This window comes from uncultured Cloacibacillus sp. (assembly GCF_963926575.1).
Lineage (GTDB): Bacteria > Synergistota > Synergistia > Synergistales > Synergistaceae > Caccocola > Caccocola faecigallinarum.
Genome location: NZ_CAWUXW010000001.1, coordinates 403219 through 459988 on the forward strand (window position 1 = coordinate 403219; position 56770 = coordinate 459988).

General features: G+C 60.1%; 53 protein-coding genes and 2 riboswitches (2 of these 55 running past the window's edge). Of the genes, 15 read left to right on the forward strand and 38 right to left on the reverse strand.

Annotation, left to right across the window (positions count from 1 at the left end; all coding sequences use genetic code 11):
• From ABGT66_RS01815 to ABGT66_RS01830, 4 genes are all read left to right on the forward strand, one after another.
• A protein-coding gene (locus tag ABGT66_RS01815) for a S8 family serine peptidase (protein ID WP_346688432.1) crosses the window boundary here: on the forward strand, nt 1-835 show its 3' portion. It extends 521 nt beyond the left edge of the window; 835 of the gene's 1356 nt are visible here — the last part of the coding sequence; its start codon lies beyond the left edge, outside the window; it ends in the stop codon at nt 833-835.
• A gap of 78 nt (nt 836-913) precedes the next feature.
• Nucleotides 914-2779: a Synerg-CTERM sorting domain-containing protein gene (locus ABGT66_RS01820; RefSeq protein WP_346688434.1), complete on the forward strand. Its 1866-nt coding sequence runs from the start codon at nt 914-916 to the stop codon at nt 2777-2779.
• Nucleotides 2780-2891: 112 nt separating this feature from the next.
• The gene (locus tag ABGT66_RS01825) at nt 2892-3719 is read left to right on the forward strand and encodes a hypothetical protein (protein ID WP_346688435.1); all 828 of its coding nucleotides are present in this window, start codon (nt 2892-2894) and stop codon (nt 3717-3719) included.
• A gap of 120 nt (nt 3720-3839) precedes the next feature.
• Nucleotides 3840-3962 carry a hypothetical protein gene (locus ABGT66_RS01830; RefSeq protein ID WP_255376007.1) on the forward strand — a complete coding sequence of 41 codons (123 nt, stop codon included), beginning with the start codon at nt 3840-3842 and terminating at the stop codon, nt 3960-3962.
• 567 nt (nt 3963-4529) lie between these two features.
• Here the strand turns inward: ABGT66_RS01830 and ABGT66_RS01835 are convergent.
• The 10 genes from ABGT66_RS01835 to ABGT66_RS01880 all read right to left on the reverse strand — a co-directional run bounded on the left by ABGT66_RS01835 (nt 4530) and on the right by ABGT66_RS01880 (nt 13354).
• Nucleotides 4530-5150, reverse strand: a complete 621-nt coding sequence (locus ABGT66_RS01835; RefSeq protein WP_346688436.1) for a nitroreductase family protein — start codon at nt 5148-5150, stop codon at nt 4530-4532.
• Between the two features lie 3 nt (nt 5151-5153).
• Nucleotides 5154-5606 (reverse strand): MarR family transcriptional regulator, encoded by a 453-nt coding sequence (locus tag ABGT66_RS01840; protein WP_346688438.1) that lies wholly within the window; start codon nt 5604-5606, stop codon nt 5154-5156.
• A 222-nt stretch (nt 5607-5828) separates the two neighbouring features.
• Nucleotides 5829-7115, reverse strand: coding sequence for an adenylosuccinate synthase (locus ABGT66_RS01845; protein ID WP_346688439.1), 1287 nt, complete (start codon nt 7113-7115; stop codon nt 5829-5831).
• A 99-nt stretch (nt 7116-7214) separates the two neighbouring features.
• On the reverse strand, nt 7215-7466 hold the full coding sequence (locus tag ABGT66_RS01850; protein ID WP_294192807.1) for a GIY-YIG nuclease family protein: 252 nt from the start codon (nt 7464-7466) through the stop codon (nt 7215-7217).
• Nucleotides 7463-7804, reverse strand: a complete 342-nt coding sequence (locus ABGT66_RS01855; RefSeq protein ID WP_346688441.1) for a hypothetical protein — start codon at nt 7802-7804, stop codon at nt 7463-7465. The genes ABGT66_RS01850 and ABGT66_RS01855 overlap by 4 nt, the downstream gene beginning before the upstream one ends.
• Nucleotides 7805-7854: 50 nt before the next feature.
• On the reverse strand, nt 7855-9681 hold the full coding sequence (glmS, locus tag ABGT66_RS01860) for a glutamine--fructose-6-phosphate transaminase (isomerizing) (RefSeq protein WP_346688443.1): 1827 nt from the start codon (nt 9679-9681) through the stop codon (nt 7855-7857).
• Between the two features lie 106 nt (nt 9682-9787).
• A complete protein-coding gene (locus ABGT66_RS01865) occupies nt 9788-10807 on the reverse strand; it encodes an energy-coupling factor ABC transporter ATP-binding protein (RefSeq protein WP_346688445.1) in 1020 nt (339 codons plus the stop codon).
• 52 nt (nt 10808-10859) lie between these two features.
• Nucleotides 10860-11699 (reverse strand): substrate-binding domain-containing protein, encoded by an 840-nt coding sequence (locus ABGT66_RS01870; RefSeq protein WP_300262449.1) that lies wholly within the window; start codon nt 11697-11699, stop codon nt 10860-10862.
• Between the two features lie 40 nt (nt 11700-11739).
• Complete coding sequence (locus ABGT66_RS01875) at nt 11740-12435, reverse strand: ABC transporter permease (protein ID WP_346688447.1); 696 nt, start codon at nt 12433-12435, stop codon at nt 11740-11742.
• Between the two features lie 67 nt (nt 12436-12502).
• On the reverse strand, nt 12503-13354 hold the full coding sequence (locus ABGT66_RS01880) for a substrate-binding domain-containing protein (protein ID WP_346688448.1): 852 nt from the start codon (nt 13352-13354) through the stop codon (nt 12503-12505).
• A gap of 88 nt (nt 13355-13442) precedes the next feature.
• Nucleotides 13443-13560, reverse strand: a riboswitch (molybdenum cofactor riboswitch).
• Nucleotides 13561-13755: 195 nt separating this feature from the next.
• Nucleotides 13756-13876, reverse strand: a riboswitch (molybdenum cofactor riboswitch).
• A 160-nt stretch (nt 13877-14036) separates the two neighbouring features.
• Between ABGT66_RS01880 and trkA the strand changes: the two genes are divergently transcribed.
• From trkA to ABGT66_RS01895, 3 genes are all read left to right on the forward strand, one after another.
• On the forward strand, nt 14037-15398 hold the full coding sequence (gene trkA / locus ABGT66_RS01885; protein WP_346688450.1) for a Trk system potassium transporter TrkA: 1362 nt from the start codon (nt 14037-14039) through the stop codon (nt 15396-15398).
• A gap of 12 nt (nt 15399-15410) precedes the next feature.
• Entirely contained in the window at nt 15411-16862 is a 1452-nt protein-coding gene (locus ABGT66_RS01890) for a potassium transporter TrkG (RefSeq protein WP_346688452.1), read from the forward strand.
• A 197-nt stretch (nt 16863-17059) separates the two neighbouring features.
• On the forward strand, nt 17060-18781 hold the full coding sequence (locus ABGT66_RS01895) for an adenosylcobalamin-dependent ribonucleoside-diphosphate reductase (RefSeq protein ID WP_346688453.1): 1722 nt from the start codon (nt 17060-17062) through the stop codon (nt 18779-18781).
• Between the two features lie 97 nt (nt 18782-18878).
• Here the strand turns inward: ABGT66_RS01895 and ABGT66_RS01900 are convergent, their stop codons facing one another.
• Nucleotides 18879-19736 carry a DMT family transporter gene (locus ABGT66_RS01900; RefSeq protein ID WP_346688455.1) on the reverse strand — a complete coding sequence of 286 codons (858 nt, stop codon included), beginning with the start codon at nt 19734-19736 and terminating at the stop codon, nt 18879-18881.
• 159 nt (nt 19737-19895) lie between these two features.
• Here ABGT66_RS01900 and ABGT66_RS01905 point away from each other — a divergent pair, with 159 nt between their 5' ends.
• The gene (locus ABGT66_RS01905) at nt 19896-20480 is read left to right on the forward strand and encodes a hydrolase (RefSeq protein WP_346688457.1); all 585 of its coding nucleotides are present in this window, start codon (nt 19896-19898) and stop codon (nt 20478-20480) included.
• Nucleotides 20481-21515, forward strand: a complete 1035-nt coding sequence (gene mnmA, locus ABGT66_RS01910) for a tRNA 2-thiouridine(34) synthase MnmA (protein WP_346688459.1) — start codon at nt 20481-20483, stop codon at nt 21513-21515. It begins immediately after the preceding gene.
• A gap of 90 nt (nt 21516-21605) precedes the next feature.
• On the opposite strand, the gene ABGT66_RS01915 is transcribed toward mnmA, so the two are convergent.
• Nucleotides 21606-23789: a lectin like domain-containing protein gene (locus ABGT66_RS01915; RefSeq protein WP_346688461.1), complete on the reverse strand. Its 2184-nt coding sequence runs from the start codon at nt 23787-23789 to the stop codon at nt 21606-21608.
• Nucleotides 23790-24051: 262 nt separating this feature from the next.
• Between ABGT66_RS01915 and dctP the strand changes: the two genes are divergently transcribed.
• The gene (gene dctP / locus ABGT66_RS01920; RefSeq protein WP_346688462.1) at nt 24052-25056 is read left to right on the forward strand and encodes a TRAP transporter substrate-binding protein DctP; all 1005 of its coding nucleotides are present in this window, start codon (nt 24052-24054) and stop codon (nt 25054-25056) included.
• 300 nt (nt 25057-25356) lie between these two features.
• Here dctP and ABGT66_RS01925 read toward each other — a convergent pair whose 3' ends face one another.
• A complete protein-coding gene (locus ABGT66_RS01925) occupies nt 25357-27330 on the reverse strand; it encodes an FAD-dependent oxidoreductase (RefSeq protein ID WP_346688464.1) in 1974 nt (657 codons plus the stop codon).
• A gap of 114 nt (nt 27331-27444) precedes the next feature.
• Here ABGT66_RS01925 and ABGT66_RS01930 point away from each other — a divergent pair, with 114 nt between their 5' ends.
• Nucleotides 27445-28080, forward strand: a complete 636-nt coding sequence (locus ABGT66_RS01930; RefSeq protein ID WP_346688465.1) for a cyclase family protein — start codon at nt 27445-27447, stop codon at nt 28078-28080.
• Between the two features lie 51 nt (nt 28081-28131).
• The gene (gspG, locus tag ABGT66_RS01935) at nt 28132-28560 is read left to right on the forward strand and encodes a type II secretion system major pseudopilin GspG (RefSeq protein WP_294195012.1); all 429 of its coding nucleotides are present in this window, start codon (nt 28132-28134) and stop codon (nt 28558-28560) included.
• A 143-nt stretch (nt 28561-28703) separates the two neighbouring features.
• Here gspG and ABGT66_RS01940 read toward each other — a convergent pair whose 3' ends face one another.
• The 3 genes from ABGT66_RS01940 to ABGT66_RS01950 form a co-directional block, all read right to left on the reverse strand.
• Nucleotides 28704-29162 carry an SWIM zinc finger family protein gene (locus ABGT66_RS01940; RefSeq protein WP_346688467.1) on the reverse strand — a complete coding sequence of 153 codons (459 nt, stop codon included), beginning with the start codon at nt 29160-29162 and terminating at the stop codon, nt 28704-28706.
• 9 nt (nt 29163-29171) lie between these two features.
• Nucleotides 29172-30041: an HAD family hydrolase gene (locus ABGT66_RS01945; RefSeq protein ID WP_294195008.1), complete on the reverse strand. Its 870-nt coding sequence runs from the start codon at nt 30039-30041 to the stop codon at nt 29172-29174.
• Between the two features lie 75 nt (nt 30042-30116).
• Nucleotides 30117-32087 (reverse strand): ATP-binding protein, encoded by a 1971-nt coding sequence (locus ABGT66_RS01950; RefSeq protein WP_346688469.1) that lies wholly within the window; start codon nt 32085-32087, stop codon nt 30117-30119.
• Nucleotides 32088-32307: 220 nt separating this feature from the next.
• On the opposite strand from ABGT66_RS01950, the gene ABGT66_RS01955 reads away from it, so the two are divergent.
• Entirely contained in the window at nt 32308-32715 is a 408-nt protein-coding gene (locus tag ABGT66_RS01955; RefSeq protein ID WP_346688471.1) for a helix-turn-helix domain-containing protein, read from the forward strand.
• Nucleotides 32716-32770: 55 nt separating this feature from the next.
• Here the strand turns inward: ABGT66_RS01955 and ABGT66_RS01960 are convergent, their stop codons facing one another.
• The gene (locus ABGT66_RS01960; protein ID WP_346688472.1) at nt 32771-33859 is read right to left on the reverse strand and encodes a hypothetical protein; all 1089 of its coding nucleotides are present in this window, start codon (nt 33857-33859) and stop codon (nt 32771-32773) included.
• 86 nt (nt 33860-33945) lie between these two features.
• Nucleotides 33946-34692 carry an acetoacetate decarboxylase family protein gene (locus ABGT66_RS01965; RefSeq protein WP_346688474.1) on the reverse strand — a complete coding sequence of 249 codons (747 nt, stop codon included), beginning with the start codon at nt 34690-34692 and terminating at the stop codon, nt 33946-33948.
• Nucleotides 34693-34979: 287 nt separating this feature from the next.
• Here ABGT66_RS01965 and ABGT66_RS01970 point away from each other — a divergent pair, with 287 nt between their 5' ends.
• Nucleotides 34980-35369: a helix-turn-helix domain-containing protein gene (locus tag ABGT66_RS01970; protein WP_346688476.1), complete on the forward strand. Its 390-nt coding sequence runs from the start codon at nt 34980-34982 to the stop codon at nt 35367-35369.
• Nucleotides 35370-35399: 30 nt separating this feature from the next.
• On the opposite strand, the gene ABGT66_RS01975 is transcribed toward ABGT66_RS01970, so the two are convergent.
• Nucleotides 35400-37103: a retron Ec67 family RNA-directed DNA polymerase/endonuclease gene (locus ABGT66_RS01975; protein ID WP_346688478.1), complete on the reverse strand. Its 1704-nt coding sequence runs from the start codon at nt 37101-37103 to the stop codon at nt 35400-35402.
• 368 nt (nt 37104-37471) lie between these two features.
• Complete coding sequence (locus ABGT66_RS01980) at nt 37472-37843, reverse strand: hypothetical protein (RefSeq protein ID WP_346688480.1); 372 nt, start codon at nt 37841-37843, stop codon at nt 37472-37474.
• A 259-nt stretch (nt 37844-38102) separates the two neighbouring features.
• On the opposite strand from ABGT66_RS01980, the gene ABGT66_RS01985 reads away from it, so the two are divergent.
• Nucleotides 38103-39074, forward strand: a complete 972-nt coding sequence (locus tag ABGT66_RS01985; protein WP_346688482.1) for a carbohydrate kinase — start codon at nt 38103-38105, stop codon at nt 39072-39074.
• Nucleotides 39075-39167: 93 nt separating this feature from the next.
• On the opposite strand, the gene ABGT66_RS01990 is transcribed toward ABGT66_RS01985, so the two are convergent.
• The 18 genes in view from ABGT66_RS01990 to ABGT66_RS02075 are tightly spaced (at most 27 nt apart) and all read right to left on the reverse strand, a layout consistent with a single transcriptional unit that may run on beyond the window.
• The gene (locus tag ABGT66_RS01990; RefSeq protein WP_346688483.1) at nt 39168-40535 is read right to left on the reverse strand and encodes a cobyrinate a,c-diamide synthase; all 1368 of its coding nucleotides are present in this window, start codon (nt 40533-40535) and stop codon (nt 39168-39170) included.
• A gap of 1 nt (nt 40536) precedes the next feature.
• Nucleotides 40537-42036, reverse strand: a complete 1500-nt coding sequence (locus ABGT66_RS01995) for a cobyric acid synthase (RefSeq protein ID WP_346688657.1) — start codon at nt 42034-42036, stop codon at nt 40537-40539.
• Between the two features lie 16 nt (nt 42037-42052).
• Complete coding sequence (locus ABGT66_RS02000) at nt 42053-42547, reverse strand: cob(I)yrinic acid a,c-diamide adenosyltransferase (protein ID WP_346688485.1); 495 nt, start codon at nt 42545-42547, stop codon at nt 42053-42055.
• Complete coding sequence (locus tag ABGT66_RS02005) at nt 42547-43908, reverse strand: glutamate-1-semialdehyde 2,1-aminomutase (RefSeq protein WP_346688487.1); 1362 nt, start codon at nt 43906-43908, stop codon at nt 42547-42549. Before ABGT66_RS02005 ends, ABGT66_RS02000 begins: the two co-directional genes overlap by 1 nt.
• Nucleotides 43908-44882, reverse strand: a complete 975-nt coding sequence (gene hemB, locus ABGT66_RS02010) for a porphobilinogen synthase (RefSeq protein ID WP_300263641.1) — start codon at nt 44880-44882, stop codon at nt 43908-43910. The genes ABGT66_RS02005 and hemB overlap by 1 nt, the downstream gene beginning before the upstream one ends.
• Nucleotides 44879-46333 carry a uroporphyrinogen-III C-methyltransferase gene (gene cobA / locus ABGT66_RS02015; protein WP_346688490.1) on the reverse strand — a complete coding sequence of 485 codons (1455 nt, stop codon included), beginning with the start codon at nt 46331-46333 and terminating at the stop codon, nt 44879-44881. Before cobA ends, hemB begins: the two co-directional genes overlap by 4 nt.
• Nucleotides 46333-47223 (reverse strand): hydroxymethylbilane synthase, encoded by an 891-nt coding sequence (hemC, locus tag ABGT66_RS02020; RefSeq protein WP_346688492.1) that lies wholly within the window; start codon nt 47221-47223, stop codon nt 46333-46335. The genes cobA and hemC overlap by 1 nt, the downstream gene beginning before the upstream one ends.
• Nucleotides 47220-48452, reverse strand: coding sequence for a precorrin-6A reductase (gene cobK, locus ABGT66_RS02025; protein WP_346688493.1), 1233 nt, complete (start codon nt 48450-48452; stop codon nt 47220-47222). The genes hemC and cobK overlap by 4 nt, the downstream gene beginning before the upstream one ends.
• A 1-nt stretch (nt 48453) precedes the next feature.
• The gene (gene cobJ, locus ABGT66_RS02030) at nt 48454-49173 is read right to left on the reverse strand and encodes a precorrin-3B C(17)-methyltransferase (RefSeq protein WP_346688494.1); all 720 of its coding nucleotides are present in this window, start codon (nt 49171-49173) and stop codon (nt 48454-48456) included.
• Entirely contained in the window at nt 49170-50315 is a 1146-nt protein-coding gene (locus ABGT66_RS02035; protein WP_303147261.1) for a hypothetical protein, read from the reverse strand. Before ABGT66_RS02035 ends, cobJ begins: the two co-directional genes overlap by 4 nt.
• Complete coding sequence (locus tag ABGT66_RS02040; RefSeq protein ID WP_346688495.1) at nt 50312-51256, reverse strand: cobalamin biosynthesis protein; 945 nt, start codon at nt 51254-51256, stop codon at nt 50312-50314. The genes ABGT66_RS02035 and ABGT66_RS02040 overlap by 4 nt, the downstream gene beginning before the upstream one ends.
• Nucleotides 51253-52008, reverse strand: coding sequence for a precorrin-4 C(11)-methyltransferase (cobM, locus tag ABGT66_RS02045; protein ID WP_346688497.1), 756 nt, complete (start codon nt 52006-52008; stop codon nt 51253-51255). The genes ABGT66_RS02040 and cobM overlap by 4 nt, the downstream gene beginning before the upstream one ends.
• A 3-nt stretch (nt 52009-52011) precedes the next feature.
• Nucleotides 52012-53235, reverse strand: a complete 1224-nt coding sequence (cbiE, locus tag ABGT66_RS02050) for a precorrin-6y C5,15-methyltransferase (decarboxylating) subunit CbiE (RefSeq protein ID WP_346688498.1) — start codon at nt 53233-53235, stop codon at nt 52012-52014.
• Nucleotides 53236-53247: 12 nt separating this feature from the next.
• Nucleotides 53248-54339 (reverse strand): cobalt-precorrin-5B (C(1))-methyltransferase CbiD, encoded by a 1092-nt coding sequence (gene cbiD / locus ABGT66_RS02055; protein WP_346688499.1) that lies wholly within the window; start codon nt 54337-54339, stop codon nt 53248-53250.
• Complete coding sequence (locus ABGT66_RS02060) at nt 54326-54934, reverse strand: precorrin-8X methylmutase (protein ID WP_346688501.1); 609 nt, start codon at nt 54932-54934, stop codon at nt 54326-54328. The genes cbiD and ABGT66_RS02060 overlap by 14 nt, the downstream gene beginning before the upstream one ends.
• A 27-nt stretch (nt 54935-54961) precedes the next feature.
• Nucleotides 54962-55867 carry a hypothetical protein gene (locus ABGT66_RS02065; protein WP_346688502.1) on the reverse strand — a complete coding sequence of 302 codons (906 nt, stop codon included), beginning with the start codon at nt 55865-55867 and terminating at the stop codon, nt 54962-54964.
• A gap of 3 nt (nt 55868-55870) precedes the next feature.
• Complete coding sequence (locus ABGT66_RS02070; protein WP_346688503.1) at nt 55871-56560, reverse strand: precorrin-2 C(20)-methyltransferase; 690 nt, start codon at nt 56558-56560, stop codon at nt 55871-55873.
• A gap of 4 nt (nt 56561-56564) precedes the next feature.
• Nucleotides 56565-56770, reverse strand: partial view of an ABC transporter substrate-binding protein gene (locus tag ABGT66_RS02075; RefSeq protein WP_346688504.1) — the end only. 661 nt of this gene lie beyond the right edge of the window; only the last 206 of its 867 coding nucleotides appear in the window; the start codon falls outside the window, past its right edge; its stop codon occupies nt 56565-56567.

The following is a 56770-nucleotide window of genomic DNA, read 5'->3' on the forward strand; positions in this document are numbered from 1 at the left end:
CGAGGCCGCGGCCTCCGGCGGAAACGACGTCGTCGTCGCCGTGGTCGACGAAGGCGTGGACTACCGGCACCCCGACCTTGAAGATAGGATGTGGGACGGAAGCGGCCACAGATACGAGCACCACGGCTGGGACAGCTCGCAGGATAAAACAAGCGAAGCGTATTTCGACCCGATGGACAGAAACGGCCACGGCACGCACGTCGCGGGCATAATAGCCGCCGAAGCAAACAACGGCGAAGGAGTCGCCGGCGTCGCAGGAGCCGCGCAGAACGTCAAAATCCTCGCGGCGAAGGTATTCGGCGACAGCGACGGTTTCTCCTCCGCCATTGTGGACACGTACAACAACCTGCTCGAGCTTAAGCGTGACGGCGTCAACATCGTTGCGACGAACAACTCGTGGAAGACGACCATATTGAGCAAGACGGCGGCCGAGGCGATGGAGGCGCTCGGCGAGGCCGGCGTCGTCAACGTGATGGCTGCGGGCAACGACCACTCGGACAACGACGTCACGATGGGCTTCCCCTACAACATCCGCTCGAAGCACTCCATCGTCGTCGCGGCCTCGACGCCGTGGGACGAGATAGTCGAGTTCTCGAACTACGGCAAACGCTCCGTCCACATAGCCGCGCCCGGCGCGTGGATACTGAGCACGTACAGCAAACACGCCGAGCCGCAGCACGGGGAGGACGCGAAGCTCATAAGCTCGTTCGTGAAAGAGCTGACGGACGGCGATAAGATACTTTACTATCAGGATTTCAAGAGCATGCCGGCCTACAGCGTAGTCTCCGGCGATGGGCGGCAGAGCCTATCGAACGAAAACGGCTATCTCGAATAGAAGGTAACTGCGAACAGCGCGGGAACCTTCGCGATAAAGCTGGACGGCGCGGCGATAGACCTCGCCTCCGTAAGGGAGATGTCGAAGGATGACGACGGTGACGGCGTTTATCTGTGGGCCGCGTCGATGACGGACAAGAGCTTCACCGTTTCGCTGCGCGCGGGAGCGGGCGAGGAAGGCGCGGATATATACGACACGACCATAGGCCCGAACAACAACTACGACGGCAATACGTGGAAGGGCAATATACCGCGCATCAAAGACCCATATGACGAGTGGGCGGAAGAGTTTGAAATGGAACAGGACGACGGCTGGCGGGCGTGGCGAAGCGACGCGGCGTACCCCGTGCTCGCGATAGAGCTCGACGCCGGAGAGAGCCGCACCGTGAGGATTAAAGACATCGCCGTGTTGAAAGGCAAGCCCTACGACAAAGAGGCCCCATACCGCTACATGGACGGCACCTCGATGGCCTCGCCCGCCGCGGCGGGGAGCCTCGCGCTGCTCGCCGCGATACGCCCGGAGCTGACGCCGGACGAGCTGCGCGCGCGGATAATCGGCGGGACGGTGAAAATCCCGTCGATGAAGGACAAGATACTGACCGGCGGAAGGCTCAGCGTCGAAAAGGCGCTCAACAACCCGTCTCCCGTCGTGAACTCGGCCTCGCTCGAAGGCGAAACGCTCACAATAGAGGGCTTCTTCTTCGGCGCGGACGGCGCGCTGACGCTCTCTGCCGGCGGCGCGGAGCGGACGCTCGAAGCCGAATCGTGGAGCGACGGCAAAATAACGGCGAAGCTCGCCGACGCGCCCTCGGGCGAATGCGAAATCACCGTCACGCGCCCCGACGGCGACTGGGGACGGCTCGTCGTCGTGTCGCTCAGCGACGTCAAGTCTCAGTGGGCCGCGCTTGAGAAGCTGCCCTTCGGCGACGTGCGCAAAGCCGTGCTCGCGGCAGACGAGGAAAACGGAATCATCTACATGACCGGCTGTTTCAAGGCGGAGAGCATGTCGCCGCGCTTCGCCGCCTACAGCATAGCGGAGAACGAATGGCGCGAGCTTGAGCCGCTGCCCGACGCGATTGCCGCCTCGTCGAAGGACAAATACGACAGCCTCAGCAGCAGCCTCGGCATAGCAATGACGATTTTCGACGGCGCTCCGACCGTCATACGAAATTACGGAGGAAACGCCGTGCTCGTCGCGCGCTACGAAAACGGCGGCTGGCGCGTAACGTCGATAACGGAGTTGGGAAGCTACTTTGACAAAATCCAGTCCTACGACAAGGCGTTCTTCGCCGCTCCCGCGAAAGACGGGGCCTCCATCCTTCTGCTCACGAACAACGGCACGCTGTGGCGGCTGACGCCAGACGAAGGGAAAGCTGAGAAGCTCGAAGCGCCCGAGGCCCTCGGTTCAGGCAGTCTCGACGAAGCCATGGCCGCGGCGAGGAACGGCACGATAGCCGTATTCGGCGGGAACAGGCGAAACGCCGCGACGCCGGTGTTCTTCGACGGCGAGAGCTCGTGGACCGGCGCTCCGTGCCCCGCGCCCGAGGAGGGCGAGTTCTCATGGACCGGCGCGGCCTTCGGCTATTACGGCGAATTTTTAGTCGCGCTCGAAGGGACGAACAACGCGGCGCAGTCCATAGGCGACGGCGCGTACTACGAGCTTGACGCGGACCGCTGGGCAGCCGCGCCGACGGGACGGGCCTCGGTACGCAACAGCGGCGCTTACGTAATAGTCGGCGACTACATATACCGCGCCGCGATAACGGACTTCTTCGGCGGCGTCACCGGCGAGTTCGAGCGGATGTCGCTCGCGGCCGACGCGCCCGAGCCTTCGCCGGACGAGCCTGCGCACGGAGGCGGAAGCGGCGGCGGATGCTCCGCGGGCTTCGCGGCGCTCGCGCTACTCGCCGCCGCCCCGCTGATTCTGCGGAAAAAGAAAAAATAACGAAACGCGCGCCGTCCGAAAGGGCGGCGCTTTTTCGCACCGCGCCGCGCATGTACACGAGGGGCGCGCGGCGATATACTTATCGTAAAGTGTGGGAAACGGAGGGGATTTTATGACGATAGACAGACTTATGGAAGAGGCCCGGAAATTTCTCGAAGGGCCGATGAATTTCGTCGCGGCCGAGGACGCGCTGCGGCCGGACATCGCGGGCATGAGGATATACGACGAGCCGCTCTTCGGCGTCGCTCCGGCGGACGACCCGCTATTTGCCGAGCTGCGCCGTCCCGAGGTGGTCCACCCCGAGGAGATGCTGCCCTGCGACTGGGTGCCGGGCGCGAAGAGCGTCGTGTCGTTCTTCCTGCCCTTTACGGAGCGCGTCGTAAGCTCGAACGCCGAGGGGACGCAGACCTCGGAGGAATGGCTGCACGGACGCATCGAAGGCCAGCTCGCGATGGCGGCCTTCGGCGAGCGGCTCAAAAAATTCCTCGAGGACGAGGGCTTCGCCGCCGCCTTCCCGACGACCGACGCGCGCTTCAAAATGCTCGAGCCCTACGCCTCGAACTGGTCGGAGCGCCACATCGCCTACATCTGCGGCCTCGGGACCTTCGGCCTCTCGAAGGGGCTCATCACCGAGCGCGGAATGGCGGGACGCTTCGGCAGCATCGTCACAGACGCAGAGCTCGCGCCGACGCCGAGGAAATACAGCGGCCCGTTCGACTACTGCACCAAATGCGGAGCCTGCCAGTTCCGCTGCCCCGCGAAGGCAATAGACAAGTCGCGCGGCCCCGCGCTGGCGAAGGATCAGAAGCTCTGCGACGCGTGGGTGACCTCGACCAAGCGCCCGCCGCACGGTCCGCACGAGCGCGTGCGCTTCGGCTGCGGCAAATGCCAGGTGCGCGTCCCCTGCTCGCGCCGCATACCTAACGCTGCGAAAAAGTAAAAAAATAGTAACGGGCGGCCCGCGAGGCCGCCTTTATATTTGACAAATCTCCGAAAAGTTATAGAATTGTCTCGTATGGATTGGTTAATCCATAAATTTTAGAAAAAAGGAGGCGATTGTATGAGCAATAAGCTGGTCTACATAGCCGGAGTGCCCTACTGGATGACTCCCGAAGGCGGCTTCGTCGCCGTGGAGCTCAAGGACGGACTCCCCGTCGAGCACGTCGTCGTGAAGCAGAAGTAACGGCGAATACTCGAAGCAAGTTTCACCGAAGCGCCGCACGGCGCGAAAAGAAAGCACAGGTTCAGGGTTTCCGATGTCAAAACCGCTGAACCGTGCCGGGTGAAAATCCCGAAACTTCCTAAGATTCCCAGACAAACCTAAATTTAATAAAAAGCTTTCGGCTCAACAGCCGGAGGGTTTACGCGCGCAGCGGCTTCGGCATTCACGGAGAAGATTGCCGCAGACTCGCCCGGCTCGTCGGGTGCGGAATCGCGCCGGGACGGCATGTAGTGATTATACTGATTTAACTTTCTAACAAAAACTATGTCGCCCTGGAAATTTTCTATCCAGGGCCTCCGTCCTAATCGTTAGAGGCAGAAACGGAGTGTATACGTTGCTTTGCCGCCTCTAACGTTTATCACGGAGATTCCCGCGGGCCTGCCCCGTTTCATCGGGCAAAGCTCGCCCCGCATCATCGGGCGCAGAAGATTGCGGGAATGACATAGTTTGTTTGGTTGTTTGGTTAAGTGACTATAAATCTCTATAACACGCGCCGCCGGGTACAGACGCGCCGCGCCGCCGTTTTCACTACCACTTCCCGAAGCGCATCTTCTGCTTCGCCGTGTACTCAATCTGCTCAATTTCCGGCGCGCCGTCCGCTGGGACGCCGAGGCCGATGTAGCACGGGAGCATGTAATCGTCGGGCGCGCCCACCGCGCGCGCCGCGTTCGGCCCTTCGCTGCCGACTGGGATGCGCATCGAGCAGGCGAGGTCTTCCGCCGCCGCGGCGAGGAAGATGTTCTCGACGACGCACCATATCGACGAGAGCGGGTTGAGCGAGCTGACGGAGTCGGGCTTCATGACGCCCGGCGTCGCTTTGAAGAAGGGCATGACTACGTAGGGCGCGTTAAAGAGCATCGTGTACTGGCGCGGCATTGCGGCGGCGTACATTTTTTGCTGCGGCGTGCCGTCGGTGAGCGTCTTTTTCAAAATTTCGAGCGTCGGCCCGATGCCCGAGGCGACGTACTGAAGCGCGCGCTCCTTCTCCTCTTTGCCGTGCAGCACGACGAATTCCCAGTTCCGCAGGTGGTCGTGCGTCGGCGCTTTGAGCCCCGCGCCGATGATTTTTTCTACCGTCGCAAGCGGCACGTCCGCGTCCTTGAAGTCGCGGACGATTCTGCGTTTTGCTATCGCTTCGTAAAGCTCCATCCGTCAGTCCTCCGTTTCCCTATTGACCAGCATTGCAAGATTTTTCGTGAACGTTCTGGAAAGGCCGACGAGCCGCTCCTGCTCGTCAGGCGTGAGCATGGCCATCGCCTCGTCCTCGGCGCGCGTGATGTGGCGGACGACATGGCCGCAGTATGCGCGCCCGGCATCCGTCATGCGGACGATTTTTATGCGCCTGTCGTCCGGTGCTTCGTCTACCGTGACGTAGCCCTGCGCCAGCAGATTTTTGACGATTAGGTTGACTGTCTGCTTCGACTGAAACGTGCGCCGGCATATATCCCTCTGCGTCATGCCCTCCTGCGCGTAGAAGAGGACGTTGACGACGAGCAGGGTCTTCATCATCATGCCGTGGCGCTTCGCGTACTCGTCGTAGAGCGCGAACTGCTCGTACCTGAATTTGCAGTAGAGGTATGCGTTCTTCTTGGCTTCCTTGTCCATCGCGCTCACTCCGTACATTTATTGATGGTCAATTACTTGACTATAATTCTATAAAAATGCGCCGGGCTGTCAAGCCGCGGCCCTTTCGCAAAATTTCCGCCGCTGTGCACGCGCGCGCGGCGCGGCGGAGGCTTGCGGATTTTTCCGCGCTCCCGCGCGCGCACGCAAAAAGGCCGCCACTTGGGCGGCCTTCGGTTCGTTTCGTAAATTGTGCGCCGCCGGCTAGAGTCCGCGGCGGATTGTGTCTTCGCGGCCCGCGCCGACGCCGATGAGGACGACGGGGACTTCCGCGTTGTCTTCGATGTATTTGACGTAGTCGCGCGCGGCCTGCGGCAGCTCGTCGAAGGTGCGGCACTTGGAGATGTCGCACTTCCAGCCGGGCAGCGTCGCGTAGACGGGCTTCGCCTTCGCGAGCTCTGCGCAGCTGCTCGGGAATGTCTTTCTGATTTTGCCGTCGATTTCGTAGGCGGTGCAGATTTTTATCTCGTCGAAGCCGTCGAGCACGTCGAGCTTCGTGAGCGCGAGGCCGTCAAGGCCGTTGACCTTGACCGCGTAGTCGACCGCGACGAGGTCGCACCAGCCGCAGCGGCGCGGACGTCCTGTCGTCGCGCCGAACTCGCCGCCTTTCTGACGCAGCTCTTCGCCGACCTCGCCCATCTCCTCGGTCGGGAAAGGACCTTCGCCGACGCGCGTGCAGTAGGCCTTCGCGACGCCTATCGAGCGGTCGATACGCGATGGACCGAAGCCGGAGCCGGTGCAGGCTCCGCCCGCGCAGGGGCTGGAGCTCGTGACGAAGGGGTAGGTGCCGTGGTCGATGTCGAGCAGCGTCGCCTGCGCGCCCTCGAAGAGGACGTTTCTGCCGCCGCGCACCGCTTCGTCGATTTCGAGGAAGGCGTCGCCGAGCATCGGCGCCATGCGGCGTCCCCAGGCGAGCGCCTTTTCGTATATTTCGTCGAAGTCGAGCGGCTCGGCTCCGTATATCTTCGTGAGTATGTCGTTTTTGATTTTAAGCGTGCGCGAGAGCTTGTCGCGCAGCACGTCGGGGTTGACGAGGTCTTCGGCGCGGATGCCTATGCGCTCGTATTTGTCGGCGTAGCACGGTCCGATGCCGCGGCCCGTCGTACCGATCTTCGTGCCTTCGGAGCGCGCTCCTTCGGCGAGTTTGTCTATTATTTTATGGTAGGGCATGACGATGTGCGCCGCGTGGCTGACGACGAGCTTCGCCGTTTTTTTGCCGCGCGCCGCGAGCCCGTCGAGTTCTTCGAAGAGCGTGTCGGGGTCGATGACGACGCCGTTGCCGATCACGCAGCTCTTGCCCGTGTAGAGTATGCCGGAGGGCAGCAGATGAAAGACGTATTTCTCGTTGTCCACGACGACGGTGTGTCCGGCGTTGGCTCCGCCCTGGTAGCGGACGACCACTCCGGCGTCCGCGGCGAGGACGTCTACGACGCGGCCCTTGCCTTCGTCGCCCCATTGCACTCCTATGACTATGTCAGTGCGTCCCTTCATTGCGATACACCTCTTTAAGCTGCCTTAATTTCATGGCCCTTACTATTAGGCCCAAACTTTGTTATTGTAATCAACGCGGCTTAAATTATCAAGCGCGCGTTAGGATATTTTACCTTCGCTTAACAGGAGCTTCTCTTCGCGCGAGAGCTTTTTTATCGCGGCCTCGCGGCTCATCGCCTCGCTTTTCGACGCGCACTCCTCGCTGTAGAGCAGCGTCACGGGCCTGCGCCCGCGCGTGTATTTCGCCCCGCGTCCCGCGTTGTGCGCCGCGAGACGCTTTTCTATGTCGTTGGTCCAGCCCGTGTAGAGGGTGCCGTCGGCGCAGAGCAGTATGTAGGCGCAGGGGGTCATATCGAAAACGCGCCGGGCGGCTCGGGCGCGAGCTCGTAGTACCAGTGCGGTATGAGGCCGAGACGCAGCAGCAGCGAGAGGAAGTCCCACAGGTCGTCAAGCCCGCGCACGGCGTCGTAGGCCTCGTACACCGCCGAGCCTATCCAGTAGGAGAGGCCGGTGAACGCCGAGAAGTGCGCGAGAAGCTCGAGCCAGTCGGAGCCGTCCCAATCGCGCACGACGCTGACGTCTGGCGCGTTAAGCTCAAAGGCCGGCGCGGGCGCGCAGCAGAGCGGCTGGAACGCGAGGAGGAGCGCGAGGATTATCGCTGCGATTTTTCTGCGTTGCGTAAAAATCATGGCTTTCCCATAAAAAGGGGCGGAGCAAAGCCCCGCCCGCAGGTTTTCGTTTATTCCACCGTGACGCTCTTCGCGAGGTTGCGCGGCATGTCTATATCGCAGCCGCGCTGGCGCGCGATGTAGTAGGCGAATAGCTGGAGCGGCACGACCGCAACGAAGGGGAAGAGCTCCGGCTCAGTCTCGGGCGTGAAGATGACGTTCTGCGTGTAGTGGCCGATTTCGGTATCGCCCTCGGTCGCGAGCGCGATTATCGGCGACTTGCGCGCCATCGACTCCTCGATGTTGGATATGGTCTTCTCCCAGAGGTCGTTCTTCGGCACGAGCGCGACGACGGGCAGCTCCTTGTCGAGCAGCGCTATCGGGCCGTGCTTCATCTCGCCTGCGGGATAGGCCTCGGCGTGGAGGTAGGATATTTCCTTGAGCTTGAGCGCGCCCTCGAGCGCCGGCGGGTAGGCTATGCCGCGGCCGATGAAGAAGAATCCGCGCGCGTCGGCGAAGTTGCGCGCGAGCGTCTCTATTTCCTTTTCGCGGTCGAGCATCGCGGCCTGTTTGCCGGGAATGTCCATGAGCGCAGAGACGAGGCGCTTTTCCGTGTTCGGGTCAAGCTCTCCGCGCAGCTTTGCGAGGTAAAGTCCGAGCAGTGTAAGTATCGTTATCTGCGCGGTGAATGTCTTAGTCGCGGCTACGCCTATTTCCGGCCCAGCCGGCGTGATGAGCGCGTCGCCGACCTCGCGGTGGATCGTCGAGCCGCGGACGTTCGTGATTACGAGGCACTTAGCGCCGCGCGCTTTAGCGAGACGCGCCGCGTGCAGCGTGTCCGCCGTCTCGCCGGACTGCGAGACGAATACGGCGAGCGTGTCGGGCCCCGACGGGATGTTCCTGTAGCGGTATTCCGACGCGACCTCCGTGCGGATTTCAAAATTGCCGAAGGTCTCCATTATATGCTGCGCGACTATCGTGGCGTAGTGCGACGTTCCGCAGGCGACGAAGTGGATGCGCTTCCACTGCGCGGCCTCCTCGGGAGTCCACGCGAGCTCGCGGCCGAGGTCGACCGCGTCGTCCGCGACGCGGCCCAGCAGCGTGTGCGCGACGACGTCGGGCTGTTCGTGAATTTCCTTGAGCATGAAGTGCGGGTATTTGCCGCGGTTCGTCATCGCGGCGTCCCAGTCGAGGTGCATCGAGGCCTTTTCGTGCTCGCGCCCCGAGAAGTCGAAGAATTTGCACCCTTCGCGGGTTATCTGCGCCATTTCGTCGTCGTCCATGAACCATACGTCGTGCGTGAACTCAAGCAGCGCGGTCGGGTCGGAGGCGCAGAAGCCCTCGTTCCCCGCGTGCCCGACGACGAGCGGCGAGCCCTTGCGCGCGACCCAGATTTCGCGCGGTTTGTCGTAGAACATGATGACGAGCGCGAAGGCGCCGCGGATGCGCGCCGTGAGCTTCACTATCGCTTCCTTCGGGTCTCCGTCGTAGACGTAGCCGAGGTACTGCACCGCGGACTCCGTGTCGGTCTCGGTGTGGAATTTAATGCCCTTTGATTCGAGCTCGGCGCGGATGTCGCGCGCGTTCTCGATGATGCCGTTATGGACGAGCACGACGCGGTCGTCGCTCGAAATATGCGGGTGCGCGTTGTTCTCCGTCACGCCGCCGTGCGTCGCCCAGCGCGTGTGGCCTATTCCGATGTCGCCCGTCAGCCCCGCAGCCGCGACCTTCTCCGCGAGCTGCGCGACGCGCCCGACGGTGCGAAGCTCGGAAATTCTGCCGTCCTTTATAACCGCTATGCCCGCGGAGTCGTAGCCGCGGTACTCATGCTTGGCGAGCCCTTCGAGAATTATCCTCGTCGTGTCCCTGTCGCCGACGTAACCCATAATTCCGCACATATATGATCATCCTTTCGCTGTCAGCAAAATGGTGGTTGTCGTGTCAATACCCACGTTATTTTATATCATGTTAACGCGCGGCGCGCAATTGCGGGCGCGCGCGGAATCAAAGCCAGCGAAGAGAAGAATATGAGAAGGAAAGAAAAATTTCCGAAGAGGGGCGCAGCGAGAGGCGGGCCGTATCTTCGGCCGAGAGGCGCGCCTTTACGACGCTGCCCGAAACGTCCGCGGAGAGCAGCACGGCTCCAGAGGCGCGCTCGAGCGCAAGCTGCGAAACCACGCCGCGCAGGACGTTCATATTTTCCGCACGCGGCGGCATTTCGACGGAAACTGTTATATCGGACGGGCTGAGCACGGCGGCGCGCGACGAAGCGCCGGGATAGGCGAACAGCGCCTGCCCGCCGGCGAAGGGGCGCGTCATGAAGCCGCCCTCGAGATGCCAGCCGCCGCGGAAGATGTTCTCCGCGCCCGTGCCCGCGACGCGGCCTCCGTAGAGGCTGACGACGTTCGACGCTATCTCGTAGAGCCACGCGGTGTCGTGCGTCGATACGATTACCGCCGCGCCGTATTCGCGCGAGGCGCGCACCGCGGCCTCCATCACGAGCTGCGCGCTCGCCTCGTCGACGTTCGCGGTCGGCTCGTCCAGGAGCAGCGCCTTCGGCCTCAGCGCAAGGCGCGCGGCGAGCGCGACGCGCTGCACCTCGCCGCCCGAAAGCCTGTACCACGGGCGCGAGGCAAACTCCTCGGGCGCGAGGCCGACCGCTTCGAGGCTCTCGCGCACGCGCGCATCGATGAGCCGCTTCTCCGCGCCGCGCAGCCGCAGGCCGTAGGCGACGTTCTCAAAGACCGAGCGCTTGAGCAGGTACGACTCCTGGAGCAGATAGGTGACCTCGCGCCGAATCTCGCGCTCGCGCCCAGCCGCGGGGCGTCCGTCGAAAATTATCTCGCCGGATGCCGGAATGAGGAAGGCGAGCACCTTCAGCAGCGTGGACTTGCCGCCGCCGTTCGGCCCGACGACGCCGGTGACGCAGCCCGCGTCTATGGAAAGCTCCGCGATGTCGAGGTTCGGGCGGCCTTTTTCGTAGCTCTGTCTGAGATTATGGATTTCGTAAAGCGGCGTGCTCATGTCGTGAAGCTGCGGGGCGGCGGGAAATCCCGCCGCCTCCGCCGCGCGGGAGTTATTTCCCGTGCTTCTTATTCCATTCGTCGGAGTTCGGGAAGAAGAGCGGCTCCCCGTACTGGTCGACCTTGAAATCCTTGATTATCGTCTGCGCCTCGTCGCCGCAGAGCCAGTCGACGAAGGCCACGACGTCCTTGTTGTTGACGTTCGGGAAGCGCTTCGGGCTCACTTCGATAGCCGCGATGAGGTTGAGCAGTATCGGGTCGCCCTCGACGAGCGGGACGATGTCGATTTTATTCTTCTTCGTGAGGTAGGTGGCGCGGTCCATCAGCGTGTAGGCTCCGCGGCGGTTCGTGAACTCCGTCGTGTGGCCGTTGCCGAGCTTGCCGAGCGAGAAGACCGTGTACCAGGCGTCCTTTTCGCCGTCCGGGGTGATTCCCGCAGCCTTCCAGACGTTCATCTCGGCGACGTGCGTGCCGGACATGTCGCCGCGGCTGACGAACTCGACGTCGGAGGCGGCGATTTTCTTAAACGCCTCGGCGGCGGACTTCATTCCCTTGATTCCCGCGGGGTCGTCCTTCGGGCCGAGGATTACGAAGTCGTTGTACATGATGTCGCGGCGGTTCTGCCCGTAGCCTTCGGCGATGAATTTATCCTCGAGAGCGCGCGCGTGGACGACGACCATGTCGAAGTCCCCGCCCTTCGCCTTTTCGAGCGTCGCGCCCGTTCCGGCCTTTTCGATGACGAATTCCGTCCCCGTCTTAGCCTTGAAGGTCTCGGCGAGCAGCGGGATTATGCCGGCGTCGACGGGGCCGATGGTGCTCGAGAGCTTTATCGTGCCCGCGAAGGCCGGAGAGCATATCAGAAGAGCGGCGAGAGCTATTGCAAACTTTTTCATAAGAAACACACCGTCCGTAATTTTATATTTTTTTGAAGCCTCAGTTCTGGCTCCTGCGGCGCAGGAAGGTCAGCGAAATGTTGAGAAGCAGCGAAATAAGTATGAGGATGACGCCGAGCGCTATGCCGAGCGCGAATTCGCCCTTGCCCGTCTCGAGCGTTATCGCCGTCGTTATCGTGCGCGTGTGCCATTTGATGTTGCCGCCGAGCATCATCGCCGAGCCGACCTCGCCGACGATGCGCCCGAAGGCCGTGAGCGCCGCGACGAGTATCATGAAGCGCGCCTCCCAGAGGCTCGTGAGCGCAAGACGCCCGCCCGACGCGCCGAGCGTCATGAGAGTCTGGCGCAGGCGGCTGTCGAGCCCTTCAATCGCCGCCGCCGTGTAGGCCGCGACTATCGGCGTGCCGAGTATCACCTGGCCTATCGCCATGCCGCGTACCGTGAAGAGCAGCTCCCAGTCGCCGAGCGGGCCGCGCCGCGAAATGAATGCGTAGACGAGCAGCCCGATGACGACGGTCGGAAGCGCGAGCAGCGTGTCCGTCACGGTGCGCACGGCGCGCTTTCCGGGAAAGTCGAAGTATCCTAGCAGAAAGCCCGTGGGAAGGCCGAAGAGCAGGACGCCCGCCATCGACAAGGCCGTGAGCTTGAAGGTGGTCACGACGATGACGGCCGTCTCCTCGTCCATCGTGAGGAGCATTCTGAAGGCCTGTATAAATCCCTCGGCTATGAAGTCCATGCGCGGCTGTCTCCGGATACGTTAAGACGCGCCGCGTGTGGGCGGCGCGTCCGCAAATTCTGCGATATTACTTCGCGGGGTCGGCGTCGGGGAAGAAGAGCTGCTTCCCTTCGAGCTTGAAGTTCGCGATGTCCTGCTGGACCTTCGGCGAGGTGATCCACTCGATGTACTTCACCGCGAGGTCGTGCTTCGCCTCGGGGTGCTTCTCGGGGTTGACCGCCATGACGCTGTACTTGTTGAGAAGCTCGGCGTCTCCCTCGCAGATGATGACGAGGCCCTCGCGTCCGTCGAGACCGGCGTCATACTTGATGAAGGTGCCGCGGTCGGTGAGCGCGTAGCCGCCCTGCTCCTCGGCGATGTTGATCGTCTTGAGCATTCCCTGGCCCGTCTGCACGTACCAAGCGGCCTTGTCGAAGTCCTTCACTCCGGCCTTGTCGAGGAGCTTGAGCTCGGCGGTGTGCGTGCCGGATTTGTCGGCGCGGCTGACGAGCTTCTGCTGCTTCTCGGCTATCGTCGCTATCGCTTCGATGACGGGCTTGCCCTTGACGCCCGCGGGGTCGTTAGCGGGGCCGATGAGGACGAAGTCGTTGTACATAACCTTGCGGCGGTCTACGCCGTAGCCCTCGGCCTCGAACTTGTCTTCCTGCGACGGGGCGTGCGTCAGCACGACGTCGACGTCGCCGTTGCGTCCGAACTCAAGAGCCTTGCCCGTTCCGACCGCGACCCACTGCACGTCGATGCCGGTGTCCTTGAGGCAGATCGGCGCGAGATAGTCGAGCAGTCCGGTGTCGTCGGTGCTCGTCGTCGTCGCCATACGGAGAACGGGCGCCTTGTCGGCCGCGGCCGCGAGCGAGGCGAAAGCCAGCACGCAGACCGCGAGCAGCAGCGCGATTAAAGAACCTTTTTTGTTGATACGCATGGGTATAAACCCCTCCTCGTGAGATTTATGCTGCGTCTACAGCCTTTATGTATCCGTCACGGAAAGAAGGGAGGCGGGTAAGGTACGGCCCGCGGCGCAAAGTCCCCTTTCCGCAGTGGGAGACGGCGACGTTTCCATCGCCGCCCTGACGTCCGGCGCTCATGGCGCAAGCTTTAGAAGGGCCGGATTCAGGGACGCAGGCGCTCGTTTTCCGAAAAGCGCGGACGAGAGCGCCCGTCGCGGCTATTGTACACTATTTAGCTCGTTTTGCGCCACAGTCGGGGACTAAAAAGAACAGAACCCGCGGCGGACGTTGGGGGCGTCCGCCGCGGGCGGAGAAAATTGTGTGATCCGCTGAAAAAAGAAAAAGACCGTCCTCTCGAGAGTACGGCCTTTGTAATATACAATGCAGCCGTTCGCCTTTCCGGAGGGAGGCCGCCGCGTTTCCGCCGTCGACCCTGTCGGCCTGGAGTCCGTAGGCTTTCACCCTTAGGCGCAGCAGGCTCGGAGAACCGTCCATATCCTTTGTCAGTGCTAAAATCTTACAACGAACGCGCGCGGATGGCAAGCGCCGCGCGCGCGCGTAAAAAATCGGTAAAACTGCGCTCCGTCAGAATTTGCAATAAACTGAAAATATCTTATACTGTACCGCACATATCTGCCGAAAAGGGAGAGATTGGCTTTGCGCATCGTAATAGTCGGAGCGGGAGAGGTCGGATACAGCGTAGCGAGGAACCTCTCGGCTGACGGTCACGACATCGTAATAGTCGAAGAAGACGAAGAGCGCGCGGCGCAGGCCGAAGAGACGCTCGACGTAATGGTGGTGAACGGCAACGGCGCGCGGCCCAGCGTGCTCGCGAAGGCGGGGATAACGGGCAAAAAGTCCGACGTCATGATGCTCATCGCCTGCACCAACAGGGACGAGGTCAACCTCATGGCCTGCTGGATAGCGAAGCGCTCGGGCGTGCCGCACGTGATAGCGCGCGCGGTCGGCCTCGAGTTCACAGACAACGAAAGCTGGGCGAACGACCTCGGCATCGACATGCTCGTGTCGCCGGAGCGTTCCGTCGCGAAGGATATAGAAGAGCTGCTCGAAGTGCGCGCGGCTCTGCACACAACGGAAATAGCGGGAGGGCGCGCCGGCATATACCTCTTCCGCGTCGCTCAGGACTCGCCGCTCTGCGGCCTTCCTTTATATGAAATACGCAAACGCAACCCCAAAATGATAATGCTCGTCGTCTGGGTCAAGAGCGGCGAGGACTCCTTCGTCCCGAAGGCATCCTACGCGCTGCAGCCCGGCGACCTCTGCTACACGATGTGCTACCGCTCGCAGATTCTCGAAATCGAGCGCCTCTTCCAGCCCGCGAAGTCGAAGCGGCTGAAGCGCGTATTCATCATCGGCGCGGGAAAGATCGGACATCAGACGGCGGAAAGGCTGCTCGCGCACATACGCGGCATCGACCTGCGCATCGTCGACGAGGACCGCGCGAAGTGCGAGAAGTTCGCGGGCGAGCTGCCGCGCGCGATGATTTTATGCGGCAACGGCGCGGACGCGGAATTCCTTAAATCCGAGGGCATAACGGACGCCGACGGCTGCGTCGCCGCGACGGAGCACGACGAGACGAACCTCATGCTCGCGGTACTCGCGAAGACGCTCGGCGTATCGAAGAGCATCGCCGTCGTGCGCAACCACAACTACCTCGGCATGACGAACCACATCCCCGTGGACGCGATAGTGAACCGCAACCAGACGCTCGCCGACGTGATAACGCGCAGCGTCCGCTACCCCGGAACGTCGAACGTCCTCACAGTCCTCGAGGAGATAAGCGCCGAGGCCGTGGAGACGACCGTCGCCTCCGGCTCGACGGCCGACGGTAAAAAGCTGATGGAGCTGACGATGCCGGAGGGCTCGCTCATCGGACTGCTCGACCGCGGCGGCGAGATGCTGATACCGACGGGGCAGACGGAGCTCCGGGGCGGGGACAAGATAATAATCTTCGGCACTGCCGCCTCGATGGAAGCGGCGCTCGCGATTTTCGGATAGGGGCGCGCCGTCTTGAATTACGCGATAGTCGCCAAGTTTCTGGCAATGATAACTTTCACGGTCACGGTTTCGATGGGCTTTCCGTTCATCTGGGCCGTGGCTGACGGTACGCGCGACATCAAAGCGTTCCTGCTTTCCGCGCTCGCGGGTCTCGCGCTGTCGGGCCTCCTCGCGCTCGCGGGACGCGGCGCGAACCGCGGCAGCATGGGTGCGCGCGAGGCTATCGCATGCGTCACGCTCGCGTGGATAGCCGCTTCGTTCGTCGGCTGCCTTCCATACATATTCGACGGCACGATACCCTCTTTCACCGACGCATATTTCGAGGCGATGTCCGGCTTCACGACGACGGGAGCATCCGTCATCCGCGAGATGGAGCCCGTGCCGCGCGGCATACTGATGTGGCGCGCGACGACGCACTGGCTCGGCGGCATGGGAATAGTCGTCCTCGTCATCGCGATGCTCCCGCTGCTCGGCGGCAACATGACCTACCTCTTCAAGGCCGAAAGCCCGGGCCCGACGCTCGAGAAGGTCAGCCCGCGCATCACCGAGATGGCGACGACGCTGTGGAAAATCTACGTCGGCATCACAATCGTCGGCGTCGTCCTGCTCATGGCGGGAGACATGAATTTCTACAACGCGATAGCGCATTCCTTCGCCGCCGTATCGACGGGAGGATTCTCGACGCACACCGCGAGCGTCGCGCACTACGACTCAGCATACCTCGACTACGTGCTCCTCTTCCTGATGTTCGCCTGCGGCGCGAACTTCACGCTGCATTTCGCGGCGCTGCGCGCGCGCACTCTGAAGCCCTACAAGGAGCCCGAGTTCCTCTTCTACACCGGCGTCGTCGTCATAGCGACGGCGCTCATCTGCGCGCACCTGCTCTGGGAAGGCGTCTACACGAGCTTCTGGGACGCGCTGCGCTTCAGCTCCTTCCAGGTCGTCAGCGTCATAACGACGACGGGCTTCATCACGGCTGACTACGCGCAGTGGCCATACTTCACGCAGCTCGTGCTGCTCGCGATAATGATGATAGGCGGCTGCGCCGGCTCGACGGCGGGCGCTATCAAATGCGTGCGCTTCCAGATAGTCATAAAGGCGGCCTTCGGCGAGCTCAAGAAGCTCGTCCACCCGAACGCCGTCGTAGTTGTGCGCCAGGGAGAGAAGGCGGTCAGCCCGCAGATGGTCTCCGCCGCCTCGTGCTTCATCGCGATCTACTTCATGATATGGGGCCTCTCCGCCATCGCGGTCAGCCTCACCGGCAACGACATAGTCACCTCAATCAGCGCCGTCTCCGCGACGCTGAGCAACGTCGGCCCCGGGCTCGCGGACGTCGGCCCTGTGGAGAACTTCGCCGACCAGGCGCCCTTCGCGAAGTGGGTCTACACCTTCGACATGCTCTGCGGCAGGCTTGAGATATACACGCTGCTCGCGCTCTTCACGCGCAGCCTGTGGCGTAAGTAGCGCGCTCCGCGCACATCTTATCCACACAGTTAATCACACTATGGATAGTGTTTGGTGGATAAGATGTCAATATATCTAGTGTCCTCAACCTTCTCAAAATAAAAAATTATGATATGATAAATGAGCCGGGCGGGCGGTACGCTCCGGCTCGTTTAATTAAAAATACCCGCCAGCATAATAATTGGAGGTTCTCAATTATGCTTATAAAGCCTGCGTTCAGCCCATCAGCGAAGGATATTCTGCGCGACCGTTACCTGTGGCGCGACGAGAACAGAAACCCCGTGGAGAAACCCGAAGAGATGCTCGTCCGCGTCGCGAAGAACGTCGCGGCGGCGGAGCGCACGCTCGCGGAGCAGTATAAATGGACCGACGAGTTCTACGAAATTATGGCGACTCTGCGCTTCCTGCCGAACAGCCCGACGCTGATGAACGCGGGACGCCCCGCGCCGCACGGACAGCTCGCGGCCTGCTTCGTCATCGGCATCGAAGACTCTATGGAAAGCATATGCGAGGCGCTGCGCAAGCAGATGCTCATACACAAGAGCGGCGGCGGCACGGGCTTCAACTTCTCGAAGCTCCGCCGCGAGGGCGCGAAGGTCAACTCGACCAACGGCCGCGCCTCCGGCCCCGTCTCGTTCATGGGGCTCTTCGACAAGGCGACCGAGACCGTCCAGCAGGGCGGCATGCGCCGCGGCGCGAACATGGGGATACTCAACATCGACCACCCCGACATCAGGAAATTCATCCACTGCAAGGACAAGGACGGCACGATAACGAACTTCAACATCTCCGTCGGCGTCTTCGACGATTTCATGGAAAAGGCCGTCGCCGACCCGCACGGCGAAGAGGCGGCGCTGCTTGAGGAAATCGCCGACTCCGCGTGGCGCACCGGCGACCCGGGGATAATCTTCCTCGACGCGATAAACCGCGGCAACACGACGCCGAACCTCGGCGAACTCATGAGCACGAACCCCTGCGGCGAGTCCCCGCTCTACCCGAACGAGGCCTGCAACCTCGGCTCGATAAACATCGCCTCGATGGTCAAGGACGGGAAATTCGACTTCGAAACGCTGAAGCAGGTCACGGCCGTCGCGACGCGCTTCCTCGACGACGTAATCGACGTCAACCACTACCCGCTGCCCGAGATAGCGGAGGCCGTAAAGCTCACGCGCAAGATCGGCCTCGGAGTCATGGGCTGGGCCGACCTGCTCTTCCAGCTCCGCATAGCCTACGACAGCGAGGAAGCCTACGCGCTCGCCGCTGAGATAATGGGGACCATACAGAACACCGCGCACGAGACCTCGGTCGCGCTCGGCAAGGAAAAGGGAATCCCGGAGCCGCTCGCGCACCTCGGACGCCGCAACGCGACGCTCACCTGCATCGCGCCGACCGGCACGATAGCTCTGCTCGCGAACTGCTCGTCGGGCATCGAGCCGCTCTTCGCGCTCGAGCACACGCGCGTCCGCACGCAGATAGACGGCACGAAGGTCGTCATGAAGCAGCGCAACCGCTGGTACGAGCAGGCCATCAAGGAAGGGCTGCCTGAGGACGTTATGAAAAAGGTCTTCGTAACCTCGCACGACGTTACGCCGACCGCGCACGTAAGAACGCAGGGTGTCTTCCAGCGCTACACCGACCTCGCAGTCTCCAAGACGGTCAACCTGCGCCACGAGTGCTGCGTCCGCGACGTGCTCGACGCCTACATCCTCGCCTGGAAAGAGGGCTGCAAGGGCATCACCGTCTACCGCGACGGCTCGAAGTCGAGCCAGGTCCTCTACCGCAAGGAAGACGAGAAGAAAGCCGAGTCGCTGACGGAGAGCGCGAACGTCCCGAAAGAGGCCGAGCCCGTCCCCGTAATGGCCGGAGCCCCCGCCGCCGCGCCGAGATTCCGCTTCGTTCTGAAAAGGCCGAAGGACTAGAAAATTTACGAAACGAACATAAGAGCCCGCCTCTCGCGCAAGAGGCGGGCTCTTTTCGTACCTTTATGCCGGCGCGGAAGCCTGCTCCGCGGCCGCGTTATTTTTTCTTCCTCAGCGCGGGGACGGCTTCTACTATTATTACGCCCGCGAAGATGAGCGCGGAGGCTATGAAGATGCGCCAGGTCATCGGCTCGCCGATGAAGACGACGCCGAGCAGGCTGCCGAAGATGCCGGAGGTGGAGAGCAGTATCGCGACGTGCGTCGGGCTTGTGAATTTCTGCGCCGCGGTCTGGAGGACGAGCGTCAGCGCACAGCCGATCGTGCCCGCGTAAATCACGGCGAGCCACGCCGCGCGTCCGATTTCCGCGGGCACGGGCTCGAAGGCGAGCGCGCAGATGGCCGAGCATATCATCGTGCCCGCGGCCTGCCAGCACGCTAGGCCGCAGGCGTCCTCGCCCGCTACGAATTTTTCGACGAGCAGAATGTAGCCCGTGATGCAGAGCATGGCGAAGGCGGAGAGCGCGTCGCCGGGGTTCACTCGGAAGTTACCGTCGAGCATCAGGCCGCATAGCCCCGCGAGGCAGAGCGCGACCGAGACCATGACGTGCCAGCCAGGGAATTTTTTCGTAAGGAACCAGACGCAGAGCGGAACGAAGACGACGGACATCGAGACGATGAAGGACTGGTTGCCCGCCGTAGTGTAGAGCAGGCCGACCGCGCCCGAGAGATAGGCGAGGCTGAAGACGACGCCGGTCAGCATACCGCGGACCTTCGCACGCCGCGTCATCGCGAAGGCGCGCCGTCCGAATAGGAGCATCAGCGCCGCGGAGGCGACGACGAAGCGCAGGAAGCAGAACCAGAAGGGCGTGATGCCGTCGAGCGCGTCGCGTATCACGACGTTCGTCAGCCCCCATATGAAGGCGACGAGAAGCACCGCCAAGTCCCCTACCACCATCGCTCTGCGCTTTGCGTCCATCCCCGCGCCCCGCTTTCGTGAAATATCTGTGAAACAAAATTATTTTACAGCAAAGCCGCGCGGCGCGAAATATCGCCGTTTGCGCGCGCGCGCGGAAAAATCTATAATTATCGGCATGATACAAACGGAGGGATAATCATGGCTGAAATCACGAGAGAGGCGGCCCTCGGGCTGCTTCGGAAATACAACAAGGAAGAGTTCCATCTGCTGCACGCGCTGACGGTCGAGGCTGTCATGCGCTGGTACGCGAACGACCTCGGGTACGCCGCCGAGGCGGACCACTGGGCGGCGGTCGGCCTGCTGCACGACGTGGACTTCGAGCAGTTCCCCGACCAGCACTGCAAGAAAGCGCCGGAGCTTCTGCGCGAAATCGGCGTGGACGACGGCTTCATCAACTCCGTATGCAGCCACGGCTACGGCCCCTGCTCGGACATAAAGCCGGAGCACCTCATGGAAAAGGTTCTCTTCGCCTCGGACGAACTGACCGGCCTCATCTGGGCCGCCGCGCTGATGCGCCCGTCGAAGAGCGTCTCGGACATGGAGCTCAAGAGCCTCAAGAAAAAATACAAGGACAAGAAATTCGCCGCGGGCTGCTCGCGCGAGGTCATAGCGCAGGGCGCGGAGATGCTCGGCTGGCCGCTCGACGAGCTGCTCGAAAAGACGCTCGAAGCGATGCGCGCCGCGGAGCCTGCGGTCGCGGCGGAAATGGAGAGCATGAAGTAATTGGCGCGTAAGGTCCTTACGGCTATGAGCGGCGGGGTGGACAGCTCCGTCGCCGCTTTTTTAATAAAGGAAGGCGCGGACGAGTGCGCGGGGGCCATCATGCGCCTGCTCGCCCAGAGCGCCGAGGAAGAGGCCGCGCGCGAGGTAGCCGCGCGCCTCGGCATACCGTTCCACGTGTTCCCGCTCGAAGCAGAATTTCGCGAAAACGTCATAAAGCCCTTCATAGAAGCCTATCGCGCGGGGCTGACGCCGAACCCGTGCGTCGAGTGCAACAGGACGATGAAGTTCGGAAAATTTCTCGAGCTTGCGCAGAGCCTGGGCATGAGCCACATCGCTACGGGCCATTACGCCGTTATAGAGCGCGGCGCGGCCTCCGGGCGCTGGCTGCTGCGCCGCGGCGCGGACGAAAAAAAGGACCAGAGCTACGTGCTCTGGACGCTGACGCAGGAGCAGCTCTCGCGCACGCTTCTGCCGCTCGGCGCGCTCAGCAAGGCCGAGGCGCGCGAGATAGCCGAGGCGCAGGGCTTTACCAACGCGCATAAAAAAGAGAGCCAGGATATATGCTTCGTCCCCGACGGAGACCACGCGGCCTTTATCCGAGAAACGACGGGCCGCGCCGACGCGCCGGGCAAGTTCGTAGACGAATCGGGCCGCGCCATAGGCGAGCACAGGGGGCTGACGCGCTACACCGTCGGCCAGCGCCGCGGCCTCGGCCTCTCGCTGCGCGAGCCGCTCTATGTGCGCGCCAAAGACGCGGCGAGCAACACAGTGACGCTCTGCCCCGAAAGCGGCCTCTATTCAAAGACGCTCACCGCCTCGCGCGCGAACATCATAGCCGTCGGGAAACTCGACCGCCCCATGCGCCTGCGCGCAAAAATACGCTACCGCGCCGCGGAGCAGCCCGCGACCGTCGAGCAGCTCTCCGATGATAAATTAAGGATAGAGTTCGACGAGCCGCAGCGCGCCGTGACGCCGGGCCAGTCCGTCGTGCTCTACGACGGCGATTACGTAGTGGGCGGCGGCGTGATAGACTAGCGCGGCGCGGAAATTTAGCTGAAAATTAAAAGCCCGGCCTCCCGAACGATTTTACGCGGGAGGCCGGACTTATGCTCTTCTGCGAGATTTTTATTTCGTTTTCTTCTTCAGCGCGAGTGGGACGACGGCGAGAAGCGCGAGCGCTCCCCATCCCGCGGAGCAGCCGCCGCCGGAGCCTCCGTGCGGCGCGGGCTTTGCGCTGTCCTTTACGTCGGCTATCGTGATTATCGCTTCGGAGAAGTAGTCGTCGAGCGCGTCTACAGTGAAGGTCAGCGTCTGCGCTTCGTATTCGGCGCGGAAGGCGTGATACTGTTCGTCGTAGTTGTGCCATATTATGACGTACGGCACGCCTTCAAAGTACATCTCCTCCGCCAGTTTTATCGTGAACGATGCTGAGCCGCCGCCGTGTTCCACGCTCATGGAGAACGCGCCGAGCAGCGCGACGTTTTCATGCGGCGCTATGCCTTCGACGGTTTCCGTTTCGAGCGCGGAAATCACTCCGTCTTGCGCATCGTCGTTCGCAGTATCTGAAATCATCGACGCGGACGCTTCGGCAGCTCCTCCCGATACCGTCACATCGCCCGTTACGCTTACTGGAGAGTCGGACGCCGTGTATATGCGTTCGCCGAAGGCTTTGAGGCATACGCTGAGGCTGTACGCTTCTTCGGATTCTCCGATTTCCTTTGCGTCGTAGAAATTTACACCGTCGACGGAGAACCACCCTTCGCCCGGATTCGAAGTCGCGTTTTCATAATTGCCGACAGCGTATTCCGTCGGAATCGTGGCAATGGTGCAGTCGCCGCCGGGGCTGACCGCTCGAACGACGACGGAGAACTTCGTTCCGGCGGCGACTTCAGCCGGGTCATCGAGCGTCACCGTATTGTAGCCCGGCACGAGCGAATCCGCCGCCCCCGTCCATGCGAGACGCCCGCTTACCGGCGAATCTCCGGAACAGCCGGTGTAAACGCTGATTTCGTAGCTTATGCGTTCGTCTGCGACGTAGAATGCGACCGCGTCTATCGCGTCGCTGCTTTTCGCAGTGAAAATATTTGCGAAGTACTGTACATCTTTAGCGCCGCCGACGCTGGGGAACAGCGTGTCCAGAGAGTACCATCCGACGCAGCCGAGGTCGTCGTACTGGTAGACATTTTCTCCTTCGCGCGCCTTTTCCGTGTCGTAGACGACGCCGTCGCAGAGCGTGCCCTCTTCGTATGAGACATAGAAGTATCCTTCGTCGCCCCACGCGCCCCAGCTGTTGCGCACTATCCACGCGCCGTCTTTCTCAGGCTTATTGTTGCCAAAATCATCTTTTGAGAACTCGTCGTCCCAGCCGACTATCGTGACTGCGTGGTCCGTCCCGACGTCTACGCCGTACTGAAGCCCGGAGTAATAGGCGCTCGTTTCGCGGTTGAACGTCTTATCGCTGTACCCGGTCATGTTATCGTTGTATATGGCGTTTATATATATCCCGACGGAGACCGCGCCGTACTCCACAATCGCGCGCTTTATCATTTCGCGCCGTTCTGCGGAGAGCTGGACTTCGAAAGCCCCGTTGTCTCCGAGGTAGTAAGCTCCCGTAAGTTTGTAGTCGCGCGCAGCCGGCTCCGGCGCATAGACCGCGCTGTAGTCCCCGCCGGCGCTCGATATGTCGGGCGCTTTCGCCGTCGTGACGGAACCCGTGCCGCGCGAGAGCAGCGCGACGGACTTCCAGTCGTTTCCGCCCACCATGTAATACGGCTCTCCTGACGAATTGGCGAAGCACACCATGTCTTTCCACGGGTTGAGCGCGTAATATGTGATGTACCACTCCGAGAGGTCTATGTCCGTCCCCGCCAACCCTTTCTTTATAAGGTTCGACTCGGTCGCGGCCGTCGCGCTGTATGTCCAGCAGTTGTTGAAGTACGTCTGGTCTCTGACCGGCGGCATCTCTTCGCGCAGGTCGTAACTCGCAGGCAGAGTCTCGGAAACGCCGTCCGCCGCGGAGCGCATGCGCGCGCCTTCCGTCCCCGACGCGGACTCTGCTTTAACGGGCAGGCTCCACGTCCTGCCCGCGAGGTGCGACCAGCTGAGCGGCGAAGGGACGTAGCCCGACATGTGCGATTTGCCGGCGCCGTTAGAGGCGAGGCTCCTTGCGCCGATTTCCGCCGTTTTATTTTCGTTCATATATTCGACGTACGCCGGATTCAGCTGAGAAACGGCGGCCTCCGTGCGCACCGGCGCGAACAGCGACGCAGTGAGCATAAGAACGGCGAGCACTCTGATATTTTTCGTCATGCTTTCAACTATCCTTTCCAACTCCCGTTTCCGGGAACTTTATATCCATTCTGCATTATAATCTCTCACGCGCGCTGGAACAACCGCGCGCAAAAATTTTACGCCGCAGAAAGCGCGCTATGGCGCGGCACCAAAATTCATGTTAAAATGGAAGAGAACTTTATTGAACCAATCTGCGGAGTGTAAAAACATTTGTACAATTCGTGGAAAAATAAAACTGGCGTCAAATCAACACCAATATAGAAAAGGAGAGGTCTTTGTTATGAGAAATCTCAAAGGTTTATTATCCGCCCTTCTGCTCCTTGTTTTCATCGCGCCATGCGCCGAGGCCGCCGATATCACGCTGCGCTTCGCGGGACAGTTCCCCGACGGGCATTACGCGACGAAGCTGATGCGCGACATCGCGGGCGGCGTCAACCAGCGCACGAACGGAAGGATAGCGATAGAGGTCTACCCCGCCAACAAACTCGGCGACTATACGCTCGTATACGAAGATCTCATGAAGGGCAAAGTGGACATGGCGCTCATCACGAACTCCGGACAGTTCGACCCGCGCCTCGAGCTCCCCAACCTCAACGTATTCCCGAGCTACGAGAGCGCCGCGAAGGACTTCGCTCCCGACAGCTGGCTCGCGAAGAGGATATCCGAATACAACACGCGCCTCGGCGTCAAATTCCTCGGCTTCCACGTTGAGGGCATGACCGGCATCGCGTCGACGAAGAAGATAAAGAACCCGCTTGACCCTAACTCGAACAAAGGCGTGCTCGCGCGCGTGCCGCTTACGACCGTCTATCCTGAGATAATCAGGTCGCAGGGCTACAGAACCGTCTCGCTGCCCTACGCGGGACTCGCCGCGGCGGTGCAGGAGGACTCCTGCGACGCGGTGACGGGCATATCCACCGGGGCCGCGGCGACGGACCTCGCTGGCGTCGTGAAATACTGGTACAACCTCAACTACACTATCGAGACGCTCTCCTATCTCATGAGCGCCGACACGTGGGACAAGCTGCGCGAGGACGATCTTGCGATAATCTACTCCGAGGTGGCGAAGGCCTCTAAGCGCTCGCTTGAAACGGCGCGTCAGAACGACGAGATGAACCTCGAGCGCATGAAGAAGAGCGGCATAAAGGTCTTCACCTACACGGAAAAAGAGCTCGCCCCCGCGCGCGAAGCCGTCCTCGAACACATGAAGGTGCTCGAACCGACGATAGGCAAGGGGCTTATGGGAGACGCGCTGAAGCATTTCGAAAAGGGCAAGGCGAAGTAAGCAAAGCCGAAAAATCAAGAGAAGCCGTCCCAGCCGGGGCGGCTTTCTTTATAGTCGCTTAACTTTTTCAGAGAAACGGCTACCACGTCATGCCGCGCTCCGACGCGGCATCCAGAGTCGTTAAATACCGTAACGCACCGGAATTTGAAGTCGCTAGATTCCGCGTCAAGCGCGGAATGACGATTAACGGACGTTTTCTTAAAAGTTGAATGCGTATACAAATAAAACCCCGCCGCGCCTCCGCATGCCAAAAAGCAGGCTAGGCTGCGGCGGGGTTCGTTATTTCACTCTTTCGCCAGACTACTTCCTTAGCAGCATCAGTTCGCCGACAGCAGCGGCGAGACGTCCCTTCGTCAGGACTTCGTCGCCCGTGCATTTTTCAAGCAGCGGCGCTAGCGTCTCGCGCTCGTCCTTGAAAAGCTCGGCGAGCCACTCGCCGAACTCGCCGGCCGTCACCGTGTCGAGCGCCTCGCGCGGCGGGAACTCCATGCGTCCGAAGGCGCGGCGCATCGCGTCGCGCACCTCGAGCCAGTGCATCTCGTTGTCGACGCCGTATATTACGTCGGAGGCCGGGTCGAGGTAGCCGTAGAGCATCGAGAGCTCGACGCCCTTCCACCAGACCGAGTCCTGCGGCACGTCGTCGAAGCGGTAGAGCGAGAGCCTATCGCGCGCGTCGAGCAGCGGCGACTGCACCTCAATAGCGCGCACCTCGCGCGGCTGCTTCTCCCCGTGCACGGCGACCGCGGCGAGCGCGCCGGCCGCCTGCCCCGTGAGCATCGTCACGGGCTGGAGGCGCGTCGAGCCGTTGACTATGCGCGAAACGGATATGTTCTTCTCCGCCGCGAGCAGGCCGTCGACCTTCTCCGGTATCAGCGCGCCCATCGGTATCTGGAATAGGCCGCCCTTCCATTCCGTGTCGGGCGGTATCATCGCCGCGTCCTCGTCGAGATCGCGGTCGAGGAATTCCTTGTCGCGCAGGCCGTGTATATCAGTCGGGTACTCGCCGAGCGCAATCGCGTTCGGCTTCGTCTCGAGCGTGCGCCCGAGTTTCATGTCGCGCAGCACGTCCTTGACCGTCATCGTCTCGACGCCCGCGACGCGGCGGCTCTCGCGTATATACGGGAACGGCGGGAAGTGGCGCAGTATCGGCTCGAAAGCCTCCGGCATCTCGTCCCATTCGCGCCAGCCGTTGCCGAACCAGCCGCCGTAGCCCTGCCTGTCGTCTACAGACCAGTCCGTCATGCCGAGCTCGTTCTGCATGTAGAATAGGAAGCAGAGCGTCTTCGCCATAGCCTCGCGGTCCATTTCAAGGCGGTACTCCTTGTCCTCAAGATACCGGACCGGCATGCCGTCGAGGCCGTCCTTCCCGTGCGGGTAGTCATTCGCCCAGTTCACGGCGCTGCGCGTAATCAGCGGCCACGTCTCCGCGCGTCCGCCGTCTATCAGCGGGCTCGCGGGGTTGGAAATGTCGGGCATCCCCCTGTAGGCCTTGAATACGTTCGGATTGAAAGGCGCTTCGCCGGGCCAGCTGTCGCCGCCCAGCGCTATAATCTCACGGAAGCGCGGCGCGTACTCCTCGTAGCCGGGCGGCCTGCGCGTGAAGCGCAGCTCCTCCGGCACGCCCTCGGGATAGCGGCGTATCACGGCGACGTAGGTGATGTCCTGGATGACGCCGTCCATCTCTCCCGAAGAGTCGCCGTGGCCCGCGCGGTAGCGCGCGCCTGTCAGCGGGATGAAGTCCCCCGCCTCCGTCGCGTCGATGAACACCTTCGCGCGCAGCTCTATCCTCTCCCCGCCGCGCTCGACGACGGCGGCGCGCACCGCCCCGTCCTTCATCTTCGCCTCGAGCACGCGCGTCTCCATAAAGAGCGAAATTTCGCCCGCCTCGCGCATCATGTCGAGAAGCGTCCGCTGAATAACCCACGGCTCGAAGGCGAAGGTGTCCGAGCCCCAGTAGCAGGTGTTCACGGGCGTCTCGCGCGCCTCGTAATAGGCCGAGGCGCGGCGCAGGAACTCGCCGTAGACGCCGGTGCGCGTGCGGCGCACGTCGTCCATCGTCGAGACGCCGCCGCCCGTCATCTGCCCTCCGACCCAGTCGGACTCCTCGACGACAGCGACCTCCATTCCGAGCCGCGCCGCCTGAATCGCCGCCGCGCTGCCGCCGCAGCCCGCGCCTATCACGGCGACGTCGAACTCCATCACGCGCGGCTCCTCCGCTGACGCCGGGAACGCCGCGAGGACGAGCGCGAGAAATGCGAAAATTATCTTCTTCATCAAGATTCCCCCAAAGCTGTATAGCCTCGCAAAAACTTTTTGATTATACTATACAAACCGTAAGTTATACATAACTTTGACAAATTACGTAAAAAGCATAAAGGGGCGAAAAATTTGAAAATAGTAGACCTGAGCCGCACAATAACGCCCGGGATGCAGTGTTTCCCGGGCGACATGACGCCGGAGATAGAACGGCTCGAAGCCGACGGATTCCGCACCGCGAACATATCGCTCTGCACGCACGCGGGGACGCACGTGGACGCGCCCGCGCACATGTCTTCGCAGAGCGTCACGCTCGACATGATGCCGCCGGAAACCTTCTGGGGCCTCGCGCTGCTTGCCGACGCGCGCGGCGCGGCGGGACGCGGGATTGAAATCGCCGACCTCGCGCTGCACGCCGAAAAGCTCGCAGAGGCGGACTTCCTTCTGCTGCGCACCGGCTGGGAGGATAAATTCGGGACGGAGGAGTATCTCGCGGGCTTCCCGGCGCTCTCATGCGAAGCCGCGCAGTACGCGCTCTCGCTCGGCATACGCGGCTTCGGCTTCGACACTATATCCGCGGACAGCGTCGAAAGCGAGGAATGCCCGATACACAAAACGCTGCTCGGCGCGGGCGCGCTCATAATAGAAAACCTGCGCGGCCTCGACGCGCTGCCCGCGGGAGAGACCTTCCTGCTCGCCGCTCTGCCCATGCCGCTCGCCAACGCCGACGGCGCGCCCGCGCGCGTCATGGCCGTCCTTGAAAATTGAAGCCGTGGGCTGTAATATAAAACGGACGCGAAAATTCACGGAGGTGCGAAAATGACGGAACAGAAAAAACGCAGAGGCTTCACCCTCATCGAGATAATGGTCGTCGTCGTAATCATCGGGCTGCTCTCCGCGCTCGTCGGCCCGCGGCTCATGGGCCAGAGCGACGAGGCGAAGCGCAAGACGACCCAGACCCAGATAGCGCAGCTCGAACAGATACTCGGCCTCTACTACCTCGACAACGGCTTCTATCCGACCACCTCGCAGGGGCTCGACGCGCTAATAACCAAGCCCACGATGCCGCCCGAGCCGCTCAACTACGCCGACGGCGGCTACATGAAGAAAATGCCCAAAGACGCGTGGGGCCGCGACTTCATCTACATCTGCCCCGGCGACCACGGCGACTTCGACATAATCTCCTACGGCGCCGACGGCCAGGAAGACGGCGAGGGCGCCGCGGCGGACATAAACAACTGGGAATAAAAGGCTCACGTATAACGCAAAGCCATGAAATCCGGCGATGGAAACCGCCGGATTTTTTATACGACAACGCCGCCGCGATGAGACTTTATCTCAAAGCGGCGGCGTCCTGCGTTGTCAGTGTCACGCTCTAACACGCGGGCGCGCTATTCCTTCGCGTATTCCCGCGCGAAACGCTCGTACTGCCATTCCGGCCCTTCGAACAGCAGGCGAAGCAGCGCCGTCTGAAGCTCGGCCTTATTCATGCCGCGCACACAGCTTTCCACACGCCGCATGAGCTCTTCCTGATAGGCTTCCGCCTCGGCTTCGTTCTCTTCAACCTCAGTTATGTATTGCGCGGCGCGCTCAGGCAGCGCGGCGAAATAAAGCGCCGCCATGTGCTTGCAGATTATCCTGCGTCCCGCCGCGTGCGGACATGTGCAGCTCCCGCTTCTCGGGCGTTTTATATTGACAGTCACGTCGTACGCCGCGTCTCCGCTCCCGCGCACGACGCCGCTGTAAACGCCGCCGCCTTTGTGCTCGACTGAGACGACCCGGCCCTCCGTATAATATTCGTAACCGTCATAAGCTGACCTAACGCTCGCGCATGAAATGAACCTATCCATGACGCACACTCACGCCTCGCGTTCCGCCGCCTCGCGGTGCTTCTTCAGAAGCTGCTCGAACTCGTAATCGTACTTCATCTTGTCGATAATCGTCGTCACAACGTTATACGTCTCGCCGCCCTCTCGGTAATCCGCCGGACAGACGAAATTCACGCGCTCCTCCAGAATCAGCCGCTCCGCCGCACGCCGTTTCTCCGCGCTCGCCGGGTCGTAGACCGCTATCGAATGGCCGCCGTTCTGGCGCACCATCTTCATGCACGGGATGTCCGTCTGCCCGTCGCCGAAATAAATCATGCGGCGGAAAGGCACGGGCCGCTCCTCCTCGCGCATATAGCGGTTCACCTCGCTGTTGTCGCTCACGCTCGAAATGCCCTTGTTGATCTTGAAAAGGAACTGCGTCTTCGTCGTGAAATCCACCGCGACCGCGGGCCATACCGCCTTGCCGTCCACGTCGTACAGGAACGAACAGGCGTAGATGTTCTCAAACTCGCGCGCAATCGCCGTGCCCTCGATCATTTCCTTCAGCCCCGACGAATTTATATAATGGCGCACGGCGACGCCTTTCGCGCGCCCGTAGCCGTTCACCAAAGAAAACCACTCGGCGACGCCCGGATAAAACTCCACCTCGCGCCCGAAACGCTGGAACGACTCGCGCTTCAGCGAAATATGCCGGTACTGCGCCTCGTCGAGCATCAGCTTCATATAGCACAGAATCCCGTTCGCGTCGTTGTTCCGCGTCAGCTCGTTCGACCTGCGCCAGAACTCCTCCGAAGTCATCCCGAGCGCCTTTATAAAGCTGAACTCCTGCATATTCCCCGGCGACAGCGTCCCGTCGAAATCGTAAATCAACGCGACGACCGGCAGCGTTTCATCGTACATGGGCGTCACCTCCGATGACTGTTATTGGTTTTTGTATCGGTGCTATTGGCCTATAATTAGACTTTCATTGGCTTATTATAGTTCATCTTTTACCTCTGGGGCTAAATACCAAAGCGCGCCGCGCGTTCGGCCTTTGGAGACAAGTTTCCCTTCTGCTTTTAAACGCTGCAAGGACCTCTTTATCTTCCCTTTAGACATCGATGGAAGCAGCTCCTGCAAGGCTTTCAAACCTATACCGTCATGCGCCGCAATGCAGCGCATAAGACCTTCCTTATTGGAACGTCCGCCGCCGCTATTGGCTTTTATTGGTTCGCGAATTGGCTCTATTGGCTCGTTATTGTGGCTGATTGGCTCATCTTTATGTGCTATTGGATCACTATTAGCCCCTATTGGTTCTATTCCGATTAGCCTATCAGCCCTATTATTGGTTTGTTCATGCGTCAATCCTGCGGTCAAAATCCAACGTGCGCCATTCCCCTTTCCTTTTACGTCGACTTTTCCATCCGAACGCAGACTCTCTAACAACGTTCTGATTTGCCTAGGCGAATGTGACGGAAGCACCTGCCGTAATTCTCTCAAAGGAGCGCCAAAGCTTCCCCTTCCGTCAAGATGCTTAAGAAGCAATCCAATGTTATATCCTTTATCTAAGCCGGACAAACGAGTGTAATCTCCAGCTTTGCCGATACTCTCGTAATACCTTCTTGCAAAAATATAATGTCCGTCCTTCGCAGCCCGTTCGATTATCCCCATATTCATAAGATGCTCTGCAACGTCGAGCATATCTTTGGGAATTTTGTCTCCGTGGGCTACATTATTTATCACTAAAAAATCTTCCGTCGAGAAGCTGTCCAAGGTCGCCTGTCCAATTTTCCTAAGGAACAATATAATGTTTTTGTCCAGCACCATGCCGTTGAGCGTAATAAAAAATGAATACTCGTCCGTGCCTGTGAAATCTGGCAGCGGCTTCGCCTCCTGTATGCTCTGCTCGTATATGATGTTCATACCCTGACCGGAACGCTCCACAAGGCCGCACCTCGCCAAAATCTCAGCAACGCGCTTGTTTCGTGAATTTTGCTTTTTCAGTATATTATCCAGCGTAACGCCGCGCGGCAGGCCGCCGGGGCTTTCTATGACGAGACGGTCGACGTATTGGCGGACGAATATACTGCCGCCCGTCTGATAATTTCTGTGGCATACCGCGTTCAGCAGCGCCTCGCGTACTACGCGCTCGTTAAACGTAGATATGTCGAATATAAATGCACCGTCCTGATAATGTTGTTTATTGTTTCTTAAATTTATTAAATTCCATAATCTGTCAAAGTAAAGAAAAAATCCTTCACGAAATTCTTCTCTCTGCTGCGCCGGGCCGGAGGCGTCGGACAAACGATATTCAAAAATCGTCTCCGACAACGAAAGATACTTTCCAAGCGCCTTGCGCGTACCAAATAAAATAAGAGCCGCGTATGTTACCTTACCATCTACTGTGGCCTCGCAGTCCTCAAGAAGCTGCTCGTATGAAAGATTTCGGGCCTGCGTCAGCCCTCGCTTTTCGGCCCATGTCTTACGGAAAACGTCTATTGCTTGCTTATCGAGATCTGCGATGGAAGCGTTCGGGCAAATATCGCCAGAGAAATCATGCCCCGACTCGTTATAAATATCGCGGCGTACCTCCGAAGGCATAGGCACGAGGCTTTCACCGTCGCGCCACCATGCCACGCCTTTCCTCTGCACAGGAAGGCCGAAAGGACGCGACGCAAACTCGAATACCAGTACTCTCAGACCGTTGAAATCCACCAATTCAAAATCGACTTTGATACCTAAAACGTTTGAAAGATTCTTTCGAGTATTCTCTGGTTGAGGGAATGCCCTACTTCCAACGACCTGCCGCGGCCTTTTATCCGTAATTCCGAAGACGATTTTCCCGCCGCCGCTGTTGCTCAAAGCGCAGCCATACCGCATGAGCTTTTCTTCGTCAAAGCTCTCCTTCGCCTCTTTAAACTCTATATTCTCGCCCTCTTTTGCATCAAGGAGTTTTGCAATATCCATCTATATCATCGCCGTTCCATTAATGTTGTTTATATTTATTTATCCAGTGATATTATACAAAAACATCTCTATTTTTATTCATATTTCCAGTAAATCATAAGTGTTGTTTATAATTCACGATTAACACATAATTTTATTTATAAAACAAGAACATCAAACTTTTTGATTCCTCATTCGTGCTATTTATAAAACATAAACATTGTGGAGGAATGCCCGTTTCATGTTAGGTGAAGAGATACGCGCAAGGCGCAAAAGGCTGGGGCTTACGCAGAAGGCTTTAGCCGCTCTCATAAACGTTAAGCCGACGACAATGTGCCAGTACGAAAATGGCACAAACGAGATGTCGTTCGCTGTTTTGAAAAATATCGCCGAAGTGCTGAAATGCTCCGCCGCCGATCTCGCCTACGACGAGCTGGGTATGCCGCGCAACAGTGAACCCCACGCCTCAAACGAGAGCGGCGCAGCCGAAGCCATACATGTCGAGCCAATATTCACAGACCAAACCGAGGCCGAGATAGTAAAGCTGCTTAAAGACCTAGACGCTATAGTGAAAGAAAAGGTTCTCTCATACGTCCGCGACCAGAAGGCCGTGACAAATTACTACGAAATACTGCGCAGGCGCAAATAAACGACGAACCGCCCCGCGTCGCTGCGAGACGGCCCGTGTATGACAAATCTACTTTTTACACGCTTTGCTCAGGTTTCGGCTTTTTGATGAACTTCACATAAAACACCGGGACTATATAGAGAATCCCGACGTATGCGGCTATCTTCGTAACAAGATTGACGAGCACCGAGAACGAGCTGAAGCCGCTTCTGAAGTAGGCAAGCACAGAGACGGCGACTATCACCCAAGGATATTTCTTCGTCTTTTCCTGCGCAAAAACATTGGTGACCGACCATACGAGCGGGGCCGTCGTCGTGTAGAGTGCCGCGAGCAGTATCACACCGTATATTGCGCCCAGGAACGGATTTATCTTATCGCCGAGATATAGATTCGGCACCTCCATGCCGTCGAGTATCGATATATTCGCGACGAAGGCGAGCATCATCAGTATTGACGCTATGACGTATATAACAGCACCTATAATTACGCTCTGCACGAGCTGTTTCGTCGTCGCGGGGTTCGTAGATGCAACGCCCGAAAGATATGCGGCTTGGAACAAAATGCAGTAGGAGAAATACATTATCGCAGCCCACAGCCAATTCTCGCTCGGCTTGAGAAGGTCGTGGCTCTTCACGTAAGCGTCGCCGGCTTCAAGCGTATTTGCTCCGTTCGCTAGCGATATCGCCGCGATGAGGACGACGAATACGATGATACACGGCCCGAGCGCGCCTATAACGTCCACCGTTTTACGCATTCCGAAAAGCCCTGTTATAAGCACCATAACAGTCATGATTATGCGCCCGACTTCGTCGCCGACATGGAAATACTGCGCAAAGGCCGCGCCGGAGCCAGCTATCATCAGGCTCGCCATGCAGAAAAGATAGGCGAGCGAGAAACCGAACAGCGCGTTGCCCAAATATTTGCCGCAATAGAAAAGATACACTTGATGCAGCGACGTAAGGCCGAAATCTCTCGAATCCTTAACGATGAACGCCGCGTATGAACTCCACAGAACGGCACTTATAAGTATGCCCGCTATCCCAATGTAGCCGAACGACGTGAAGTACTGCATCATCTCCTGTCCGCTGCCAAAGCCGGAGCCTGCGAGATAAGCCAAATATGCGCCTGAAAGGATAAATACAGTCAGGAAATTTTTTCTTTCCAACTTTCTAACCTCCTATGCGTGGTACAAAAAATACAAAGATGCGCAGGGGAAATATTCACCCTGCGCGGCAAGAAGTTTGAGGCGGATTAGATAAGGGTGTCTATGACCTTCGCCCAGCCGTTCTCCATTGTGGCAAGGAAGTCAGTGACTGAGTAACCACCGCCAAGGACCTTGACCGGCATGAAGTCTCCGATCGGATCGTTCGGCGAGCACTGGAGCGTGACCTTCGCTTCTCCGTACTGATTGGAAAGCGTCTTGCAGGTAGAGGAGTTATCCCTTGCCGTGACGCGCTGCGAGAAAATTCCAGGGCCGTCCGGGTTCGGTATCGTCAAAAGGTTGAGATGCGGGAAGGTCTTTTGAAGCGAGGGGACGTTCTCGACAGGCTTCGAGAGGTCCACCTCGATGTCTATGAGGCGCACGCCTTTTCTTGTCGTAGTACCGTGGACATAATCGCCGTTCTTCTCAAGCTCCATGCAGGCGTATTTCTTAGGATAGCCCCAATAGCGTCCGGTGGCTATCGCTACGTCGTTGTCTTCCCACTCGTACATATAGTAGCCGCCGTACATATCCTTGTACTTGACAGTGAAGATAATGCCTGAATCCATATAAGGGAGCTCGGGGCTCTCAAGGAAGTTGTTCACATAAATCATGCAGAGATTGCTCACATACTCGAAAGGCGTCGGAGCCAAGTGTCTGCGCACAGTCTCCTCGTTCACCTCGCACATAGCGTAGACCGTTCCGCTGTTCTTGCAGCTGTACGGCACCATAGGCTCCGGCACAAGCGGCGACTGGACCGGCATGTTGTTGGCTTTCTGGATCTTCACTTCGCTCATGATTACTGTTCCTCCTTTGATATTAGGTAAATGGGTAGACTAGTAATTTTGCATAGTGATGTTATTGACGATATGATTATTTGATAATCACCGCCTTATATTGGCAAAATTCAATATACATGTACGCCCTTCCGCCAAATGGTTACAGCGTGGCAAAACAAAAAAATATTTATGATTCATGAATCATAATATTTATAAATCATAAACTATCAAGTAGATAATTCATGTTTCATGAGATATTAGTTTAAGAGAGTAAGCAGAGGTAAAACGGATAAGGGGTGATAACAGTGCTTGGAAAAGAAATCCGTATTCGCCGCAAAAGACTTGGGCTCACACAACGAGCTTTAGCGAGAATGATAAATGTGAGGCCGACTACATTATGTCAGTACGAAAACGGCACAAACGAGATGTCGTTTGCCGTGCTACGCGATATAGCCAAAGCGCTGAAATGCTCCGTTATCGATCTAGCGTATGAAGAGTTTGGAATGCCCAATCCATCTAATTTTGACTCCATCAACAATGACGACAAAAGTATCCAAGGTGTTTATGCTCATAATTCAGCAAACACTCTGGATAAAGAGATATTTATTCTGCTACAAGATTTAGATGATGTCGCAAAAAAGAAGGTTATCGATTTTATGCACGACCAGAGAATGATTTGTAAATATTTTATATAATTTATAAACAAAAAAGAAAAATTATAACACCTAAGAACTATGATAATATCTGATTACTTCATCTATAGCATTAAATAGTGGCTTAAAATTATCGAAATTTATTTCATTGTAATGTGACGCTACATATCTTGAAAAAATTTCTTTCCCATAAAAACGTGTTGTATCAAATTCACTGTTACGAGAAAAAGATTTACCATCAATTATAGTTTCTAATATTGCCTCATCAATTAGGTCTTCTATCTCACATTCCTTAGCTTCGCCCAATAAAGGTAATGTTAATAAAAATATATTTCTATCTTTTATTAACTCTAAATATAAATCGTGTTGTAAATTTTTTCTTTGATCATCAGATATTTTTTGACTATTTACGAACTTATATAACGGCTTATTTTTACTACACATCTCATTATCATATAAGAGAAACACTGGGTTCAGCGGCTTATGTTGACATATATTATAGAAATAAGAGGCATAATTAGGATAACGTTTTCTATCCTTATTATCATCTATAAAAAATTTATAGATACTTTGCATTGCATCTGCACCATCTTGGCTCATTCCTAGAAAGTAATGTAGACGTTGACTTCGGTGTAAAAACGATATATTTAACCAAAAGGCTGTATTATCATCAACTTTAATGATTAAATTTGGGTATTCCGTATACATTTTTTTTAACGCTGCTGTTAACAACAATATATCTGTTTTACCTTCTGTGATAATTAAAGGCATATTGTGTGCATATAAATATTTATAAAACAAAAATTTTTGATACTCTCTTTCCCGTCCATTAAGTTTGTCTAAACCATATCCTGCATTATTAAGTCTATTATTGTAATGGTCAAGACAGTTTATAAATGAAAATCGGCCTTCTAATTGTTCGATCGTTCCGGCAGAACCATTTAAATCATATTGCCCTGTAGTATACAGTCTATGCGCCATAGCTCTTGTTTTTTTATAGTATATATGGTCAATATTGACTCTATCATTGACAACTAGGCCAGTTACTATTTGCTTAGAGTCCTTAAAGAATAGCCTCTGTTTTTTATCATTTATTTTAAATCCGGCATTTTCTATTTCCCTTGTAATATCACGATAGAAATCACTGTAATCTTCTAAGAAGTCTCTCCTATTTGTCGAGAAAGTTAAGTCATCAGCATATCGTGTATAGTCTGCTTTATATTTTTTTGCAATTTTTAACAATCTATTATCTAATATTTGGCAAATCATGTTAGTAATAATCGGAGATGTTGGCGCTCCTTGTGGCAAAGTGCCACGATAACAAGTTAACTGAGCAAGAATAGTAGCTACTGATGTAGGTAGCAAAAAATTATTGTTTTTCTCAAAATATCCTTTTACTCGGCCAAAATGAAAGCTATCAAAATAATTTTCTAAATCTAAATTTAAGATAAATCGTTTATTCTTATGAATCGTCGCATTTGTGATAATGCTTTTATGTTTTTCAAAGGCATGAGACATATTGGGATGTATATTTCGTTTCTTCCATATAGTCAGCTGATATTCCCATAATGCATTAGCCAATTTCTTTTGTATTTTTTTTAATACTACATGTGGAGAACTAATTTGCCTAAGACTTCCATCTTTTTTGGGAATAGTAAAAGAGTTGTATAAATTATCAACTTGTCTAACATATAGTACATACGTTAACGTGCTTTTGCGAATTCTTAAGAAATCCGCTAACTCATTTCGATTAGTAACTTCACAAAAACTTTTCATAAATCCTCCACAACAAAAACGCGTGTGGCAACTCATTATGCAGTATATACGATTCTACATAGATGTCAGATGGATGAGCGCAACAGCTCCTACCATTTTGGTCAACACTCGCGAAGCACGAGCACATAATCTTGCCACACGCTTATTTATAATATAACAATTAATATTTTTATTTTCAATATATATTTACTTAACTTTATAAAAAATTCATGTCACCATGACAATTTTTATGGCTTTATCTTCTAACACGAACAATTAATAGATTATAACAAACCATTATGAGTGCAAAAGATAAAGATCATAAAATTGCTATCATAACATAGTTCTTGTTGTGAACTAAGTAAACATATAACATTAGACGAATATGTCTAAAACTCTTCCTTTTTATACTCCGGCCCCATTCCCATCTGGAAGGCCATGTTCTCCAGCGTCTCCTGCTCCATTGCGAAGCGTTGGGCGGACTGCATGAAGTTTACCTGCGACTGTTCTTTTTCTATGTCGATGCGCTCGCCGGTGGCGGCGTCGACGACTTCGAACGTCCCGTCCCAGAGTGCGGCGCGGCGGCGCTGTTTCAGGTCGTCGATAAGCGCGAGCGCCGCGTCGCGCACCGGCTCCCAGTCCTCAAGCTCGACCTCCCAGCTTTCAAACAAGCCGTCCGCGGCGCGCAGCTCTTCGTCGCTCTTAAGTTTGCCTTTTTCGTTCGCGATGTTCGCGCGTCCTATTACTTTGATTCGTTTCATGGTTTTCTGATTCTCCCGTAAAAATTGCCGCAGCGATAAATTGACAGTACAAAGCTATATTCCACCGCCGCCGCGTATATGTCAAGCCGCGCGCACCGGCGCGCCGCTCTGTTATAATGATTCCGTCAGCTAATTTCATGGAAGAGAGACAGGAGAAGACTGCGGCGCTTGAACGAATTGTATAAAGCAGTAAACCACAGCTATAGGATTTTGCCGCCGCTTTAAGCTCAGGCACGTGAGGCAGAGGGAATTTCAAAAAATGTCAATTTCACAGAACTACGATGTAACCGCGTTGGGCGAGCTGCTTGTAGATTTTACGGAGAGCGGCGTCAACGGGCGCGGCAATTTATTGTTCGAGGCCAACCCCGGCGGCGCGCCGTGCAACTTTTTGGCGATGCTTGTGAAGCTGGGACGCCGGACTGCTTTTATAGGGAAAGTCGGCGACGACGTTTTCGGCAGGATGCTTTGCGAACGCGCCGCCGGCGCGGGCATAGACGTTTCCGGCGTCATATACGACGCTGAAGTCCCGACTACTCTGGCGGTAGTGCATAATACGCCGGACGGGGACAGAGAATTTGCGTTCTATCGAAATCCGGGGGCGGACCTGGCGCTTCGCGCGGAAGAGGTCGACATGGCGAAGATAGCTTCGTCGCGCGTTTTTCACTTCGGCACGCTGTCCGCCGCGTCGGAGCCTGCGCGGTCGGCCACTTACGCCGCGGTGGAACAGGCGAAACGCAACGGCTGCGTAATTTCCTTCGACCCGAATCTGCGCTTGAACCTATGGCCCGACGCCGAAAGCGCAAGGGAACAAATCGCCTATGGGCTGTCGGTGTGCGACGTTTTAAAAATATCTAACGACGAAATAGAATTTATGACGGGCGAGAAAGATGTTTGCCGCGGCGTCGAAATTCTCTTGTCTCGCTGGAATATCCCCCTCGTGCTCGCCACCATGGGGCCGGATGGAAGCCGTGCCTTCTATCGCGGAACGTCAGTATTCGCCCACCCATTCCGTATGCCCGGCACAGTCGACACGACCGGCGCGGGAGACACCTTCGGCGGCTGCGCAGTCCATTTCGTCCTGAAATACGGCCTGGACGGGCTAAACGAAGCGCGCCTGACGGAACTGCTCGCCTTCGCAAACGCCGCGGCCGCCATCGTCACGACGCGCCGTGGAGCGCTCTGCGTGATGCCGGAAGTTGAAGAGGTATTGTCTCTCGTAAATTCACGATAAGGCTGTCCAACCCTCTCGATTTTCCTCAATATGCCAAGCGGCCCGGACGTTCCGAGCCGCTTGGTTTTTGTTATTTTATCCGCCGGTGCGGGTTTATTTCGATTTTTTATATCCCGCACACTTTTCCACAAACCTTTCCGCGGCTTTCGGGAAGCCGGCGAAGTGGAGGTGAAGGTAGGAGCCGAGGACGTTTTCGGTCGCGTAGCCGGCGGGGTAGGTGTCGCCGGTGCGGTTTTTGGTGAAGAGGAAGGCGTTCGGGATTTCTTCGAGCGGTTCGGCGCTGGAGAAGTGGAATTCGTGTCCGCGCAGCTCTTCGCCTTCCGCGGCGATCACCGTGCCGCGCAGCGCGTGCGCCATGACGTAGCCGACGGTGCGCAGGCGGTCGTTCATTTTGCAGCTCATCGGGATGATGCCGCACATTTCGTGCGCCGCGCCTTCGAAGTCTTTTATTTCGCGCGTGAGGTACATGAAGCCGCCGCATTCGGCGTATATGGGCATTCCGTCCGCCGCGGCGCGCGCGATCGACTCTTTCATGGTTTTGTTCGCGGCGAGGCGCGCGGCGAATATTTCGGGGAAGCCGCCGCCGAAGATGAGGCCGCCGCACTCGGGGATGCGTTCGTCATTCAGCGGGCTGAAGGTCACGATTTCCGCGCCCGCGGCTTCGAGCGCGGCGAGGCTCTCGGGGTAGTAGAAGGAGAATGCTTCGTCGCGCGCGACGGCGATTTTTACGCGCGGGCTCGCGGCGCGCGGCTCGTCCGTCTCTTCGAGCGGCGGCGCGGAGCGCGCGAGTTCGAGCAGTTTGTCGAAGTTTATCGCGGGCTCTATCATGCGGCGGACGTTTTCGATGTGTTCACGGTTGTCGTTTTCTTCGACCGGGAGCAGGCCGAGGTGGCGCTCGCGCACTTCGGCGGCTTTGTCGCGCGGCACCGCGCCGACGACGGGAAGGGCAAGCCGCTCTATCGCCTCCGTGACCATCGCGCGGTGGCTGTCTGAGCCGTAGCGGTTGACGATTACGCCGCAGATGTTCACATCCGGGTCGTAGTCGCGGAAGCCCTTCGCTATCGCGGCGGCGCTTTCGCCCATCGAGCGCACGTCTATGACGAGGATGACGGGCGCGCGCAGCGCCTTCGCTATCTGCGCGGTGCTGCTGACGCCGCCGCGGCCGCCGTCGTAGAGGCCCATGACGCCCTCTATGACGGAGAGGTCCGCGCCGCGCGAGGCGGAGATGAATATTTTTTTCATCGTCTCCTCGCCCGTGAGCCACGTGTCGAGGTTGTCGGCGCGCGAGCCCGCGGCGAGCGCGAGATAGCCCGGGTCGATGTAGTCCGGGCCGACTTTGTACGGGTGGACGTGCAGGCCGCGCGCGGCGAGCGCCGCGACGATTCCGCTCGTTATCGTGGTTTTGCCGCTGCCGCTGTGCGCCGCGGCGATGAGTATGCGCGGGCGCTCCGCCGTCTTCATTTTATTTCACTCCCGAAATTTTCACTATGTAGTCGATGTCGAGGTTTTTGCGCGCGTGCGCGGCGAGCGCGTCGTAGGCGGCTTCCTTCGCGGCGGTCGTGGAGACGGGCTCGCGCTCTGGCAGGCCGCGGCGGCGGCGCAGCGCGTTGAGCCACGCGGCGCGGAATTTGTCGTTGTGGAAGGCGTTGTGCAGGTAGCTTCCCGCGGCGCGCAGCTCAGCGTCCGCGAGGCCGTCCTCGCGTCCGTCGAGCTCGAAGAGCGGCGCGAATTTCGTGTCGCCGCCCGTCGGGCGCGTGATGCCGAAGTGTATCTCGTAGCCGTCGACGGGCGTCTCCTCCGTGAAGTACGGATGAATCGCGCGCCCCCGGCGGCGAATGACTGTCTTTTCCTCGCCGAAGGTCGTGAGCGCGGGCAGCAGGCCGAGCCCCTCTATCTCGGGAATCTTGTCGTTGTCGCGCAGGTGGCTGTCGTCTATCTTTTCGCCCATCATCTGGTAGCCGCCGCAGAGGCCGTAGACCGTGCCGCCGTTCGCGTAGAAGCGGCGGATGCCCTCCGCGAGGCCGCTGTCGATGAGATATTTCATGTCGAGCACGGTGCTCTTCGTGCCTGGCAGGACGACGGCGTCGAGGCGCGAGAGCTGCGCGGGCGAAGAGAGCTCGACTATCTCGACGTCGGGCTCGAAGCGGAAGGCCTCGATGTCCGTGTGGTTCGACACGCGCGGGAACTTCACGACGCCGACGCGCAGCTTTTCGCCGCAGCCGCCGCTTCCGCTGTTCCAGTTGAGGCTGAGGATGTCCTCTCCCTCGATGATTATGTCGGTGAGCCACGGCATGACGCCGACGACCTTGACGCCGGTGTGCTTTTCAGTCCACGCTACGGCGTCTTGGAAGAGCGATATGTCGCCGCGGAATTTGTTGAAGATTATGCCCTTGACGCGCTTCCTGTCCTCGCCGAGCAATTCTAGCGTGCCGACGACGGAGGCGAGAGAGCCGCCGCGGTCCACGTCGGTTACCAAAATAACGGGCACGTCGGCCTCGCGCGCGACGCGCATGTTCGCTATCTCGCCCGCGTTCAGGTTTATCTCGGCGGGGCTGCCCGCGCCTTCGCATACCATGAGGTCGAAGTTCTTATCTATTATCGAAAGGGCTTCGCGCACCGTTTCGATGCCCTTGCCCATCGTGAAGTCTTTGTAATAATTCTTGTCGCAGGGCGCGTCGTAAACTTTGCCCATGAGGACGATTTCCGACGAAACGTCCTTGCGCGGCTTGAGCAGTATCGGGTTCATAAAGGCCTGCGGCTCGACGCGCGCCGCCTCGGCCTGCACGCCCTGCGCGCGGCCCATTTCGAGGCCGTCCGCAGTGACGTACGAGTTGTTTGACATGTTCTGTGATTTGAAGGGGCAGACGTTGTAGCCCATGTCGGAGAAGATGCGGCAGAGCGCCGTCGCGATGAAGCTTTTTCCGCTGTCGCTGCTCGTGCCCTGTACCATGACGCCTTTCATAAAATTCACCGCCGTTTCAGTATTCAATGCCTTCGCGCGCGGGAACTCCGGCGTCGAAGAAATGCTTGACCTTTTCCATAGATGTGACGAGGGCCGCGCGCTCGGCCAGCTCGCGCGGCGCGCGGCGGCCCGTCATCACGATTTCGGTATTTTCGGGACGTTTGTCGAGAAGCGAGAGGGCTTCGTCCAGCGTCACGCAGCCGTGACGGATCGCCGCCATCAGCTCGTCGAGCACGAGCAGGTCGGCGGCGTTCTCTTCGAGGATTTTTTGGGCCTCGATGAAGAGCGGGCAGGGACGGGCGCACGGGCCGCTTTTGCGTCCCATCGGGCACTGCGATACCTTCAGGCCGATTTTCTCCGCCATGACGTGCTCGCCGCAGCGCTCGGCCTTGAGGAACTGCACGACGCGCACGCGGTGGCCGTGGCCCAGCGCGCGCAGGCAGAGGCCGAAGGCCGCCGTCGATTTGCCCTTTCCGTCGCCGGTGTAAATCTGGACTTCGCCCTTACGCATTAAAAGCCTTCCGTCTCTATCGTCGCCTTCGCCGCGTCGAGGAACTGTTCCACGTCGTCGTTCGTGTGTGCCGCGGAGAGGAACATCGCCTCGAACTGCGACGGCGCCATGAGCACGCCGCGGCTGAGCATTCCGTTGAAGAATCTCGCGTAGCGCGCAGTGTCGCTCTTTTTCGCGTCCGCGTAGCAGAATACCGGCTTTTCCGTGAAGAATACCGTCGAGAGCGACTCTATGCCCTGCACGAAGGCGCGGACGCCCTTCTCGGCGAACATAGCAGCGAGCCCCGCGCCGAGCGAGGCGCGAAGGTAGTTGAGGTCTCTGTATATATTCGGGTTGTCGCGCAGAGTTTTGAGCGCGGTCAGCCCCGCCGCCATCGCAATGGGGTTGCCGGAGAGCGTCCCAGCCTGATAGACGGGGCCTATCGGGGCGACGCAGCTCATGACGTCGCGCCGTCCGCCGTAAGCGCCGACGGGAAGGCCGCCGCCGATTATCTTTCCGAAGGTCGAGAGGTCCGGCGTGACGCCGAAGTAGCCAGAGGCGCAGTTTATGCCGAGGCGGAAGCCCGTGATGACCTCGTCGAAGATGAGAAGCGCGCCGTAACGCGTCGTTATCTCGCGCAATCTTTCAAGGAAGCCTTTTTTTCCGGGAATCATCCGTCCGCAGTGCGTATGCTCCTCCCACTCGCCGCATTCGGGCATGGGGTCGTATCCGTCTTCAGGAAGGACGACGCCCATGTTCGCGGCGACGGGCTCGACGATGACGGCGGCGATGCGCTCGCCGTGCTCGGCGAATATTCTTTCAAGCTCGTCCGCGTCGTTGTAGGCGCAGGTCAGCGTCGTCTCCGCCGTGCCGCGCGTGACGCCCTCGCTGTCTGGCTGGCCCGCGGTCGCGAGGCCGGAGCCGGCTTTGACGAGCATCGAGTCCGAGTGGCCGTGGTAGCAGCCCTCGAATTTCACGATGAGCTCGCGCCCCGTGAAGCCGCGCGCGACGCGCAGCGCCGAGAGCACGGCCTCCGTGCCCGACGAAACCATGCGCACCATCTCGACGCCGGGGACGAGCGAGCAGACGAGTTCCGCCATCTCGACCTCGGCCTCTGTCGGCAGGCCGTAGCTCGTGCCGAGCTCCGCGGCCTTCTTCACGGCTTCGACGACGGGCTCGTAGGCGTGGCCGAGAATCATCGGTCCCCAAGAGCCTATATAGTCCGTGTATCTTTTTCCGTTTTCATCCCAGAGGTACTGCCCTTTGGCGCGCGAGGCGAATACGGGCGTGCCGCCGACGCTCCTGAAGGCGCGGACGGGGCTGTTGACGCCGCCGGGGATCAGCCGCTCGGCGCGCGCGAAGAGTTCGGCGTTGCGGTCCATTAGAGCCGCCCCTCCTTCATCATCTTCGCAAGCTCCGGCGCGAAGTAGGTAACGATTATGTCAGCGCCCGCGCGCGCGAGGCAGACGGCGCTCTCGGCGACGACGCGCTCTTCGTCGAGCCAGCCGTTCGCCGCGGCGGCCTTTATCATCGAGTACTCGCCGCTGACGCAGTAGGCCCCCGTCGGCACGTCGAAGGCTTCCTTCACCTTCGAGAGCACGTCGAGGTAGGGCAGGCCGGGCTTGACCATTATCATGTCCGCGCCCTCGTCTATGTCGAGCTCCGCTTCGCGCAGAGCCTCGCGCACGTTGCGCGGGTCCATCTGGTAGCTGCGGCGGTCGCCGAAGGCCGGCGTCGAGCCCGCTGCCTCGCGGAACGGGCCGTAGAAGGCGGAGGCGTACTTGACGGCGTAGGAGAAGATTATCGTCTCGTCCATTCCCGCCGCGTCGAGCGCCTCGCGTATCGCGCCGACGCGCCCGTCCATCATGTCAGACGGAGCTACGACGTCGGCTCCGGCCTGAGCCTGCGAGAGCGCCGTCTTAGCGAGCAGCTCGACGGTCGGGTCGTTGTCCACCGTCTCGCCCTTGAGCAGCCCGCAGTGGCCGTGCGAGGTGTACTCGCAGAGGCAGACGTCGCAGATGAAGGTCATCTCGGGGAAGTTTTTCTTTCCGACGCGCAGCGCCTGCTGGATGACGCCGTTTTCGTCCCACGCGCCGCTTCCGCACTCGTCCTTGTGCTCGGGGAGGCCGAAGAGGAGTATCGACTTTATTCCGGCGTTCGCCGTCTCTTCGAGGAATTTCGGGAAGGTGTCGGGGCTGTAGCGCTTCTGCCCCGGCATCGCGGGTATGTCTTCGATTATGTTTTTGCCTTCGCGTATGAATACGGGGTAAACGAGCATAGAGGGAGAGAGCCTTGTCTCGGCCGCCATGTCGCGTATCGCCGCGGTTCTTCTTAGTCTTCTCGGCCTGAATATCATTTTTCATCAACCTCCAGTGTTTTTATAAGCGAATCGAGGGTCGCCTTCTCGGCGGTCCTTATCTCTTCAAAGCCCTGCTTCGCGGCCTCCTCGGCGGTCTGCCGCCCTATGCAGCAGGCGGTCTTCACAACGGGGCCGCCGAAGGCCGCGGCGAAGCCGCGCACCGTGGACGCGCTCGTGAATAGCGCCGCGTCCGCGCCGTCGGGAAGGACGGCGGGCTTTTCGTAAGTTGTCTCATAAAGCGCAAATTCTGTAAAGTCCGCGCCCGCGGCGCGAAGATGCGCAGTCAGCTCGGGCGAGCCGTCTTTCGCGCGCAGCATTAAAATTTTCCCGCCAGCGGCGAGCGGCGCGAGGCCGTCCGCGAGCGACGCGCCGTCGTAGACCGCAGGCACGTAATCGACCGCGAGGCCGCGCGCGCGCAGGGCTTCGGCGGTCGCGCCGCCGATAGCCGCGATTTTTGCGCTTCCGATCTCGCGCACGTCGCGCCCTTCTTTTGCGAGAAGTTCAAAAAAGCTCTCGACTCCCGTCGCGCTCGTGAAGCCGAGCCACGCATAACCGCCGAGCGGCGGCAGCGTCACGTCCATCGTGCGCGTCGAGATGCAGGGGCATTCAACAACCTCGGCTCCGAGCGCGCGCAGTTTTTCGGAAAGTTTTCCAGCGCGTCCGCGCGGGCGCGTGACTATGAGTTTACGGCCAGAAAGCGGCAGGAATTTCTTCCATTCAAATTCTTTTCCGAGAGCCGCGACCGCGCCGACGATTATTATCGCTGGCGAGCGCAGCTCCTCGCGCTTCGCGATTTCGGTAAGCGTGCCGAGCGTGCCTTCGATGCGGCGCTGGCGCGCGGTCGTCCCGCGCTCTACGGCGGCGGCGGGGGTGTCGGGCGACATGCCCGCCTTCGTCAGCGCGGCGCAGATGTCGGGCAACGCCGACGCGCCCATGAGGAAGAGCAGCGTTCCGCCGAGGCGCGCGAGCGCGGCGTAGTCCGTGTCGGCTATGCCGCCCTCCTTTGTGTGCGCCGTGATTATGTGCAGCGAGGCCGCGAGGCCGCGGTGCGTGACGGGTATGCCCGCGGCCGAGGGCGCGGCTATCGCAGAGGTCACGCCCGGAACGACCTCGAACTCTATATTTTCTTTTTTCAGCGCCTCTATCTCCTCGCCGCCGCGTCCGAAGACGAAGGGGTCGCCGCCTTTCAGGCGCACGACGTTCTTTCCTTCGAGAGCTTTCTCGACGAGTATCTTTTCTATCTCGCGCTGCGGCACGGGGTGGCGTCCGCCCTCCTTGCCGACGTTTATCTTCTCGGCGCGCTCGGGCATCATCGCGAGCACTCCGTCGCCGACGAGCCTGTCGAATACTATCGCGTCGGCGCGCTCCATGACCTCGCGCCCGCGCAGCGTCAGCAGCCCCGCGTCTCCCGGGCCCGCGCCGACGAGCCAAACCTTGCCGGCCGTCATCACTTTCCCTCCCTCAGCCTGCGCGCGAGGCCGCGCGCGAGCTCTTCGGCGTTCTCGGGCCGCCCGCAGGCGCGCCCTTCTCTGTATATCCCTTCCGCTTCATCGGCGTAGAAGCCGTGAAGCGTCAATTCTCCGTCGATTATCTCCGCGTACGCTCCGACGGGGGCCGTGCAGCCGCCGCCGAGCTCCGCCGAAAATCCGCGCTCCGCGCGCGCGCAGCAGGCCGCCGCCTCACAGCGCACCGCGTCGAGGTAGTCGTAGCTTTCTCCCGCGCGCCCCTGACAGGCCATGATTCCTTGCCCCGGCGCTGGGATTATCTCGTCCGTCGAGAAATACCGCGTAATCCTGCCGTCCAGGCCGATGCGTATGAGCCCCGCCGCTGCGAGCACGAGCGCGGAGAACTGCCCTTCGTCGAGCTTGCGCAGCCGCGTGTTGACGTTGCCGCGCACAGGCTCGACGCGCATGCCCGGAAAGAGCTTCGCGAGCTGTAGACGGCGGCGCGCAGACGAGCAGCCGAGCGGCAGAGCATCGGAGATTTCCGCCGCGCCTTCGGGAAGCACGAGCGCGTCGCGCGCGTCCTCGCGCTTCGAATAGGCCACTATCGGCAGCTCGTCGTTCGGATACATCGGCACGTCTTTCAGACTATGGACTGCGACGTCTATTTCGCCGCTGCGCAGCGCCTCTTCGAGCTCCTGCGTGAAGAGCCCCTTTATGCCGAATTTATCGGAAGCCTCGGAAAATGGCTTCATGTTCACGTCGCCCGTCGTCGTCATCGGCACGAGCTCGGCTTTTATCTCAGGGTCCGCCGCCTCTACCGCCGCCATGACGAGGCGGGTCTGCGCGAGGGCGAGCGCGCTTTTGCGGCTTCCGAAACGGATCACTCTTGTCATTTCGATTCCTCTTCTTCTAATTTTGACTTTTCTTCCGCGACCCACGCAGGCCACACTTCGCGCAGGCGGTCCGCAAGGCGGCGCGTCAGCTTCGGCGAAAGCGCGCCGGCGGAGACGCTGACCGCCGTTTCCTCCGCCGTCACGAGCGACGGAAAATAGAACGAACATTCCTCCGCTGCGTCCGCTACGCTGACCGGCACGCCGGCGGCCTTGGCCTCGGTGCCTATCCTATGGTTGAGCGCTCGGTCGTCCGTCGCGGCGATTATCATGAAAGCGCCCGCGCCGTCGGAAGTTTCCCAGTTTTTCCTATGAAGTATAAAGCCTTCGCCGTCGAAGCCGCCGTCGAAATCCGGCGCGACGGCGTGGACTTCCGCGCCGCACTTCGCGAGAGTGCGCGCGCGGCGCAGCGCGATATGGCCGCCGCCCGCTATGACGGCCTTTCTTTTTTCGATATCCGTGAGCATCGGGAAAAGCGGCGGACGCGCCGCGCCGAGCCTGCGCCGCAGCGCGAGCAGCGCCTCGCGCGCCGTCAGCCCCTCTTCTTCCGCGCGCCCGACGACTATGAGCAGCGCGCCCGTTTCGCGCGCCGCCTCTATTTTTTCGGGCATTCCGCCCGTCGCGCCGCCGTCCTTCGTTACGAGCACCGTCGCGCCCGTCATGCGCAGCAGCTCGACGTTCATCGCCGCCGAGAAAGGCCCGCGCATCGCGATTATCTGTCCCGGGCCGAAGCCGAGCGCCGCGCAGCGCTCTATCACGTCTTTCGACGGAAGCACGCGCGGGAATATGCGCTCGCGGTAATCGTGTACTTTTGTGAAAACGTCCAGCTCCTTGCTCCCGGTCGCGACGAGCGCGCGGTCTTCGCATCCGTCGAGCAGATTCGCCGCCTCGGCGCAGCTTCCGACGATTACGGCGTCGTCCGGCAGCGGCGTGCGCGCGCGGACGATTCTCATGTAGTCCGCGCCAGTTTCGGCGCAGGCCTTTTTTATCTCCGCGGTCACGGCGCGCGCATAGGGATGCGTAGCGTCGGCGACGACGGTGATTTCCTCTTCGCGCATCAGCGCCGCCATCCCCGCCGCGTCGAGCCGCCCGGTCCGAACGTCGAGGCCCGGCGCTTCGTGAAGCACCTCCGCGCCGTACTCCGTCGCGACGCAGCAGATCATCGGCAGGCCGCTTTCGGCTATCTCGCGCGCCTCGGTTGTGCCGCCGAAGAGCAGGAGCTTCTGCTTCATCTTAATCCTTGTAGCCGCGCGGCGTGACGAGCCGTCCGCCGAGCTCGCGCGTCGCGCTGTTGCCGACGATGACGGTGCAGAACATATCTATCGGCGCTTTCGGCAGCTCGCCGAGCGTCGTGACGCCGAAGGTCTCGCCGTCGCGTCCCGCGTTGCGCACCCAGCCCGCGGGCGTAGCGGCGGGCTTTTCCTCCATGAGTATCGCGCAGGCGCGCGCGAGGTGCTCCGGGCGTCCGCGGCTCGCTGGGTTGTAAAGGCAGATTACGAAGTCCGCCGCGGCGGCCGCGCGCAGACGCTTCTCGATAAGCTCCCACGGCGTGAGCAGGTCGCTGAGGCTTATCACCGCAAAGTCGTGCATCAGCGGCGCGCCGAGCACGGCCGCCGCTGTCGAGGCCGCCGTCATGCCAGGCACTATCTCGACCTCGGCTTCGCCGTTCGCAATTTCGAGCATGATGCCCGCCATGCCGTAGACGCCGGGGTCGCCGCTCGATATGAGGCCGACCGTGCGTCCCTGCTTCGAAAGCTCGAGCACCTTGCGGCAGCGCTCCGTCTCGCCCTTCATCGGCGAGGCGACAAGCTCCTTGCGCCCCTCGAAGAGATGGCGCACCAGCTCTATGTAAGCCTTGTATCCGATTATAATGTCGCACTTCTCGAGCGCCGCGAGCGCGCGCGGCGTCATCTGGTCCTCGTTGCCCGGACCGAGGCCGACGACGTAAATCATCCCTTCGCCGCCTTCGCGAGCGCGCTGTAGCAATTTTTAGCCATGTCCATGTCCACCTTTTCCTTCAGCGAGAATAAAAGCTTGTTTATCATGTTGCGCGACGCTTCGCGCACCGCGTCGCAGTCGTAGGCCGAGCCCGAAAGCTCCGCCGCCATCTCGCGCTCCGCGAACGAGCGGATTTCCTCTATCATCGGCATGCATTCGTGGATGTGGTGCCACTCGTAGAAGCGCGATATATGTTCGTCCATTATGCGCTCTATCGCCGCGCGCAGGTCCGCGGGCAGAGCGTCGCAGCCGAGCGAGTCCATGTCGTAGAGCGTGACGTTCGGAAAATTTCCTATCGCGGGCTCTATGTCGCGCGGCACCGCGAGGTCGGCTATGACCGCGCCGCCCGCGGGCGCTTCGTAGTCCTTCGCAAGAAGCACGTAGTGCGGGCTCGCCGTCGCGCCGACTATTACGCTGCTGCTCTTCGCCGCCTCGTAGCGGTCGTCGTAGGAGATGAGCCGCACGCCCTTCGGCGGCTTCATGCCGTCCTTGCGGCGGCGGTGCAGCGTCATCGTCACGGATGCGCCCTCGGCCGCGAGCATCGAGGCGCAGAGCATACCTATCTCCCCGCTGCCGACGACGAGCGCGTCGGCCCCCTCGAGGCCGCCGAGCGCCTCGCGCACCTTGCGCACCGCGCGCTGCGCGACGGAGGTCTCGTGCGGGCGCTTCTTGAACTCCGTGCGGATGTCCTTGCCCGCGGATATCGCGCCCTGGAAGAGGCGGCTCAGCGTAGGGCCGCAGCTTCCGACGGAGCGCGCCGCAGCGAGCGCGTTCTTCATCTGCCCGAGTATCTGATCCTCGACGGGTATCTGCGAGCGCAGCCCCGCCGCTACCTCGAAGACGTGGCGCACCGCGCCCGCGCCCTCGAAGAAAAAGAAATCCGCGTCTCCGCGCGCCTCGCGCAGTATGTCGCGCGGGTCCTCGTCCGCGAAGACGAAGAGCTCCGTTCTGTTGCAGGTCGAAAGCAGCACGGATTCCACGCCGCGCCCCTTCATCTCGCGCATGAAATCCTCGGCCGCCGACGCCGTGAAGGCGAAGCGCTCGCGCGTTTCGAGCGCCGATTCGCGCTGGTCGAGCCCAGCCGCCATAAGTCTCATTGAACCTTCCTCCTGTGCTTCGCAAGGGCGAGAGTCACGCCCGGATAAATCGTCTTTCCCCTCATGAGGACGCCGCCCTCCGCGGCGAGCGCCGCGGCCCGCTCGCAGACGCAGCCGACGCCCGTCTCCCTCTCCACTCTCTCCGAATATGAAAAACGCCCGCGCGCGCCGTTCAGCTCCTGCGCGCTGTAGGTGACGAACGGGACTTTATATTTCTCCGCGAGCTTTATAATCGCGGCTTCGTCCTTCTTGATGTCTATCGAAGCGACCGCCGCGAGCGAAAGCGGCGAGACGCCCGATTCTTCGAGGAACTCTTCCGCGGCTTCGGCGAGCGCCGAAAACTCCGCGCCGCGTTTGCAGCCGACGCCGAGCACGAGAACGCGCGGACGCAGCCACAGCGTCACGGGCCACGGTGCTGGCGTAAGCTCCTCCGTCACCGCGACGCCGATTTCGCGCCCAGCGAGCGCGGCCGACGAAATTTCCTTCACCGCGTGAATGTTCTCGACGGCGCAGTCGTGGGCGACGGCCCACGAATCGACCGCCGTCACTCCGCGCACGTCCGTCGCCGTCGTTATGACGGCACGCCCTCCGACCGCCGCCGCAATCTCCTTCGCGAGCTCGTTCGCGCCGCCGAGGTGTCCCGACAACAGCGAGACGACGTTCTCCCCCGCTTCGTCGAGGACGACGACCGCGGGGTCCTCCGCCTTGCTTCTGACGAACGGCGCGATTGCGCGCACCGCGATGCCGCAGGCCGAGACGAATACGAGCGCGCCGCAGTCCGCGAAGCGCGCGCCCGCCCATTCGTTGAGGCCCGGCTCGATAACGCGCAGCCCTGGACGCGCGTAGCGGGCCGGAACCCAGACGTCGGCGCCGAGCAGACGCGCGACGGCGCGCGCCGTCTCTATGCCTTTCTCGGAGAACGCGGCGACGGCGGCCTTCATGCGGACGCCTTGCGGAAGCCGTGGGAGAAGTGCTTGTCGTAGAGCTTCGAGAGCTCGTACTCGTCTCCCAGGAAATCTCCGACCATTATGAGCGCCGTGTTCTTAATGCCGTACTTCTCCGCCTCGGCTGGAAGCTCGGTCAGGTTCGAGCGAATCACGCGCTGCTCGGGCCACGAAGCCTTGTAGACCATCGCGGCCTTCGTCTCGGGCGCGTAGCCGCCCGCTATCAGCTCGGTGCAAAGTTCCTTCACCATGCCCGACGAGAGGAACATCACCATCGAGGCGCGGTGCGAGGCGAGCGAGCGGATTTTTTCCTTCTCCGGCACAGGCGTGCGCCCCTCCATACGCGTGATGATGACCGTCTGGCTCACGCCCGGCAGCGTGTACTCGGCGCGCGCCGCGGCCGCCGCCGCGCAGAAGGAGCTGACGCCCGGCGTCACGTCGTACTCTATGCCGAGCGCTTCGAGCCTGTCCATCTGCTCGCGTATCGCGCCGTATATCGACGGGTCGCCCGTGTGCAGCCGCACCGTGTCGACACCAGCGGCCTCGGCCTCGCGGAATTTCTCGACGACCTCGTCGAGCGTCATCGAGGCGCTGTCGTATACCGGACAGCCCGGCTTCGCGAGCGCGAGCAGCTCTTTGTTGACGAGCGAGCCCGCGTAGATTATCATGCCCGCCTCGCCGAGCAGCTTCGCCCCGCGCAGCGTTATAAGGTCCGGCGCTCCGGGGCCGGCTCCGACGAAATGTATCATCTTCTATCCCTCTCTCAAAGCTCCGCGCGCTGTGGCGGAGAATATCGCGACGGGGTTCTGCGCGGTCATGACCTCGCTCTCCCCGAGCTTCTTCATTTTACTGACGTTTATCTGAATGGCGTCGAAGTCCTTGAACGTTTCGCCGCCGAGTATAACCGATGCGATTCTGAAAGTTTTGAGCGTCACGGCGGAGACTACGACGCGGACGCCCTCGAGCTCCGCGGCGCGCGCGAGCAGCTCCGGCAGCTCGTCGCCCGAGCCGCCGACAAATATGTGCGTCGGGCGCGGAAGCCGGCCTATCGTCTCAAGCGCGCTCCCCTTGTGCAGCGTCACGTTGAAGAGGCGGAACTTCTTCACGTTCTCGGCTTCGAGCGCGTGCGCCTCGTCGTTTATCTCGACGGCGTGGACTTCGCCCTCGCGGCATATCATCGCCGCGGCGACGGAAATCGAGCCCGTCCCCGCGCCGATGTCCCAGAGCACGGAGTCTTCCGAAAGCCCGAGCTTCGCGAGGACGGCGGCGCGCACCTCCTCGCGCGTCATCGGCACCTTCGTGCGGATGAAATCCTCGTCGCGCGGCAGAAGCTTCGGCTCGGGCGACGGATTCGGGTTGACGGCGAGAACTATCGACAAGCCGTCGAAATCCATGCCCGCGAGCTCGGAGGGCCGCCCGCGCGTAATTTTCTTGTCCGCGTAGCTGAGCCGCTCGCCGACCGTGACGTTGACGTGATCGAGGCCGCGCGAGGCGAGCAGCGAGCAGAACCAGCGCGGATTTTTGTCCGTGCCGCAGAAGAAAGCCGTCGTCCTGCTGCGGTCGACCGTCGTCAGCACCTTCGCTTCGCTGATGCCGCGCCCGTGGCCCGAAAGTATCCTCACGCTCTCCCAGGTCTCCGCGGCTTCGGCGCATAGGCTCTGCAATGAGCTTATGCCCGGAAGCACCTCGAGCGCCGCGTGCGGGAAGCGCTTCTTCAAAAGCGGCATGAGGCTGTAAATCCCCGGGTCGCCCGAGACTATCACGGCGACGTCGCCGAGCTCGAGCTCGCGCTCTATCGCGGCGAAGGTCTCGTCGAAGCCGCGCAGCGGCACGAGCTTCGCGCACTCCGCGGCGAGCCCAGCGTGGCGCGACGCGGCGACGGCGCAGCGGCAGCGCGCTATCGTCTCCGAGGCCGCGAGCGTGAGCTGCGACGGGTCGCCCGGCCCCGCTCCTATAACGTAAAGTCTGTTCGTCATCGCGCGCGCCTCCTAATTTATCTTTCTCAGCTCCTCGGCGAGCGCTTCAGCGTTTTCGCTCTCGCCGAGGATTTTTCCGTCGTTGTCTATGTAGGCCGCCTCGACCGGCATTTCGCCGAACGACCTGTCGGTGCAGCGCTTCGCCGTAATCTGCGCGAGCGTCGTCCAGAGGCGGTCGAGGCCGTTGTCCGCGACGATGCGCATCGCGTTCTCGGTCGTCATACATTCGTAGAGCTCGCGCACGAGCGACGCGGGCGCGCCCGCGATTGCGGCCTGCGTGCAGAGCGCCTCGAGCCGCCCGTCGCCGGTGCGGTTGTGCGTGTTGAAGCTCCCCGCCGCGACCTTGAGCAGCTTGCCCGGATGCCCGCAGAGCAGCGCACGCTTGAAGCCGAGGCGCGCGGCCTCGTCGAGCACGTAGCCGATGTAGTTGCCGCACTGCACGACGCAGCGGCCCGAGATTTCAAGGGCCTTGCGCATCGCCTGCTCGCCGGTGTTGCCGAAGGCGACGGCGATTATTTTCTGTCCCGCCGCGGCGTGCGTGTTGAGCTCGAGCGTCAGCGACTCGAAGATCGATTCCTCGTTCATCGGGCGCACGACGCCGGTCGTCCCGAGTATCGAGATGCCGCCCGTCACGCCGAGGCGCGGGTTGAAGGTGCGCTTCGCCGTCTCTTCGCCGCCCGGCACGGAAATCGTAACCTTCGCCGCCTGCGCGCCTATGACGGAGCGCAGAGCCTCCGTTATCATCGCGCGCGGCACGGGGTTGATGGCCGGCTCGCCGGGCTGGATTTTGAGCCCCGGCAGCGTCACGGTGCCGACGCCCTCGCCGCCCGCGAAGGTTATCTCTCCGGCATCGCCGCCGAGCTCGACGTTCGCGAGTATCAGAAGGCCGTCCGTCGCGTCGGGGTCGTCGCCCGCGTCCTTCACAACGCCGCAGCCGCGCGGCGTGTCCTGCACCGGTATCGTGAGGATGCGCCCGCCGGGCGCGGCTATCTCGACGGACTGCGGGCAGACGCCGTTGAGCAGCTTCAGCGCCGCGGCCTTCGCCGCAGCCGCCGCGCACGAGCCCGTCGATATTCCTTCGCGGAGATTTTTATTGTATGCCATAGAGCAGAGCGTTCACTATCGCGGAGGCGACCGTCGAGCCGCCCTTGCGTCCCATCGCCGCGATGTACGGCACGTCGGTGCGCACGAGCAGCTCCTTCGACTCGACGACGTTGACGAAGCCGACCGGCACGCCGATGACGAGCGAGGGCTTCGCGCGCCCTTCCTTCACGAGTTCGCAGAGCCGTATCAGCGCCGTCGGCGCGTTGCCTATCGCGAAGATAGCCTCCGGCGTCTTCTCCGCGGCGATCTCCATGCTCACGACGGCGCGCGTCACTCCGCGCGCGAGCGCCGCCTCGCGCACTTCCTTCTCCGCCATGCGGCAGACGACCTCGACGCCGAAGCGCGCGGCCGAGGCTTTATTTATCCCCGCAGCCGCCATGTTCGTGTCCGTCACGACGGCGCAGCCCGCGGCGAGCGCGCGGCGCGCGCGTTCCACGGCTCCGTCGGAGAAGCGCAGATTCTTCACGAAATCGAAGTCCGCCGTCGTGTGGACGACGCGCTTGACTATCGGAAGGTTCTCCGCGGGGCCGTTCCACGGCCCCATCTCCGCGCCGATTATCCTCATGCTTTCCTGTTCTATCTCTTCGGGTCTCATTAAGAACACCTCACGTCCGTCACATTTTTACATAGCTTCCGCGATGAGCGGGAGCGCCGCGGCGGCGAGCGTTATCAGGGCGAAGAACGACGTCGTCGCGAAATTCCAGAAGAGCAGCTCCTTCGCCGTCTCTTTGGAGAAAAGTCCGAAATAATATCCCGCGTTCGCGCGGAAGAGCCGCGTCACGATGCCGAGGCTGTTGCCGAAGAGCAGCGCGAATACCGCCTGCGCCACAGTCAGGTCGCCCGCCGCGAGGCTTCCGCCCGCGAGCGCGAGCGCCGCGGAAACGTGCGCTATCGACGCCGCCGCGACGGTCAGCCCCGCGAGCGGCAGGAACGCCGTGCCGCCGAGCAGCCACGAGCGGAGCGCCTCCTCGGCCCACGGCACGAGCGCGTAGGCGACGCCGTAGAAGAACCACGCTATCGGCAGAGTCTTGAGCATCCGCTTGCCGAACTTCACCTTGCGCGCGGAGCCCGCCGCCTCCTCCGTTATCTCGCCGCTCTCGCCCTCGCCGCGCTTGAGTATCGCGGCGAGCAGCACGAAGCGCGCCGCGCTGCGCGCGAGCAGCGTCGCGCCGAATATCGCGCCCGGCAGCCCCGCGAGCGAGACCGCCATCACCATCGTCGAGGGCCAGCGGTGCAGGTAGGCCGGGAAGGAGAGCATCAGCGTCCCCCACTTCGCGGGCCGTTCGCCGAGCCGCCCTTCGTTGAGCGCCGAGGCGATGAAGGCCGCGCCGGCCTTCGCCGAGCCGAGGCTTATCGTTAGCGCCATGCCGAGCACCGGCCCGATGCCCGCGCGGCGCAGGAGCGGCAGCAGCCTCTTCATGAGCTTGTCGGCGAGGCCGCTTCGCAGGACGACCATCCCGACCGCAAGCCCCGCGAGTATGTCGAAGGTGAGCCGCAGCTCGCCCCTCAGCAGGCCGCTCCAGTCCACGCTCTACCTCCAAAGCAGAAGGACGGAGAGATATTCCTCCGCGGTGTCGAGCGCCGGCGCGCCCTCTATAATTCTTTCGTCAGGCAGCCCCGCGCGGTCGACGCGGATCATGCGCTGCCACGGCCCACACGCCTCCACCGTTTCGCGCAGCGACGCGCCGAGCGCGCTCGGCTTGTAGAGCGCGGCGGAGTCGGCCGCGGCCAGGGCCTTCTTTATCTTTTCACGCTCGCCGGTGCACGGGATTATCGAGAGCACATCTTCCGCCATTGCGATGAATTTCCCCGCGCGCGAGGCGGCGAGCTGATGCGCCGAAATGCCGGGCACGAGCGCAAGTTCGAGATCGGGCACAAGCGAGCGCCAGACGTCAAAAAGATATGAGCCGGTCGCGTAGAGCGCCGAGTCGCCGATGACGGGCAGAGCGACGTTCTTCGCGCCCTGCCAGAGGCCGCGGCACGCCTCGAGCTGTTCGAGCAGCTTCGCGTCGCGCTTTTCGGCGTCGCTGATCATTGGGAAGAGCAGCGGCAGCGTCTTCAAATCTCCGAGGTTTTCAAGCACGGCCAGCTCGGCCACTCCCGCCTTGCCGTCCTTCGCGCGCGGCACCATCACGAGGTCCGCGTCCTTCAGCACGTTCAAGGCTCTCAGCGTCAAAAGGTCCGGCGCTCCGGGGCCGATACCGACAACAGTAAGTTTCATGGGGTCACTCTCCGTAAAATATTTTTATCAGCATTGCGCCGCCCTCTTTCAGTCCCGAGAGGGAAGGACGGCTCAGACAGTACTCCGGCACGACCGCGGCGCGCACATCTGCGAGCGCGGAGCTCCACGGCCTCGCGCGCAGCGACGCTTCGTCCGCCGCGTTCATCGGCCCCTGCTGCACAAGGTAGACGTCAAGGCCTGAATTTATGG

Coding starts and splice junctions, on each gene's coding strand:
- ABGT66_RS01820 (WP_346688434.1), top strand. CDS start 914: ATGTCGAAGGATGACGACGGTGACGGCGTTTATCTGTGGGCCGCGTCG.
- ABGT66_RS01825 (WP_346688435.1), top strand. CDS start 2,892: ATGACGATAGACAGACTTATGGAAGAGGCCCGGAAATTTCTCGAAGGG.
- ABGT66_RS01830 (WP_255376007.1), top strand. CDS start 3,840: ATGAGCAATAAGCTGGTCTACATAGCCGGAGTGCCCTACTGGATGACT.
- ABGT66_RS01835 (WP_346688436.1), bottom strand. CDS start 5,150: ATGGAGCTTTACGAAGCGATAGCAAAACGCAGAATCGTCCGCGACTTC.
- ABGT66_RS01840 (WP_346688438.1), bottom strand. CDS start 5,606: ATGGACAAGGAAGCCAAGAAGAACGCATACCTCTACTGCAAATTCAGG.
- ABGT66_RS01845 (WP_346688439.1), bottom strand. CDS start 7,115: ATGAAGGGACGCACTGACATAGTCATAGGAGTGCAATGGGGCGACGAA.
- ABGT66_RS01850 (WP_294192807.1), bottom strand. CDS start 7,466: ATGACCCCCTGCGCCTACATACTGCTCTGCGCCGACGGCACCCTCTAC.
- ABGT66_RS01855 (WP_346688441.1), bottom strand. CDS start 7,804: ATGATTTTTACGCAACGCAGAAAAATCGCAGCGATAATCCTCGCGCTC.
- glmS (WP_346688443.1), bottom strand. CDS start 9,681: ATGTGCGGAATTATGGGTTACGTCGGCGACAGGGACACGACGAGGATA.
- ABGT66_RS01865 (WP_346688445.1), bottom strand. CDS start 10,807: ATGAGCACGCCGCTTTACGAAATCCATAATCTCAGACAGAGCTACGAA.
- ABGT66_RS01870 (WP_300262449.1), bottom strand. CDS start 11,699: ATGAAAAAGTTTGCAATAGCTCTCGCCGCTCTTCTGATATGCTCTCCG.
- ABGT66_RS01875 (WP_346688447.1), bottom strand. CDS start 12,435: ATGGACTTCATAGCCGAGGGATTTATACAGGCCTTCAGAATGCTCCTC.
- ABGT66_RS01880 (WP_346688448.1), bottom strand. CDS start 13,354: ATGCGTATCAACAAAAAAGGTTCTTTAATCGCGCTGCTGCTCGCGGTC.
- ABGT66_RS01895 (WP_346688453.1), top strand. CDS start 17,060: ATGCTTATAAAGCCTGCGTTCAGCCCATCAGCGAAGGATATTCTGCGC.
- ABGT66_RS01900 (WP_346688455.1), bottom strand. CDS start 19,736: ATGGTGGTAGGGGACTTGGCGGTGCTTCTCGTCGCCTTCATATGGGGG.
- ABGT66_RS01905 (WP_346688457.1), top strand. CDS start 19,896: ATGGCTGAAATCACGAGAGAGGCGGCCCTCGGGCTGCTTCGGAAATAC.
- ABGT66_RS01915 (WP_346688461.1), bottom strand. CDS start 23,789: ATGACGAAAAATATCAGAGTGCTCGCCGTTCTTATGCTCACTGCGTCG.
- dctP (WP_346688462.1), top strand. CDS start 24,052: ATGAGAAATCTCAAAGGTTTATTATCCGCCCTTCTGCTCCTTGTTTTC.
- ABGT66_RS01925 (WP_346688464.1), bottom strand. CDS start 27,330: ATGAAGAAGATAATTTTCGCATTTCTCGCGCTCGTCCTCGCGGCGTTC.
- gspG (WP_294195012.1), top strand. CDS start 28,132: ATGACGGAACAGAAAAAACGCAGAGGCTTCACCCTCATCGAGATAATG.
- ABGT66_RS01940 (WP_346688467.1), bottom strand. CDS start 29,162: ATGGATAGGTTCATTTCATGCGCGAGCGTTAGGTCAGCTTATGACGGT.
- ABGT66_RS01945 (WP_294195008.1), bottom strand. CDS start 30,041: ATGTACGATGAAACGCTGCCGGTCGTCGCGTTGATTTACGATTTCGAC.
- ABGT66_RS01950 (WP_346688469.1), bottom strand. CDS start 32,087: ATGGATATTGCAAAACTCCTTGATGCAAAAGAGGGCGAGAATATAGAG.
- ABGT66_RS01955 (WP_346688471.1), top strand. CDS start 32,308: ATGTTAGGTGAAGAGATACGCGCAAGGCGCAAAAGGCTGGGGCTTACG.
- ABGT66_RS01965 (WP_346688474.1), bottom strand. CDS start 34,692: ATGAGCGAAGTGAAGATCCAGAAAGCCAACAACATGCCGGTCCAGTCG.
- ABGT66_RS01975 (WP_346688478.1), bottom strand. CDS start 37,103: ATGAAAAGTTTTTGTGAAGTTACTAATCGAAATGAGTTAGCGGATTTC.
- ABGT66_RS01980 (WP_346688480.1), bottom strand. CDS start 37,843: ATGAAACGAATCAAAGTAATAGGACGCGCGAACATCGCGAACGAAAAA.
- ABGT66_RS01985 (WP_346688482.1), top strand. CDS start 38,103: ATGTCAATTTCACAGAACTACGATGTAACCGCGTTGGGCGAGCTGCTT.
- ABGT66_RS01990 (WP_346688483.1), bottom strand. CDS start 40,535: ATGAAGACGGCGGAGCGCCCGCGCATACTCATCGCCGCGGCGCACAGC.
- ABGT66_RS01995 (WP_346688657.1), bottom strand. CDS start 42,036: ATGAAAGGCGTCATGGTACAGGGCACGAGCAGCGACAGCGGAAAAAGC.
- ABGT66_RS02000 (WP_346688485.1), bottom strand. CDS start 42,547: ATGCGTAAGGGCGAAGTCCAGATTTACACCGGCGACGGAAAGGGCAAA.
- ABGT66_RS02005 (WP_346688487.1), bottom strand. CDS start 43,908: ATGGACCGCAACGCCGAACTCTTCGCGCGCGCCGAGCGGCTGATCCCC.
- hemB (WP_300263641.1), bottom strand. CDS start 44,882: ATGATATTCAGGCCGAGAAGACTAAGAAGAACCGCGGCGATACGCGAC.
- cobA (WP_346688490.1), bottom strand. CDS start 46,333: ATGACGGCCGGCAAGGTTTGGCTCGTCGGCGCGGGCCCGGGAGACGCG.
- hemC (WP_346688492.1), bottom strand. CDS start 47,223: ATGACAAGAGTGATCCGTTTCGGAAGCCGCAAAAGCGCGCTCGCCCTC.
- cobK (WP_346688493.1), bottom strand. CDS start 48,452: ATGAAGCAGAAGCTCCTGCTCTTCGGCGGCACAACCGAGGCGCGCGAG.
- cobJ (WP_346688494.1), bottom strand. CDS start 49,173: ATGATTTACGTCGTCGGCCTCGGTCCGGGCAACGAGGACCAGATGACG.
- ABGT66_RS02035 (WP_303147261.1), bottom strand. CDS start 50,315: ATGAGACTTATGGCGGCTGGGCTCGACCAGCGCGAATCGGCGCTCGAA.
- ABGT66_RS02040 (WP_346688495.1), bottom strand. CDS start 51,256: ATGAAGGCCGCCGTCGCCGCGTTCTCCGAGAAAGGCATAGAGACGGCG.
- cobM (WP_346688497.1), bottom strand. CDS start 52,008: ATGATACATTTCGTCGGAGCCGGCCCCGGAGCGCCGGACCTTATAACG.
- cbiE (WP_346688498.1), bottom strand. CDS start 53,235: ATGACGAACAGACTTTACGTTATAGGAGCGGGGCCGGGCGACCCGTCG.
- cbiD (WP_346688499.1), bottom strand. CDS start 54,339: ATGGCATACAATAAAAATCTCCGCGAAGGAATATCGACGGGCTCGTGC.
- ABGT66_RS02060 (WP_346688501.1), bottom strand. CDS start 54,934: ATGAGACCCGAAGAGATAGAACAGGAAAGCATGAGGATAATCGGCGCG.
- ABGT66_RS02070 (WP_346688503.1), bottom strand. CDS start 56,560: ATGAAACTTACTGTTGTCGGTATCGGCCCCGGAGCGCCGGACCTTTTG.